General features: G+C 66.7%; 55 protein-coding genes (2 of these 55 only partly in view). 30 read left to right on the top strand and 25 right to left on the bottom strand.

Translation table 11 applies throughout. The features are described from left to right. A protein-coding gene (locus tag ACZ1H8_RS21650; RefSeq protein WP_465179312.1) for a CTP synthase crosses the window boundary here: on the top strand, window positions 1-1,249 show its 3' portion. It extends 383 nt beyond the left edge of the window; only the last 1,249 of its 1,632 coding nucleotides appear in the window; the start codon falls outside the window, past its left edge; it ends in the stop codon at window positions 1,247-1,249. A 112-nt stretch (window positions 1,250-1,361) separates the two neighbouring features. Here ACZ1H8_RS21650 and ACZ1H8_RS21645 read toward each other — a convergent pair whose 3' ends face one another. Beyond that, window positions 1,362-1,838, bottom strand: a complete 477-nt coding sequence (locus ACZ1H8_RS21645) for an Hsp20 family protein (RefSeq protein ID WP_465179311.1) — start codon at window positions 1,836-1,838, stop codon at window positions 1,362-1,364. Window positions 1,839-2,109: 271 nt separating this feature from the next. Here ACZ1H8_RS21645 and ACZ1H8_RS21640 point away from each other — a divergent pair, with 271 nt between their 5' ends. The 12 genes from ACZ1H8_RS21640 to ACZ1H8_RS21585 all read left to right on the top strand — a co-directional run bounded on the left by ACZ1H8_RS21640 (window position 2,110) and on the right by ACZ1H8_RS21585 (window position 20,206). Further along, window positions 2,110-4,590 carry a TonB-dependent receptor gene (locus ACZ1H8_RS21640; protein WP_465179310.1) on the top strand — a complete coding sequence of 827 codons (2,481 nt, stop codon included), beginning with the start codon at window positions 2,110-2,112 and terminating at the stop codon, window positions 4,588-4,590. Between the two features lie 518 nt (window positions 4,591-5,108). Continuing rightward, window positions 5,109-6,359: a lipoprotein-releasing ABC transporter permease subunit gene (locus ACZ1H8_RS21635; protein WP_465179309.1), complete on the top strand. Its 1,251-nt coding sequence runs from the start codon at window positions 5,109-5,111 to the stop codon at window positions 6,357-6,359. Then, window positions 6,352-7,026: an ABC transporter ATP-binding protein gene (locus ACZ1H8_RS21630; protein WP_465179308.1), complete on the top strand. Its 675-nt coding sequence runs from the start codon at window positions 6,352-6,354 to the stop codon at window positions 7,024-7,026. Before ACZ1H8_RS21635 ends, ACZ1H8_RS21630 begins: the two co-directional genes overlap by 8 nt. 6 nt (window positions 7,027-7,032) lie before the next feature. Next, entirely contained in the window at window positions 7,033-7,512 is a 480-nt protein-coding gene (locus ACZ1H8_RS21625; RefSeq protein ID WP_465179307.1) for a glutathione peroxidase, read from the top strand. 105 nt (window positions 7,513-7,617) lie between these two features. Beyond that, the gene (gene dnaE, locus ACZ1H8_RS21620; RefSeq protein WP_465179306.1) at window positions 7,618-11,091 is read left to right on the top strand and encodes a DNA polymerase III subunit alpha; all 3,474 of its coding nucleotides are present in this window, start codon (window positions 7,618-7,620) and stop codon (window positions 11,089-11,091) included. Between the two features lie 102 nt (window positions 11,092-11,193). After that, window positions 11,194-12,789 (top strand): long-chain fatty acid--CoA ligase, encoded by a 1,596-nt coding sequence (locus ACZ1H8_RS21615; RefSeq protein WP_465179305.1) that lies wholly within the window; start codon window positions 11,194-11,196, stop codon window positions 12,787-12,789. A gap of 32 nt (window positions 12,790-12,821) precedes the next feature. Next, the gene (gene rutB, locus ACZ1H8_RS21610) at window positions 12,822-13,538 is read left to right on the top strand and encodes a pyrimidine utilization protein B (protein WP_465179304.1); all 717 of its coding nucleotides are present in this window, start codon (window positions 12,822-12,824) and stop codon (window positions 13,536-13,538) included. Between the two features lie 35 nt (window positions 13,539-13,573). After that, window positions 13,574-13,954 (top strand): pyrimidine utilization protein C, encoded by a 381-nt coding sequence (rutC, locus tag ACZ1H8_RS21605; RefSeq protein ID WP_465179303.1) that lies wholly within the window; start codon window positions 13,574-13,576, stop codon window positions 13,952-13,954. Further along, complete coding sequence (rutD, locus tag ACZ1H8_RS21600; protein WP_465179302.1) at window positions 13,954-14,739, top strand: pyrimidine utilization protein D; 786 nt, start codon at window positions 13,954-13,956, stop codon at window positions 14,737-14,739. Before rutC ends, rutD begins: the two co-directional genes overlap by 1 nt. Before the next feature lie 11 nt (window positions 14,740-14,750). Continuing rightward, window positions 14,751-15,815, top strand: coding sequence for a pyrimidine utilization protein A (gene rutA / locus ACZ1H8_RS21595; protein WP_465179301.1), 1,065 nt, complete (start codon window positions 14,751-14,753; stop codon window positions 15,813-15,815). Window positions 15,816-16,065: 250 nt separating this feature from the next. Beyond that, window positions 16,066-18,018 carry an AAA family ATPase gene (locus ACZ1H8_RS21590; protein WP_465179300.1) on the top strand — a complete coding sequence of 651 codons (1,953 nt, stop codon included), beginning with the start codon at window positions 16,066-16,068 and terminating at the stop codon, window positions 18,016-18,018. Window positions 18,019-18,067: 49 nt separating this feature from the next. Further along, entirely contained in the window at window positions 18,068-20,206 is a 2,139-nt protein-coding gene (locus tag ACZ1H8_RS21585; RefSeq protein ID WP_465179299.1) for a GDSL-type esterase/lipase family protein, read from the top strand. Here the strand turns inward: ACZ1H8_RS21585 and ACZ1H8_RS21580 are convergent. Further along, window positions 20,203-21,273 carry a PA0069 family radical SAM protein gene (locus ACZ1H8_RS21580; protein WP_465179298.1) on the bottom strand — a complete coding sequence of 357 codons (1,071 nt, stop codon included), beginning with the start codon at window positions 21,271-21,273 and terminating at the stop codon, window positions 20,203-20,205. The genes ACZ1H8_RS21585 and ACZ1H8_RS21580 overlap by 4 nt on opposite strands. Window positions 21,274-21,329: 56 nt before the next feature. On the opposite strand from ACZ1H8_RS21580, the gene ACZ1H8_RS21575 reads away from it, so the two are divergent. The 3 genes from ACZ1H8_RS21575 (at window position 21,330) to ACZ1H8_RS21565 (ending at window position 22,463) form a co-directional block, all read left to right on the top strand. Then, complete coding sequence (locus tag ACZ1H8_RS21575) at window positions 21,330-21,680, top strand: VOC family protein (RefSeq protein ID WP_465179297.1); 351 nt, start codon at window positions 21,330-21,332, stop codon at window positions 21,678-21,680. A 103-nt stretch (window positions 21,681-21,783) separates the two neighbouring features. Then, complete coding sequence (locus ACZ1H8_RS21570; protein ID WP_465179296.1) at window positions 21,784-22,053, top strand: hypothetical protein; 270 nt, start codon at window positions 21,784-21,786, stop codon at window positions 22,051-22,053. A gap of 20 nt (window positions 22,054-22,073) precedes the next feature. Beyond that, on the top strand, window positions 22,074-22,463 hold the full coding sequence (locus ACZ1H8_RS21565) for a hypothetical protein (protein ID WP_465179295.1): 390 nt from the start codon (window positions 22,074-22,076) through the stop codon (window positions 22,461-22,463). Here ACZ1H8_RS21565 and tnpC read toward each other — a convergent pair. The 3 genes from tnpC to tnpA form a co-directional block, all read right to left on the bottom strand. Further along, window positions 22,460-24,091: an IS66 family transposase gene (gene tnpC, locus ACZ1H8_RS21560; RefSeq protein WP_465179293.1), complete on the bottom strand. Its 1,632-nt coding sequence runs from the start codon at window positions 24,089-24,091 to the stop codon at window positions 22,460-22,462. The two genes, ACZ1H8_RS21565 and tnpC, sit on opposite strands and share 4 nt — an antisense overlap. Window positions 24,092-24,156: 65 nt before the next feature. Next, the gene (gene tnpB / locus ACZ1H8_RS21555; protein WP_465179292.1) at window positions 24,157-24,510 is read right to left on the bottom strand and encodes an IS66 family insertion sequence element accessory protein TnpB; all 354 of its coding nucleotides are present in this window, start codon (window positions 24,508-24,510) and stop codon (window positions 24,157-24,159) included. Beyond that, a complete protein-coding gene (gene tnpA / locus ACZ1H8_RS21550) occupies window positions 24,507-24,953 on the bottom strand; it encodes an IS66-like element accessory protein TnpA (protein WP_465179291.1) in 447 nt (148 codons plus the stop codon). Before tnpA ends, tnpB begins: the two co-directional genes overlap by 4 nt. A 152-nt stretch (window positions 24,954-25,105) precedes the next feature. Here tnpA and ACZ1H8_RS21545 point away from each other — a divergent pair, with 152 nt between their 5' ends. Continuing rightward, on the top strand, window positions 25,106-25,396 hold the full coding sequence (locus tag ACZ1H8_RS21545; RefSeq protein ID WP_465179290.1) for a hypothetical protein: 291 nt from the start codon (window positions 25,106-25,108) through the stop codon (window positions 25,394-25,396). A gap of 82 nt (window positions 25,397-25,478) precedes the next feature. Continuing rightward, the gene (locus tag ACZ1H8_RS21540; RefSeq protein WP_465179288.1) at window positions 25,479-26,021 is read left to right on the top strand and encodes a YbjN domain-containing protein; all 543 of its coding nucleotides are present in this window, start codon (window positions 25,479-25,481) and stop codon (window positions 26,019-26,021) included. 19 nt (window positions 26,022-26,040) lie between these two features. Here ACZ1H8_RS21540 and moaB read toward each other — a convergent pair whose 3' ends face one another. Genes moaB through ACZ1H8_RS21525 form a run of 3 tightly spaced genes read right to left on the bottom strand, consistent with a single transcriptional unit; the run spans window position 26,041 to window position 29,130 of the window. Then, window positions 26,041-26,568 (bottom strand): molybdenum cofactor biosynthesis protein B, encoded by a 528-nt coding sequence (moaB, locus tag ACZ1H8_RS21535; RefSeq protein WP_465179287.1) that lies wholly within the window; start codon window positions 26,566-26,568, stop codon window positions 26,041-26,043. Further along, window positions 26,558-28,411 (bottom strand): lytic transglycosylase domain-containing protein, encoded by a 1,854-nt coding sequence (locus tag ACZ1H8_RS21530; protein ID WP_465179286.1) that lies wholly within the window; start codon window positions 28,409-28,411, stop codon window positions 26,558-26,560. Before ACZ1H8_RS21530 ends, moaB begins: the two co-directional genes overlap by 11 nt. Further along, the gene (locus tag ACZ1H8_RS21525; protein ID WP_465179285.1) at window positions 28,408-29,130 is read right to left on the bottom strand and encodes a uracil-DNA glycosylase family protein; all 723 of its coding nucleotides are present in this window, start codon (window positions 29,128-29,130) and stop codon (window positions 28,408-28,410) included. The genes ACZ1H8_RS21530 and ACZ1H8_RS21525 overlap by 4 nt, the downstream gene beginning before the upstream one ends. Window positions 29,131-29,259: 129 nt before the next feature. On the opposite strand from ACZ1H8_RS21525, the gene ACZ1H8_RS21520 reads away from it, so the two are divergent. From ACZ1H8_RS21520 to ACZ1H8_RS21490, 7 genes are all read left to right on the top strand, one after another. Next, the gene (locus ACZ1H8_RS21520) at window positions 29,260-30,912 is read left to right on the top strand and encodes an electron transfer flavoprotein-ubiquinone oxidoreductase (protein WP_465179284.1); all 1,653 of its coding nucleotides are present in this window, start codon (window positions 29,260-29,262) and stop codon (window positions 30,910-30,912) included. A 4-nt stretch (window positions 30,913-30,916) separates the two neighbouring features. Continuing rightward, complete coding sequence (locus tag ACZ1H8_RS21515; protein ID WP_465179283.1) at window positions 30,917-32,500, top strand: tetratricopeptide repeat protein; 1,584 nt, start codon at window positions 30,917-30,919, stop codon at window positions 32,498-32,500. Further along, the gene (locus ACZ1H8_RS21510; RefSeq protein WP_465179282.1) at window positions 32,487-33,323 is read left to right on the top strand and encodes a 4-(cytidine 5'-diphospho)-2-C-methyl-D-erythritol kinase; all 837 of its coding nucleotides are present in this window, start codon (window positions 32,487-32,489) and stop codon (window positions 33,321-33,323) included. Before ACZ1H8_RS21515 ends, ACZ1H8_RS21510 begins: the two co-directional genes overlap by 14 nt. Before the next feature lie 43 nt (window positions 33,324-33,366). Then, window positions 33,367-34,101 carry an enoyl-CoA hydratase/isomerase family protein gene (locus ACZ1H8_RS21505; RefSeq protein ID WP_465179281.1) on the top strand — a complete coding sequence of 245 codons (735 nt, stop codon included), beginning with the start codon at window positions 33,367-33,369 and terminating at the stop codon, window positions 34,099-34,101. Next, the gene (locus ACZ1H8_RS21500; protein ID WP_465179280.1) at window positions 34,098-34,817 is read left to right on the top strand and encodes an N-formylglutamate amidohydrolase; all 720 of its coding nucleotides are present in this window, start codon (window positions 34,098-34,100) and stop codon (window positions 34,815-34,817) included. The genes ACZ1H8_RS21505 and ACZ1H8_RS21500 overlap by 4 nt, the downstream gene beginning before the upstream one ends. A 76-nt stretch (window positions 34,818-34,893) precedes the next feature. Further along, on the top strand, window positions 34,894-36,267 hold the full coding sequence (locus ACZ1H8_RS21495; protein WP_465179279.1) for an NAD(P)H-hydrate dehydratase: 1,374 nt from the start codon (window positions 34,894-34,896) through the stop codon (window positions 36,265-36,267). Then, complete coding sequence (locus ACZ1H8_RS21490) at window positions 36,264-37,460, top strand: class I SAM-dependent RNA methyltransferase (protein WP_465179277.1); 1,197 nt, start codon at window positions 36,264-36,266, stop codon at window positions 37,458-37,460. Before ACZ1H8_RS21495 ends, ACZ1H8_RS21490 begins: the two co-directional genes overlap by 4 nt. On the opposite strand, the gene truA is transcribed toward ACZ1H8_RS21490, so the two are convergent. Continuing rightward, the gene (gene truA / locus ACZ1H8_RS21485) at window positions 37,451-38,191 is read right to left on the bottom strand and encodes a tRNA pseudouridine(38-40) synthase TruA (protein ID WP_465179276.1); all 741 of its coding nucleotides are present in this window, start codon (window positions 38,189-38,191) and stop codon (window positions 37,451-37,453) included. The genes ACZ1H8_RS21490 and truA overlap by 10 nt on opposite strands. Next, the gene (gene fmt / locus ACZ1H8_RS21480; RefSeq protein WP_465179275.1) at window positions 38,188-39,096 is read right to left on the bottom strand and encodes a methionyl-tRNA formyltransferase; all 909 of its coding nucleotides are present in this window, start codon (window positions 39,094-39,096) and stop codon (window positions 38,188-38,190) included. Before fmt ends, truA begins: the two co-directional genes overlap by 4 nt. 55 nt (window positions 39,097-39,151) lie before the next feature. Here fmt and recR point away from each other — a divergent pair, with 55 nt between their 5' ends. Together recR and def are read left to right on the top strand one after the other, a co-directional pair. Continuing rightward, complete coding sequence (gene recR, locus ACZ1H8_RS21475; RefSeq protein WP_465179274.1) at window positions 39,152-39,748, top strand: recombination mediator RecR; 597 nt, start codon at window positions 39,152-39,154, stop codon at window positions 39,746-39,748. A 48-nt stretch (window positions 39,749-39,796) separates the two neighbouring features. Continuing rightward, a complete protein-coding gene (gene def / locus ACZ1H8_RS21470) occupies window positions 39,797-40,324 on the top strand; it encodes a peptide deformylase (RefSeq protein WP_465179273.1) in 528 nt (175 codons plus the stop codon). Window positions 40,325-40,372: 48 nt separating this feature from the next. Here def and ACZ1H8_RS21465 read toward each other — a convergent pair whose 3' ends face one another. Beyond that, window positions 40,373-42,049: a formate--tetrahydrofolate ligase gene (locus tag ACZ1H8_RS21465; protein ID WP_465179272.1), complete on the bottom strand. Its 1,677-nt coding sequence runs from the start codon at window positions 42,047-42,049 to the stop codon at window positions 40,373-40,375. Between the two features lie 88 nt (window positions 42,050-42,137). Here ACZ1H8_RS21465 and ACZ1H8_RS21460 point away from each other — a divergent pair, with 88 nt between their 5' ends. Both ACZ1H8_RS21460 and ACZ1H8_RS21455 read left to right on the top strand, forming a co-directional pair. Beyond that, window positions 42,138-43,406 carry a DNA recombination protein RmuC gene (locus ACZ1H8_RS21460; protein WP_465179271.1) on the top strand — a complete coding sequence of 423 codons (1,269 nt, stop codon included), beginning with the start codon at window positions 42,138-42,140 and terminating at the stop codon, window positions 43,404-43,406. Between the two features lie 5 nt (window positions 43,407-43,411). After that, entirely contained in the window at window positions 43,412-44,164 is a 753-nt protein-coding gene (locus tag ACZ1H8_RS21455) for an AAA family ATPase (protein WP_465179270.1), read from the top strand. Between the two features lie 82 nt (window positions 44,165-44,246). Here the strand turns inward: ACZ1H8_RS21455 and ACZ1H8_RS21450 are convergent, their stop codons facing one another. The 11 genes from ACZ1H8_RS21450 to ACZ1H8_RS21400 form a co-directional block, all read right to left on the bottom strand. After that, on the bottom strand, window positions 44,247-44,879 hold the full coding sequence (locus ACZ1H8_RS21450; protein ID WP_465179269.1) for a TonB family protein: 633 nt from the start codon (window positions 44,877-44,879) through the stop codon (window positions 44,247-44,249). Between the two features lie 146 nt (window positions 44,880-45,025). Then, a complete protein-coding gene (locus ACZ1H8_RS21445) occupies window positions 45,026-45,733 on the bottom strand; it encodes an META domain-containing protein (protein WP_465179268.1) in 708 nt (235 codons plus the stop codon). Window positions 45,734-45,804: 71 nt separating this feature from the next. Beyond that, complete coding sequence (locus ACZ1H8_RS21440) at window positions 45,805-46,608, bottom strand: TrmH family RNA methyltransferase (protein ID WP_465179267.1); 804 nt, start codon at window positions 46,606-46,608, stop codon at window positions 45,805-45,807. Then, a complete protein-coding gene (vapC, locus tag ACZ1H8_RS21435; protein ID WP_465179266.1) occupies window positions 46,572-46,991 on the bottom strand; it encodes a type II toxin-antitoxin system VapC family toxin in 420 nt (139 codons plus the stop codon). Before vapC ends, ACZ1H8_RS21440 begins: the two co-directional genes overlap by 37 nt. Further along, window positions 46,988-47,182 (bottom strand): type II toxin-antitoxin system VapB family antitoxin, encoded by a 195-nt coding sequence (locus ACZ1H8_RS21430; protein ID WP_465179265.1) that lies wholly within the window; start codon window positions 47,180-47,182, stop codon window positions 46,988-46,990. The genes vapC and ACZ1H8_RS21430 overlap by 4 nt, the downstream gene beginning before the upstream one ends. Window positions 47,183-47,232: 50 nt before the next feature. Beyond that, a complete protein-coding gene (locus tag ACZ1H8_RS21425) occupies window positions 47,233-47,505 on the bottom strand; it encodes an HPr family phosphocarrier protein (protein ID WP_465179263.1) in 273 nt (90 codons plus the stop codon). After that, the gene (locus tag ACZ1H8_RS21420) at window positions 47,502-47,909 is read right to left on the bottom strand and encodes a PTS sugar transporter subunit IIA (protein ID WP_465179262.1); all 408 of its coding nucleotides are present in this window, start codon (window positions 47,907-47,909) and stop codon (window positions 47,502-47,504) included. Before ACZ1H8_RS21420 ends, ACZ1H8_RS21425 begins: the two co-directional genes overlap by 4 nt. Continuing rightward, entirely contained in the window at window positions 47,906-48,841 is a 936-nt protein-coding gene (gene rapZ / locus ACZ1H8_RS21415; RefSeq protein WP_465179261.1) for an RNase adapter RapZ, read from the bottom strand. The genes ACZ1H8_RS21420 and rapZ overlap by 4 nt, the downstream gene beginning before the upstream one ends. Then, complete coding sequence (locus tag ACZ1H8_RS21410) at window positions 48,838-49,281, bottom strand: HPr kinase/phosphorylase (protein ID WP_465179260.1); 444 nt, start codon at window positions 49,279-49,281, stop codon at window positions 48,838-48,840. The genes rapZ and ACZ1H8_RS21410 overlap by 4 nt, the downstream gene beginning before the upstream one ends. 8 nt (window positions 49,282-49,289) lie before the next feature. Then, window positions 49,290-50,864, bottom strand: a complete 1,575-nt coding sequence (locus ACZ1H8_RS21405; RefSeq protein ID WP_465179259.1) for a sensor histidine kinase — start codon at window positions 50,862-50,864, stop codon at window positions 49,290-49,292. Further along, on the bottom strand, window positions 50,833-51,540 hold the full coding sequence (locus ACZ1H8_RS21400; RefSeq protein WP_346245908.1) for a response regulator transcription factor: 708 nt from the start codon (window positions 51,538-51,540) through the stop codon (window positions 50,833-50,835). Before ACZ1H8_RS21400 ends, ACZ1H8_RS21405 begins: the two co-directional genes overlap by 32 nt. 190 nt (window positions 51,541-51,730) lie before the next feature. Here ACZ1H8_RS21400 and ACZ1H8_RS21395 point away from each other — a divergent pair, with 190 nt between their 5' ends. Continuing rightward, window positions 51,731-53,344, top strand: coding sequence for a phosphoenolpyruvate carboxykinase (locus tag ACZ1H8_RS21395; RefSeq protein WP_465179258.1), 1,614 nt, complete (start codon window positions 51,731-51,733; stop codon window positions 53,342-53,344). A gap of 41 nt (window positions 53,345-53,385) precedes the next feature. Here ACZ1H8_RS21395 and ACZ1H8_RS21390 read toward each other — a convergent pair whose 3' ends face one another. The 3 genes in view from ACZ1H8_RS21390 to ACZ1H8_RS21380 are tightly spaced (at most 17 nt apart) and all read right to left on the bottom strand, a layout consistent with a single transcriptional unit that may run on beyond the window. Next, complete coding sequence (locus ACZ1H8_RS21390) at window positions 53,386-53,703, bottom strand: antibiotic biosynthesis monooxygenase family protein (protein ID WP_465179257.1); 318 nt, start codon at window positions 53,701-53,703, stop codon at window positions 53,386-53,388. Further along, window positions 53,700-55,517 (bottom strand): DUF885 domain-containing protein, encoded by a 1,818-nt coding sequence (locus ACZ1H8_RS21385; protein ID WP_465179256.1) that lies wholly within the window; start codon window positions 55,515-55,517, stop codon window positions 53,700-53,702. Before ACZ1H8_RS21385 ends, ACZ1H8_RS21390 begins: the two co-directional genes overlap by 4 nt. Before the next feature lie 17 nt (window positions 55,518-55,534). Further along, on the bottom strand, window positions 55,535-55,583 hold the final stretch of the coding sequence (locus tag ACZ1H8_RS21380; protein WP_465179255.1) for an NfeD family protein. Its footprint extends 407 nt past the window's final position; only the last 49 of its 456 coding nucleotides appear in the window; the start codon falls outside the window, past its right edge — the gene reads right to left on this strand; it ends in the stop codon at window positions 55,535-55,537.

Below are 55,583 nucleotides of genomic sequence, written 5' to 3'. Positions count from 1 at the left end.
CGATACCGAGGGTCTCGACTTCGTGCTGTGCGAGATCGGCGGGACGGTCGGCGACATCGAGTCGCTGCCGTTCATCGAGGCCATTCGCCAGCTGCGCAACGATCTGGGCCGCGGCAATTCGGTCAGCGTCCACCTGACCCTGGTCCCCTATATCGCCGCTGCGGGCGAGCTGAAGACCAAGCCGACCCAGCATTCGGTGCGCGAGCTGGCCGCACTGGGCGTGTCCCCCGACGTTCTGGTGTGCCGCTCCGAGCAGCCGCTGCCGGACAGCGAGCGTGCGAAGATCGCCCTGTTCTGCAACGTCCCCAAGGAAGCGGTGATCCCGGCGCTCGACGCCAGCACCATCTACGGCGTGCCGCTGCAATATCATGCCGAGGGTCTCGACCAGGAAGTGCTCAAGGCGTTCGGGATCGAGCCCGGTTTGCCGCCGCGCCTCGACCGCTGGAGCGAGATCGTCGAGCGGGTGCTGAACCCGGAGGGCGAGGTCACGATCGGCGTGGTCGGCAAATATGTCGGCCTGCCGGATGCGTACAAGTCGCTGCACGAGGCGCTGGTCCATGGCGGCATCGCCAACAAGGTGAAGGTGCATGTCCGCTGGCTCGACGCCGAGCTGTTCGAGGGTGACGAGGCCGAGATCGCCTCGCAGCTCGAGCCGATGCATGCGATCCTGGTCCCCGGCGGGTTCGGCGAGCGCGGCAGCGAGGGCAAGATCGCCAGCGTGCGCTTCGCGCGCGAGCGCGGCGTGCCCTTTCTCGGCATTTGCCTCGGCATGCAGATGGCCTGTGTCGAGGGCGCGCGCGAGCAGGGCCTCGACCATGCCTCGACCACCGAGTTCGGCGAGACCGAGACTCCGATCGTCGGCCTGATCACCGAATGGATGGGCAAGGACGGGTTGCAGACCCGCGAACAGGGCGGCGACCTGGGCGGCACGATGCGGCTCGGCGCCTATCCTGCGAAGCTTGCCGGCAACTCGGTCGTCAGCTCGATCTATCAGGCGAGCGACATTTCCGAGCGTCATCGTCACCGCTACGAGGTCAACACCCGCTATCGCGGCGTGCTGGAGGCCGGCGGGCTGGTCTTCTCGGGCATGTCGCCCGACGGGATGCTTCCCGAAATCGTCGAGCGGCCGGACCATCCCTGGTTCATCGGCGTCCAGTTCCACCCGGAACTGAAGTCCAAGCCGTTCGAGCCGCACCCGCTGTTCGCCAGCTTCATCGAGGCGGCGGTGCGCCAGTCGCGCCTGGTCTAACTCTCCCGCCGCCGATCGAGCGGCGTCATGCTTTAGCGCAAGGAAAAAGCGCCCGGACCCATCGGTCCGGGCGCCCCTCAGCGGCGTCTAAGGGAGGGAGACGCCGCGAGCGTTAGGCTGCCTTGGCAGACTGGTGCTCGATCGCCTCGGGCGTGGCGGTGGTGGAACCGCTGCCGACCGAGATCTTCTTCGGCTTCATCGCTTCGGGAACTTCCCGAACCAGCTCGATGGTCAGCAGACCATCGGCCAGATCGGCGCTGTCGACGCGGACGAAGTCGGCGAGCTCGAAGCGGCGCTCGAAGCTGCGGTTGGCGATGCCGAGATGCAGATACGAGCCCTGGCTATTCTCGTTCTCCGCCTTCTTGCCGGCGACGACCAGCAGGTTCTGCTGGGCGGTGATGTCGATCTCGTCGGACTTGAAGCCGGCAACGGCCAGCGTGATCCGATAGCGATCGTCCGCGACGCGCTCGAGGTTGAAGGGCGGATAGTTTTCGGAAGCCTGCTGACGTGCGCTGGCCTCCAGCATGTCGAACAGCCGGTCGAACCCGATGGTCGAGCGGCGGAACGGGGTAAAGTCGAACTGACGCATTTCAAATCCTCCAATGAGCAACATGAACGTCCTGCCGAGCCCTTCAACGAGGCGCCCGGCCGATAAACGCGGCCCGTTTCGGCGCCGCGATCGATATTTCGGAACGCAGTCGCGCGGTTTCAAGGGGATTTTTAATCGCCTGTTTTCCGTTGCTTGACGGATTCGAATGCAGGGAAGTGGCGCACTTCATCCTCGCAAAGTTTTACTTTATCGACTAATCCCATCTGAATAGTGGAGTTTAATCGCGAGAGGTTTCCAAAGGGGAGTTTGGATGAGCATCGCGGGTTTCGCACTTTCACTGCTTGCAACGACATCACCGGCGGCGATGGGGCAGCCGCCGCGCGACGAACCGCTTGCGTCGACGGCCGCCTCGGATCCGACTGCGCAGCCGGTCGAGGACGAAGTCCAGGACCGCGATGGCACCGAGATCGTCATCACCGCGCGCCGCCGGTCGGAGAATGTGCAGGACGTGCCCGTCGCCATCTCCGTGATCGGCAGCGAGACGCTGGAGTCTCAGGGAACCTACAACATCAATCGCCTGACCCAGCTTCAGCCGACCCTGCAGTTCTTTTCGACCAACCCGCGCAACACCTTCATCAACATTCGCGGCATCGGCGCGCCGTTCGGTCTGACCAATGACGGGTTCGAACAGGGCGTCGGCGTCTATGTCGATCAGGTCTATTACAACCGCATCGCATCCGCGACGCTCGACTTCGTCGATGTCGAGCAGATCGAGGTGCTCCGCGGGCCTCAGGGCACGCTATACGGCAAGAACACGACCGCCGGTGCGATCAACATCACGACTCGTGCGCCCAGCTTCGAGTTCGAGGGCAGGGCGGAAGTGTCGCTCGGCAACTATAATTTTAAGCAGGCCAAGCTGTCGGTTTCCGGTCCGCTGACGGACACGCTCGCCGCGCGGATCAGCCTCGCGAGTACAGATCGCCGCGGCACCATCTACAATGTCACCTCGGGCAGCTGGATCAATTCGCAGGACAATCTCGGCCTGCGCGGCGCGTTGCTCTGGAAGCCGACCGAGGATCTGCGCATCACGCTCTCCGGCGACTTCAACGTCCAGGACCCGATCTGCTGCGGCCAGATCTACGCTCGCGTCGGGACGACCCAGCGCGCGGCCAACCGGCAATATGCGGCGCTGACCGCGCTGTTCCCGGGTTACAAGGTGCCGAGCACCAATCCGTTCGACCGCCTGACCGATCTCGACGCCGAACTGGCCGCACGCAACGAGCTTGGCGGCGCGTCGCTGCGCGTCGAATGGGATCTGGGTCCCGGCACGCTGACCTCGGTCACGGCCTGGCGTTATTGGGACTGGGGCCCGAAGAACGATCGCGATTTCACCGGCCTGCCGATCTACACCCGGGTGAACAACCCGACGAAGCAGGATCAGTATACGCAGGAAGTCCGCTACGCGTTCGACGCGGGCCCGCTCGACTTCGTCGTCGGCGCCTTCGGCTTCTATCAGCAGATTCGCACGAGCGGTGTGCAGGAGACCGGCCCGGCGGCCAGCGCCTGGCTGCTTGCGCCGAGCAGTGCCTTGTCGCGCAACCCGGCGGTGCTGAACGGCATCATCGCGGAGAACGACATCCGTCTGGACAATCTCAGCCTGGCCAGCTTCGCCAAGGTCAACTGGAAGATCACCGACGCGCTGACCCTCTCGCCCGGCATCCGGATCAATTACGACAAGAAGGAAGGGCTCTACAACTCGGTCGTGACCGGCACTGCCTCCGATGGCACGCGTCAGATCGTCAGCAGCAACCCCGCCAGCCCCTATTACAATGATCCGTGGACCGCGGCCCAGCGCGGTACTCAGGCCTCGCAGTTCTTCGAGCCGGACTTCAGCGACTGGAACCTGTCCTACGACATCAACCTGTCGTACAAGGTTGCGCCCGACATTCTCGCCTATGCGACCTATGCGCGCTCGTTCAAGACGGGCGGGATCAACCTGAACGGTGTTCCCAGCCGCGCCGACGGCACCCCCGCTCTGGATGTCGCGCAGATCAAGCCGGAAAAGGTCGACCATTTCGAGGTCGGTCTGAAAACCCAGTTCTGGGACCGGCGCGCGACGCTGAATCTCGCGGGCTTCTGGACCGAGATCAAGGATTTCCAGGCCAGCGTGATCAGCAACGTCAGCGGCAGCAACGTTCTGCGCGGCTATCTCGCCAATGCCGAGAAGGTCCGCGTACGCGGGATCGAGGCCGATTTCAGCCTCCGTCCCAGCGACCGGCTCAGCACCTATCTCAGCGGGGCGTTGACCGATCACGAATTCGTGAAGTTCGTCGATGCCCCTTGCCCGCCCGAATTGGCGGGTGGCGGTACCGGCACCCCGGTCGGGCCTCCGGCGACGCCCGGCGCCAACAGCCCGGCCAATTGCAACGTATCCGGTCAGTGGCTGCCGGGCGTGTCCAAATGGTCCTTCTCCTGGGGTGCGGAGTACAATCTACCGGCGAAGATCCTGGGTCGGGATGGTCATGCCTATTTCGGCTATGACGGGAATTACCGGTCCAAATTCTCGTGGAACGCCTCGCGGTCGATCTACACGGACATCGACGGATACTCGATCAACAATTTCCGCATCGGTTTCCGCACCGACCAGTTCGATATCTTCGGTTGGGTCCGCAATGCCTTCGACCAGAATTACTTCGAATCGCTGGCCGTCACGCCGGGCAACACGGGATTGATCTCGGCTCAGCTGGGCGATCCGCAAACCTGGGGCGGCACGATCAAGCTCGGGTTCTGAGCCCGCCGCCATGGAATGTGCTTGGCCTTCCGCCATGGCCGGGGAAGGTCGAGGGGAGGGAGCTGCCGCCCGCGCAGTTCCCTCCTTTTGCGTGTGCGACTGTGCATTTTGCGGACAGGGCGTGGCGCCTGCGGGTACGCCGCCTTCAGTCGAGAGGAAGTAAACACAAGAAGAGAGGGTCCTGAAACGGCAAACGCTCGGACTGTTTCCAGCCCGAGCGCCTGCGTGACGATGCCTCGTCAGCCCCCTTAGTAAGATCCTCAGCCCACGCGCCCGTACTTGCCTACGAGCGGGACTTCGGACCTCCCCGAACCACGGCCGTTGCCTGCGTTTCGATGTTGGTTTGCTACGGTGGGCCGAGCGCTTTGTCACCGGGAATGCGAAGATGTGACTCAGATTGGCGTGACCCTGTGTCCGTTCGGCAACAGGGGCGCCGTCGGCTTGCGCAATTGCAAGGGCGCGCGAACCTGCCATAGAGCGGGGCAGGATTACTCCGGCTCGGGACTCTGGCCACCTACATGCTGCTTTCTCGCTATGAGCGGATGATCGCGAAGCGATATCTGCTTCCCGGCCGCGGCGAGGCGTTCATCGCCGTCGTTGCCGGCTTCAGCCTCGTCGCGGTGATGCTGGGCGTCGCCGCCCTGATTGTCGTGATGAGCGTGATGAACGGCTTTCGCGCCGAACTGTTCGACAAGATCACCGGCCTGAACGGCCATGCGATCGTCCAGGGATTCGGCGGGCAACTGCGCGACTGGCGCCAGGTGATCGAGGATGCGGAGAAGACCCCCGGCATCGTCTCGGCGACCCCGCTGATCGAACAGCCGCTGGTCGCGTCGATGGGTGGCCGCGTCGAGTTCGCACTGGTGCGCGGCATGCGGGTGCAGGACATTCGCAACAACCCGACGCTGACCAAGAATCAGGTCGTCGGCTCGCTCGACTCGCTGAAGCCGGGCAGCGAGACCGTGGCGATCGGGTCGCGGCTGGCGCAGCAACTGGGCGCAACCGTCGGCAGCAAGATCTCGATCTTCAATCCCGCCGGCGCCTCGACGCCCTTCGGGACGATGCCGCGAATCGTGTCCTACACGGTCGGCGCGATCTTCGAGATCGGCGTCTATGATTACGACAAGGCGTTCGTGGTGATGCCGATCGAGGACGCCCAGACGTTGTTGCTCATGGGCGACACGGTGGGATCGATCGAGATCGAGACCAACAATCCCGACAAGATCGAGGACATTCTCGCCCCGCTCCAGCCCAAGGTTCAGGCCCAGGCGCAGATCGTCGACTGGCGGACGATGAACTCGGAACTGTTCGAGGCGCTGACGATCGACCGGGTCGTCTCGTTCATCGTGCTGTCGATCATCCTGATCGTCGCCGCGTTCAACATCGTGTCGTCGCTGATCATGCTGGTGCGCGCCAAGACGCGCGACATCGCGGTGCTGCGGACCATGGGGGCCACGCGCGGCGGGCTGATGCGCATCTTCATCACCGTGGGGACCACGGTCGGCATCTTCGGCGTCATGGCGGGGGGCGTGCTCGCCTTCCTGTTCATCACCTTCCGCGAATATGTCGTGAAGCTGATCGGGCTGGCGACCGGCATGAACGTCTGGGACCCGTCGATGCGGTTCCTGACCGAGCTGCCGGCAAAGACCGATCCGTTCCAGACGATCGGCATTTGCCTGATGGCGATGGCCTTCTGCTTCCTCGCAACGCTCTACCCGGCCTGGAAGGCGGCGAGCACCGATCCGGTACAGGTCCTGCGCTATGAGTGAGCCGATCCTCCAGACGCGCGGCCTGCGCCGCGCCTTTACCCAAGGCGATCACCGGATCGAGGTGCTGCGCGGCGTCGACCTGACCGTCAACCGGGGCGAGGTCGTTGCGCTGCTCGGCCCGTCGGGCTCGGGCAAGTCGACTCTGCTCCAGGCGGTCGGCCTGCTGGAGGGCGGGTTCGAAGGATCGATCCGCATCGACGGCGCCGAGGCGGCGCAGCTCGACAGCCCGGCGCGCACCGCGATGCGGCGCGACCGGCTGGGCTTCGTCTATCAGTTCCACCATTTGCTGCCCGACTTCAACGCGCTGGAGAATGTCGTCCTGCCGCAGCTGATCCGCGGCGCCACCCGCGCCCAGGCAGATGCCCAGGCCGAGTCGCTGCTGACCGCGCTGGGGCTCGCCCATCGCCTGACGCACCGGCCGAGCCAGCTGTCCGGCGGCGAACAGCAGCGCGTCGCCGTCGCCCGCGCACTCGCCAATCGCCCGCTGCTGGTGCTGGCCGACGAGCCCACCGGCAATCTGGACGAGGCGACCTCGGACAAGGTGCTCGGCGAATTCCTGTCCCTGGTCCGCCAGCAGGGATCGGCCGCGCTGATCGCCACCCATAACGAGCGGCTGGCGGCCCGTATGGACCGCGTGGTACGCCTGCATGAGGGGCATCTGGAGTAGGCCGTCATGACCGCAATCACCGACATTCTCGTGCGCAATGCCGATGGCAGCGAGACCGACCTGTCGGACCATGCCGGCAAGGTGCTGCTGATCGTCAACACCGCCTCCAAATGCGGCTTCACCCCGCAATATGAGGGGCTGGAGGCGCTGCATCGCAAGTTCGCCGATCGCGGATTCGAGGTGCTGGGCTTTCCCTGCAACCAGTTCGGTGCGCAGGAGCCGGGCGATGCACAGGAGATCGCGACCTTCTGTTCGCTGACCTATGATGTGACCTTTCCGGTCTTTGCCAAGATCGACGTCAACGGCCCCGATGCCGCGCCGATCTTCAGGCATTTGAAGAAGGAAGCGCCCGGCGTGCTGGGGACCGAGGGCATCAAGTGGAACTTCACCAAGTTCCTGGTGGATCGCGACGGCAAGGTGGTCGACCGCTACGCCCCGACGACCAAGCCCGAGGATATCGAGAAGGACATCGAAAAGCTGCTCTGACCGCCACCGCCGGGGCGATTTTCGCGCACGGCTTCCTGCGCCGAAACCCACGCGCCGAGCGCCCGGCGGGGTGGCAAATCGGACGGGGAATCCCTAGGATCGGGCATGCATTCCGGATTCGTGCCCCTTCGCGTTTTTTCCTCCTACACGATGCTGGAAGGCGCGATCGATCCTAAGGCGATCGCCAAGCGGGCCAAGGAGCTCGGCTTCCCTGCGGTCGGCCTGGCCGATCGCAACGGCCTCTATGCCGCCATGTCCTTTTCGGACGCCTGCGCGAAGGCGGGCATCCAGCCGATCATCGGCACGCTGCTGGCGGTGATGCGCCCCGACATGCCCGACGGGGTGAAGCCGGTGATCGACTGGCTGCCCTTGTTCGCGCAGAACGAGACCGGCTATCTCAACCTGTGCGACCTGGTGTCCGCGGCGCATCTCGACCGGCCGATCGAGGAGGATGCGCACGTGCCCTTCTCCGCGCTGGAGGGGCGGACCGAGGGGCTGATCGCGATGACCGGCGGGGCGGAGGGCGGGCTCGCCCGGATGTTCGCCGAGGGACAGGACAGCGCCGCCAATCATTATGCCGACCGGCTGGAGGCGCTGTTTCCCAAGCGGCTCTATGTCGAGATCACCCGCCGGCTGGACGAGGTCGAGGGCAAGGCCGAGCGCAAGCTGCTGGAGCTTGCCTATGCGCGCGACCTGCCGCTGGTCGCGACCAATCCCTGCTGTTTCGCGGAGGAGACCTTCCACGAGGCACATGACGCGATGCTGTGCATCGCCAATTCCAGCTACGTGACCAGCGACGATCGCCCGCGCAGTTCGCCCGATGCCTGGATGAAGCCGGCGAACGAGATGAAGTCGCTGTTCGCGGACCTGCCGGAGGGGATCGCCAACACGCTCGTCCTGGCACAGCGCTGCGCCTATATGGCGCCCAAGCGCAAGCCCATCCTGCCCAGCCTTGCCGGCGACCGCGAGGGCGAGGCGCGGATGCTGCACGAACGCAGCTGGGCGGGGCTCGAGGCACGGCTGGAAAAGGCCGGCGTCACCGACGAGGCCGAGCGCAAGGCCTATGGCGAGCGGCTTCAGTTCGAGCTGGACGTCATCATCCAGATGGGCTTCCCCGGCTATTTCCTGATCGTCGCCGACTTCATCCAATGGGCCAAGGCTCAGGGGATTCCGGTGGGGCCGGGTCGTGGTTCGGGCGCCGGCTCGGTCGTCGCCTGGGTGCTGACGATCACCGATCTCGATCCGCTGAAGCTGGGCCTGCTGTTCGAGCGCTTCCTGAATCCCGAGCGCGTCTCGATGCCCGACTTCGACATCGACTTTTGCGAGACCCGGCGCGGCGAGGTCATTCGCTACGTCCAGGAGAAATATGGCCGCGACCATGTGGCGCAGATCATCACCTTCGGGACGATGAAGGCGCGCGCGGTGCTGAAGGACGTCGGGCGCGTGCTCCAGATGAGCTATGGCCAGGTCGACCGGCTGGCCAAGCTGGTGCCGAACCACCCGACCGATCCCTGGACGCTCGAACGCACGATGAACGGCGTCAGCGAGTTCGTCGCCGAATATAATGGCCAGGACGATGTCCGCCGCCTGGTCGACCTGTGCATGCGGCTGGAGGGCCTGCCGCGGCACAGCTCGACCCACGCCGCGGGCGTGGTGATCGGCGACCGGCCGCTGGCGCAGCTGGTTCCGCTCTACCGCGATCCGCGTTCGGACATGCCGGTGACCCAGTTCGACATGAAATATGTCGAGGGCGCCGGCCTGGTGAAGTTCGACTTTCTCGGCCTCAAGACGCTGTCGGTGCTGCAGAAGGCGGTCGAATTGCTGTCCGACCGGCATATCGAGGTCGACCTGGCGAGCCTCGGCTGGGACGATCCCGGCGTGTACGAGCTGCTCCAGCGCGGCGACACGGTCGGCGTGTTCCAGCTGGAATCTGAGGGCATGCGGCGAACGCTGGCGGCGGTGCGCCCGTCGAACTTCGGCGACATCATCGCGCTCGTCTCGCTCTATCGCCCGGGCCCGATGGACAACATCCCAACCTTTGGCGCGCGAAAGAACGGGCGCGAGGAGATCGTCTATCCGCACCCCCTGCTCGAAGGCATACTGGCCGAGACCTACGGGATCTTCGTCTATCAGGAACAGGTGATGCAGGCGGCGCAGATCCTGGCCGGCTACAGCCTGGGCGGCGCAGACATGCTGCGTCGCGCGATGGGCAAGAAGATCAAGGCGGAGATGGACGCGCAGCGCGCGATCTTCGTCGAGGGCTGCGCGAAGAACGACATCAAGGCCGCCAAGGCAAACGAGCTGTTCGACTTGATCGACAAGTTCGCCGGCTACGGCTTCAACAAGTCGCACGCCGCCGCCTATGCGCTGCTCGCCTATCATACGGCGTGGCTGAAGGCGCATTATCCGCACGAGTTCTTCGCCGCGTCGATGTGCTACGACATCCATCAGACCGACAAGCTCGCGATCTTCGCCGACGACATGAAGCGGCTGGGGATCGAGTGCCTGCCGCCCGACATCAACGAATCGGTCGCCGATTTCATGGTGCAGGAAAAGGACGACCGGCTGGTCGTGCGCTACGCGCTGGGCGCGCTGAAGGGCGTGGGCGAGGGCGCGATGGAGCAGCTGGTCGAGGAGCGCGAGCGCCATGGCCGCTTCGTCTCGCTCGACGACATCGCCCGCCGCGTCGACCCGCGCCTGCTGAACAAGCGCCAGGTCGAGACGCTGGCCGGGGCGGGTGCGTTCGACAGCATAGAGCCCAATCGCGCCGGGGTCCATGCCGCGGCCGAGACGATCCTGGCAGTCGCCCAGCGCACCCATGCCAACCGGACCAGCGGCCAGGGCGGCCTGTTCGGCGAGTCCGAGCCGGGCGGCGGCGGCATCTCGCTGCCGCGAAGCGCCAATTGGTCGCTCGCCGACCGGATCGCCGCCGAGCGCGATGCCTTTGGCTATTATTTCTCGGCCCATCCGCTCGACCGCTACCAGCATCTGGCGCGAAGTCAGGGCGCGCGGCCGATCACGATGCTAAGCGAGGTGCAGATCCCCGAGGGCCAGCGCGCCGGGGCGACCGTTGCGGCGCTGATCGAGGATGCGCGCTGGCGCACCTCGGCGCGCGGCAACCGCTACATGATGGCGACGATTTCGGACACCAGCGGGCAGGTGCCGGTCAGTTGCTTCGACGAGCTGGTGGCGAAGGACATGGAGGAATGCGCCCGCGCCGGCGGATGCGCGATCCTGACCGTCGAGCTCGACAAGCGTCCGGGCGAGGATGCGCCGCGCGTCGCGATCAAGCGGGTCCAGTCGTTCGAATCGATTGCCGGATCGGCGCGGATGATGCTGGATGTGACCATTGCCGCGGCGACGGCATTGCCGCAGCTGGCGGACACGATCGGCGGGGCGCGCGGCGGGCGCTGCATCGTCCGGCTGTGGGCGCCGATCGACGGGCAGGGCAAGGCCGAGATGGTGCTGGGCCGCAACTTCCGCCTGGACGAAGAGATCGTCAGCCGCATCCGCGCAATCCCCGGCGTGGTCGGCGCCGGGTTCAGCAGCACCGACGCGATGCTGGCGGTCGCGGCATGACCGCCTGACGGTGACGCGCGCCCGGCGGTCGTCGCCTCTCTCGACACGCGCGCAACTCGCGGGTTAGCTTGCCGGCGAAAGCCATAAGAGCGGAGAGATGCGATGCTGGGTGGAATGCAGGATTTCGAACTGCGCGTGATGCGCCTGCTGGACCATGCGGCGCGCGAGCATGGCAGCCGCGAGATCGTCAGCCGCTGGGCCGATGGCAGCGAGACGCGGAGCAGCTGGACGGGCGTGGCGCATGACGCGCGCAGGCTGGCACAGGCGCTGGAGCGGCTGGGGCTGAAGCCCGGCGACCGCGTCGCCACGCTGGCGATGAACCATGGCCGGCATCTGGTCGCCTGGTATGGGACGATCGGCATGGGCGGGCTGATCCACACGATCAACCCGCGGCTGTTCGAGGATCAGCTGGCCTTTATCGCCAATCATGCCGAGGACCGGGTGCTGCTCTACGACCGCGCCTTTGCCCCGCTGGTCGAGAAGATGAAGCCGCACTGGCCGACCATCCGGCATTATTTGTGCTTCGACGGCGACGGCCCCGACAGTTTCGAGGCGCTGCTGGCGCAGGAGGATGGCAACTATGCCTGGCATGAGGGGGACGAGCGCGAACCCTGCATGATCTGCTATACCAGCGGGACGACGGGCAATCCGAAGGGCGTGGTCTATACACACCGATCGACCGTCATCCACGCGATCACCGAGCTGCAGCCGGCCGAGTTCGACCTGTCGACCCAGTCGGTGATTCTGCCGGTCGTCCCGATGTTCCATGCCGTCGGCTGGGGACTGCCTTTCGCCGCCGCGGCGGTGGGCGCCAAGTTCGTCTTCTCGGCAGTGAACGAGCCGCAGGTCCTGTGCGACCTGATGAACCGCGAGAAGGTGACGCATTCCGCCGGGGTGCCGACGGTCTGGTTCGGCATGTTCCAATATATGGACGCGACCGGCGCCGCGCCCGAGCATCTCCAGATCGTCACCATCGGCGGGTCGGCCGCGCCGCGCGCGATGATCGAGCGGCTGATGAAGATGGGCATCCGCGTGAACCATGCCTGGGGCATGACGGAGACCTCGCCGATCGGGACGATGGGCGCGCCCAGCTATGACTGGGACGATCTGAGCTTCGACCAGAAGGTCGACGTCGTCAGCCGCCAGGGCCGGGTGCCGTTCGGCGTCGAGCTGCGCGTGGTGAATGATGCCGGCGAGCTTCAGCCGCGCGACGGCGTCAGCTCGGGCCGGCTGCAGGTGCGCGGTCCCTGGATCATCAAGCAGTATTTCCGGGACGAGAACGGCCCCTGTGTCGATGCCGACAACTGGTTCGACACCGGCGACGTCGCGGTGATCCATCCCGACGGCGTGATGCAGATCACCGACCGCGCCAAGGACGTGATCAAGTCGGGCGGCGAATGGATCAGCTCTGTCGAGCTGGAGAACGCCGCGGTCGGCTGCGCCGGCGTGGCCGAGGCGGCGGCGATCGGCGTGTTTCACCCTCGCTGGGACGAGCGGCCGATCCTGCTGGTGGTGCGCAAGCCGGGCAGCGAGGTCACGCCCGAAGAGATCCAGGCGCATCTGGCCAAGCATGTCGCAAAATGGTGGCTGCCCGACGAGGTTCATTTCGTCGACGAGCTGCCGCACACCGCGACCGGCAAGCTGATGAAGACCGCGATCCGCGAGAAGTACAAGGACTTCCAGCTGGCCGCGGCTTGACCGTTCCCCTCGGGCGGGTCAGTCTGCCCTGAATGGAGACAGTGACCATCGGATCGGCGGGCGACGGGGGCGTGATCCTCGGCGCTCGGCCGGAGGCGGTGCGGGTGCTGCCGTCCGAGACCGCGGTCGTTGTGATCGACATGCAGAATGCCTATGCCTCGCCCGGCGGCTATGTCGACCAGGCTGGGTTCGACATTTCGGGCGCTGCCGGGACGATCGGGCGGATCGCGACGGTGCTGGAGACAGCGCGCAAGGCGGGGATCCAGATCGTCTATCTCCAGAATGGCTGGGACCCCGACTATGTCGAGGCGGGCGGCCCGGGCTCGCCCAACTGGCACAAGTCGAACGCGCTGAAGACGATGCGCGCCCGGCCCGAGCTGGCGGGCACATTGCTGGCGCGCGGCAGCTGGGACTATGCGCTGGTCGGTGCGCTGGCGCCGCAGCCGGGCGACATCACGCTGCACAAGACGCGCTATTCCGCCTTCTTCAACTCGCAGCTCGACAGCGTGCTGCGCGCACGCGGCATCCGCACGATCGTCTTCGTCGGCATCGCGACCAATGTCTGTGTCGAGAGCACGCTGCGCGATGGCTTCCACCTCGAATATTTCGGGGTGATGCTGGAGGATGCGACGCATCATCTCGGGCCGCCCGAAATACAGGCGGCAAGCGTCTATAATATCGAGAAATTCTTTGGGTGGGTAAGCAGCACTGCCGAGTTTTGCGGCAGCTTCGGACAATTGCCCGACTGATCCCAGGCGCGGCGGACACGGAAAGGACCAGGACGATGCCCTTCGAACCGATCAACCCGCCGCAATTCCCGACACCGATCGCGCCCTATTCCGCCGGAGCGAAGGCAGGCAACACCGTTTATGTCTCGGGCGTACTGGCGCTGGGCGAGGGCGGGGTGGTGCTGCATGTCGGCGATGCCGCAGCCCAGACCCGGCACGTGCTGGAGGTGATCAAGACGACGCTGGAGGCGGCTGGCGCGACGATGGCGGATGTCGCGATGAACCATATCTTCCTGAAGGATCTGGCCGACTATGCCGCGTTCAACGCGGTCTATGCCGAGTATTTCCCGGGGGCCAAGCCGGCCCGCTACTGCATCCGATGCGATCTGGTGAAGCCGGAGTGCCTGGTGGAAATCGCCAGCGTCGCCCACCTCTGATGCCCGTCGCGGGGGGCATTTACTACGAGGCGCACGGGCCGGCGGGTGGCGAAGTGCTGATCCTGTCGTCGGGGCTGGGCGGATCGGCGGGCTATTGGACGCCCAATCTTGCGGCACTGGCGGTTGGGCATCGGGTCATCGTCTATGACCATCGCGGCACCGGCCGATCCGATCGGATCGTGGCCGGCGACCTGACGCTGGAGGCGATGGCCGAGGATCTGGTCGGGCTGATGAATGCGCTGGGCATCGCTCAGGCCACGCTGATCGGGCATGCGATCGGCGGGATGATCGGGCTGGCGCTTGCGCTGAAGCATCCCGGGCGGCTGAGCCGGGTGGTGGTGATCAATGGCTGGGCCAAGCTGGATCCGCACACCGCCCGCTGTTTCGACACGCGGCTGGTGCTGTTGCGCGAAAGTCCGCGCGCCTTTGTTCATGGCCAGCCGATCTTCCTGTTTCCCGCGCAGTGGATCTCCGATCACCACGACCAGCTTCAGGCGGAGGAAGAACTGCACCTTGCCCATTTCCCCGGCGCGGAGATGGTCCAGCGGCGGATCGCCGCCGCGCGGCGGTTCGACATCGCCCGCAGGCTGCCCGAGATTGCCGTCCCGGTGCTGCTGATCGCGACCAGCGACGACATGCTGGTTCCCGCTTCATGTACGGAGCGGATGGCGGAGCAGATCCCCGGTGCGCGGCTCGCGCGGATGACCAGCGGGGGCCATGCGGTCAACGTGACCCGCCCCGATCACTTCAACATATGGCTGCTCGACTGGCTCGACGCCGAATAAAGGATCATCGCATGCAGGTCGGTGTCTTCGTCCCCATCAACAATAATGGCTGGCTGATCAGCGCGAATGCGCCGCAGTACAAGCCGAGCTTCGACCTGAACAAGGAGATCGCGCTCAGCGCCGAGAAGCATGGGCTCGATTTCCTGCTGTCGATGATCAAGCTGCGCGGCTTTGGCGGGAAGACCGAATTCTGGGAATATGGGCTGGAGAGTTTCACGCTGATGGCCGGGCTGGCCGCGGTGACCGAGCGGATCAAGATCTATGCGACCTGCCCGACGCTCGTCATCCCGCCGGCCTTTGCCGCGCGGATGTGCAACACGATCGATTCGATCAGCCATGGCCGGTTCGGGCTGAACCTGATCACCGGCTGGCAGCGTCCCGAATATAGCCAGATGGGGCTGTGGCCGGGGGATGAGCATTTCCGCAACCGCTACCAGATGCTCGACGAATATGCCCGCATCCTGCGCGAACTGTGGGAGACGGGGCGCAGCGACTTCAAGGGCGACTATTACCAGATGGACGATTGCCTCGTCCGTCCCCAGCCTCAGGGCGACATGAAGATCATCTGCGCCGGGTCGTCGGACGAAGGTCTCGCATTTTCTGCGCAATGGGCGGACTACGCCTTCTGCCTGGGCAAGGGCGTGAACACGCCGACCGCCTTCGCGTCGAACAACGAACGCCTTGCCCTCGCCACTGCAAAGACTGGGCGCGACGTATCGGTCTTCGTGCTGATCATGATCATCGCCGCCGAGACCGACGAAGAGGCCGAGGCGAAGTGGAAATCCTATAATGACGGGGTTGATCTCGATGCGATCGCCTGGCTGGCCAACCAGGGCGCGGCAGACAAGCATAATGCCACGACCAATGTCCGTCAGCTTGCCGCACCCGAAGGTGCAGTGAACATCAATATGGGCACGCTGGTCGGCAGCTACGCCAAGGTTGCGGCGATGCTGGATGAAATGGCCGAGGTGCCGAATACCGGCGGCGTGTTGCTGACCTTCGATGACTTCCTGGAAGGAGTGGAGGCATTCGGGACGCGTATTCAGCCGCTGATGAAGAGCCGGCGAGGCAATTGAACGACGCCCCTTGCGCACCTGAAATGATTTCGCTACTTCGCCCGCCGATCCCGGACCCATTGTCGCGGGACGATCGGAGACATGACGTGTCGGATTGCCGCTACATCTTCGGGCTTGTCCCGGGAAGCGCCCGCACCCTCCCATAACGCGCCACTACCCAGGCGCGGCGGGTGGTTGAGGGCCTCCCGCGCATTTCCCAGACAGAAGAACTGATGTCCCGGTCGCGAGGCCGGGCAGGGATCGGGTTATCATGAACGAATTTACGATCGTGCGGAGCGTGCTGCTCCGCGCAACCCGCGATGTCGCGGGCAAGTCGGCGCTGGCCAAGGCGATCCTCGCCTGGGCAGAGCCGTATTTCGGTTGGCTGACCGGAAGCAGGGAAAAGCCCGGCTTTCGTGCGCTGATCCGCGCGGTCGAGCAGCATGACCGGGCGAGCGACGCCGCCGAATTGCCGTTGCGGCAGGCGGCGGCGCTTGCCCGCGTCCTGGGGCTGGCGGCGGATGCAGAGCTGTTGCTGACGCTGTGCGTTGCGGCGGATCGCTGTCCGCGGACGACGCGGCTGGTGCAGCTGCTGCGCGACAATGGCGTCGACGTGCCGTCGCTGCTGGCCGAGGTGGCCGGCACCGAGCTGCATGCGCTGCGCCGCAGTCCGATCTTCCGGCTGGGGCTGATCCGGTTGATCGCCAACCGCGCCGGCCAGGTCGAGATCGACATCGCCTGGACGCTCGACCGGTTGCTCGACCGGCCGGACGACAGCGAGGAGGCGCTGATGGAGATCGTCGTCGGGCTGCGCCAGCAGGCGCGGCTCGAGCCGTCGGACTTTGTCGGGCACGAGGACCGGATCGGGCTGTTGCGCCGGCTGCTGGCCGGGGCGCTGGCGTCGCGTGCGCCGGGGGTCAACATCCTGATCCACGGACCGCCGGGGACGGGCAAGACCGAACTGGCGCGCACGCTGGGCCAGGCGGCGGGTGCGGAGCTGTTCAGCGTCGGCGAGGCGGACGAGGATGGCGAGGAGCCCAGCCGCTGGGATCGGGTCGCCGCGCTTCAGCTTGCCCACCGCGTGGTGGCGGGCCGGGGCGACACGGTGTTGCTGTCCGACGAGATGGAGGACCTGATCGGCGATACGCAGCGCGTCCCGGGCGGAGACTGGTTCAGCCGACGCGAGGGGTCGAAGCTGTTCATCAACCGGATGCTGGAGACCAATGCGGTCCCGGTGATCTGGACGACGAACGCGATCGGCAATGTCGATCCGGCGATCCTGCGGCGGATGAGCTATGTCTTCGAACTGGGGCTGCCCAGCCGCAAGGCGGGCCAGCGAATGCTGTCGCGCATCGAGCAGGACGAGGGCGTGGTGCTCGACGCCGCGGTCGCTGGACTGGTGGCGGCGGCGCCCGAGGCGGCGACCGTGCTGCGCGTCGCGGCGCGGGCGGGCAAGCTGGCGGGGGAGGGTGGCGACACCGCCGCCTTTGCCGGATCGCTGTCGCGCGCGCTGCGCGGCGGTGCGCGCGTGCCGGAGGGGCTGTCGACGGTCGATCTCGATCTGTTCGAGGGCGACCTGCCACTGGCGCCCTTGTTCGATCGCATCACCGCGCCGGGTGCGCCGTGCGACGTCTCGCTGCTGCTCACCGGGCCGCCGGGGACCGGTAAGACCGCGCTTGCCGGGCATCTGGCGGTGGCGCTCGACCGGCCGCTGATCGTCAAGCGCGCTTCCGACCTGCTGTCCAAATGGGTCGGCGCGACCGAGGCGAACATCGCCGCGGCGTTCGAGGAGGCGTTGCGCGACGAGGCCGTGCTCTTCTTCGACGAGGCGGATTCGCTGTTGTACGATCGTTCAACGGCGTCGCGCAGCTGGGAGGTGAGTCAGGTGAACGAGATGCTGACCTGGCTCGACCGACACCCGCTGCCGTTCGTCGCGGCGAGCAACTTCGCCGGACGGCTCGATCCCGCGGCGCTGCGGCGCTTCGTGTTCAAGCTGGACCTGCAGCCGCTGGGGCCGATGCGCTCGGCAATGGCGTTCGAGCGGTTCTTCGGTGTCGCGGCACCGATCGAGCTGTCCGAGATCGCCGGGCTGACTCCAGGCGATTTCGCGGTCGTGCGGCGGCAGCTGCGCTTCGTCGAGGCGCCGTGCGCGGCGGCGATCGTCGAGCGGCTGCGCGCCGAGGTCGCGGCGAAGCCGGGCGCGTCGGGCAGGCTCGGCTTCTGAGCTTGTCATCGCCATCCCCTCGCTTATGGTACCGCTATCACGCGCGATCATGAGCGAGGGGAGAGGTGCGATGGGCAGGATGCGGGTGATGCTCGCGCTGATGGCGGCGATGCTGGTCGCCGCCGCCGCGCCGCAGGAACGCTGGGCCGCGGCCTGGTCTTCCTCCCAGATGGTGCCCGAGGGCAACAACGCGCTCTCGCCCGACGAGATGACCGACGCGACTTTGCGCCAGCTGGTGCGGGTCCAGATCGGCGGCGAGCGGATGCGGATCCGCTTCTCCAACGCGCATGGCACCGCGCCGCTGCGGATCGATGCGGCCAGCGTGGCGCGTTCGGCCGACATCGCGACCTCGCGGATCGATCCGGCCAGCCTGAGGCCGCTCAGCTTCGGCGGCGCGCGCGACGTGGTGATCCCGGCGGGGGCGGATTACTGGTCGGATCCGGTCGCGCTGCGGGTCGAGCCGGGCGCCGATCTCGCGATCAGCTTTCACCTGCCCCAGGCGCCGGCGCGGCAGACGGGGCATCCGGGCGCCCGGGCGACCTCGTGGCTCGCAAAGGGCGAGCATGTCGGCGATGCCGAGCTGGCGGGCGCGAAGCCGGTCGAGCGCTGGTATCAGCTGGGCGGGATCGAGGTCGATAATGAACGCGCATCGGCGGTGGTCGTGCTCGGCGATTCGATCACCGACGGCTACGGCGTGAAGGCGAACACCCATCTGCGCTGGACCGACGCGCTGCAGCTGCGGCTGCGCGGCCGCACGGGGCTGGAGCAGATGGCGGTGCTCAATGCCGGGATCGGCGGCAACCGGCTGCTCAACGACGGGCTGGGGCCCAATGCGCTGGCGCGATTCGACCGCGAGGTGCTGACGCCGCCGGGGGTGACGCACCTGATCGTGCTGGAGGGCGTCAACGACCTCGGCACGCTGACGCGGGAGGCGCCCGCGACCGCCGAGCAGCATGCGGCGCTGGTGCGCGACATGATCGGCGCGCTGCGCCAGATCGTCGCGCGGGCACGCACGCGCGGCATCGTCGCGATCGGCGGGACGATAATGCCCTATGGTGGCTCCGCCTATTATCATCCCGACGCGGCGAACGAGGCGGATCGTCAGGCGGTCAATGCATGGATCCGGTCGCCGGGCAATTTCGATGCGGTCATCGATTTCGATGCGGTGACGCGCGATCCGGCGCGGCCGACGCACCTGCGCGGCGATCTGGATTCTGGCGATGGGCTGCATCCGTCGATGGCCGGGTACAAGGCGATGGCCGAGGCGGTGCCGCTCGAGCTGCTGACGCCGCGCGCGCGCTGGAAGAAGGGGCCGCACGCCGCGACGATCAGGCCCGCCGCCCGGCCTGCGCCGATGGTGGCGCTGACCTTCGACGATGTGCCGCACCATTCGGCGATGCCGCCGGGCAAGACCCAGCTCGACGCCGCGATCGGCATCACCTCGGCGCTGCGCGCGGCGGGCGTCGGCGAGGCCTATGGCTTCGTCAATGGCGGGCGCGAGGATGCGCAGAGTGCGTCGGTCTATGAAGTGTGGCGCAAGGCGGGATATCCGCTCGGCAATCATGGCTGGAGCCACGCCAACCTCGCCCAGATCAGCGATGCCCAGTTCGAGCAGGAACTGACGAAGAACGAGCCGGTGCTGAAATCCTGGTCGGGCAGGGGCGACTGGCACTGGTTCCGCTACCCGTTCCTGTCGGAAGCGGTCGACGATCCCGCCCGGCGCGCGCGGATCCGGGCGATGCTGGCGCGGCACGGCTACAAGGTCGCGACGGTCACGATGGATTTCGGCGACTGGCAATATAACGAGGTCTATGCCCGCTGCGTCGCCAAGGGCGATCGGGCAGCGATCGAGACGATGGAAAAGGCGTGGATCGCCGGCGCCGAGTCCGCAATCCAGCGCAGCCGCGCGATGTCGAAGTCGCTCTATGGCCGCGACATTCCCTATGTCCTGCTGATGCACATGGGCGGGTTCGACGCGCACATGATGCCGCAGCTGATGACGCTGTTCCGCAAGCACGGCTTCCGCTTCGGCACGCTGGCCGAGGCGGGCCGCGATCCCTATTATGCCGCCGAGGTGAACCCGGCGCTGCCGCCCCCGCCCCAGGGGCTGGAAGGGGCGATGCGCGCGCGCGGCCTGCCGGTTCCCGCCGCCTATCGGCCGCCGGCAATGGACGGTTTCTGCCGCTAGAACAGCTCGCCCTGCGGCCCCGCGGGCGGGCGGAACAGGTCGGTGCGCAGCCGGATGCGTTCGCCGTCCAGGCCGAAGCGCTTGGCGGCGATGTGGAAACGGGTGCGCAGCAATTCGGCCCAGGCGCCCTGGCCGCGAAAGCGCGTGTGGAAATTGGGGTCGTTGTCGCGCCCGCCGCGGATCGACTGGATGATCGACATGACCTTGCCCGCGCGATCGGGAAAATGCGTGTCGAGCCAGCCGCGGAACAGCGGCGAAACCTCGTGCGGCAGCCGCACCGGGAGGAAGAAGGTGGCCCGCGCACCTGCCTCGGCGGCGCGCTCCATCAGATGCTCCATCTCGTGATCGGTGATCGCCGGGATCACCGGCGACAGCGAGACATAGGTCGGGATGCCCGCCTCGGTCAGCCGCTTGACCGCGGCCAGCCGCTTCTCGGGATGCGGCGCGCGCGGCTCGACCGTCATCGACACCTTGGGATTGAGCGAGGTAACCGAGATCATCACCGCCGCCAGCCCGCGCGCCGCCATCGGCGCCAGCAGGTCGAGGTCGCGCGTCACCCGGTCCGACTTGGTGGTGATCGTCAGCGGATGGCCGGTCTCGGCCAGCACCTCGATACAGCCGCGGGTGATCCGCCAGTCCTTCTCGATCGGCTGATAGGGATCGGTGTTGGTCCCGAACGCGATCGGCTGGCAGACATAGCCGCGTTTGCCGAGTTCGGAGCGCAGCAGCGCGGGCGCGTCGGGTTTCGCGAACAGCCGGGTCTCGAAATCCAGCCCGGGGGAGAGGTCGTGATAGGCATGGCTGGGCCGCGCGAAGCAATAGATGCAGCCATGCTCGCACCCGCGATACGGATTGACCGAGCGATCGAAACCGATGTCGGGCGACTGGTTGCGGGTGATGATCGTGCGCGGATGCTCGACCGTCACGGTGGTGCGCAGCACCGGCTCGCCTTCGTCCACCGTCTCGCGATCGTCCAGCCAGTCGCCATCCGCCTCCCGCTCGGGCAGGTTGAAGCGGCGGCTCTCCTGGTTGAGCGTGGCACCGCGGACTGGACGTGTCTTTGCCATTGCCAGAACCTAGGCGCACAATTAGAACGTATCAAGAACATTCAAGGGGAACGATCATGCCGCGCCTGAGCTATCTCGAACTGTCGGTGAAGAATGTCGCGAGCGTTCGCGACTTTTATGCCGATGCCTTTGGCTGGGGCTTCACCGATTTCGGGCCGGGCTATTCTGCCACGACGACCGGCGACACCGACATCGGGCTGAGCGGGGACGAGGATCATCCCGCGGCGGCGATGCTGCCGATCGTCGAGGTGACGTCGGACCTAGAGGGAGCGCTCGAGAAGGTGGTCGCGGCCGGCGGCACGGTTACGGCGCCGATCTTCGCCTATCCCGGCGGCCGTCGCTTCCATTTCCGCGACCCGGCCGGGCACGAACTGGGGGTGTTTCTGAGCGATCCGGCGGAGGGCTGAACGCGATTGCCAAGGCGGAACCGGCTGCTAGGATTTCGAAATCCAGTGGGGGGAGCCGGATGCGTTCGATGCGTGCTGCATATCATCCGCGTTCGGAAATCGCATGAACCGCGCCCGGTCCGCCTTCGCCGTCGGTCGTCGGCATCTGATGCGCGGCGAACGCGTCTTGTGGGAGGGCAGACCGGCGACGGGCCTGCTGCTGCGGCCGATAGAGTTGTTCCTGATCCCGTTCAGCCTGTTCTGGGGCTGCTTCGCGATAGCATGGAACTGGATGGCCTGGACTGCTCCTGGCGATAAGCTCCCCTTTGTCCTGTTCGGGCGTAAGCGTCCGGCCCGGACCGTCGGCAGCATTCCGTTGCTCAGACACGCCTGATTGCAGTCGTTGACAACGCGGTGGGCGAGCGCTTCTTTGTGACGATAATGACCCAGTCCGATGTTACATATCTTCCTCCCTGGCGCCCGCTTCAATATGCGACGGAACTGGAAGGCTTGCCGCGGCAACTCGCGAAGGAAATGTCGGAGCGACATCCATTGTGGGGCAAGGGCTGCAAAGTCATTGGCCGAGCTGATACCAACGATGACATTCTAACTGTCTGCGCAGATGGAAGTTTTGCGATTGTGCACCTGACATGGGGGCAAGGCCCCGGTGACGCGGAGTATCCACACGCGGTGTTCTACACCACCGTAGAGGAGTTGAATGACGCGCTCTGGGCGGATGCCGTTTGGCAAGGCTTTGTTGAAGATTTTGACCCGAATGATCCAAGGTTGCGAACCAACACCTAGCCTATGTCCGACATGGAGTCTGACGATGCGGACCAGTTCCACGGGAGCAGTTCATCAATCCGGTTGATGGGGTGGCCTTTACCGATCCGGTCGAGCACATCGGCCAGCCAAGCCTGCGGGTTCACATCGTTGAGCCCGGCTGTCTCCAGCAGGGAATAGATGGCGGCGGCGCGTTCCCCGCCACAGTCGGCACCGGCAAAGAGCCAGTTCTTCCGGCCCACGGCGATGCCGCGCAGGGCGTTCTCTGCAAGGTTGTTGTCGATCTCAAGCCGCCCGTCCTCGGTATAGGCGAGCAGTTGGGGCTTGAGCTTCACGGCATAGCGCAGGGCTTCGGCCAGCGGTGATCGTGCGGAAATCTTTGCCAGCACGCTGTCAGCCCATGCGAAGAAATCCAGCGCCCTCAACTTCGACAGTTTGCGCGCCTTGCGCCGGTCATCGGCAGGGTCGCAGGCGATGCCGCGCTCGACATCGTAAAGCTCGCGGATGAGCTTCAGCCCTTCGGCGGCGACGGAATGCGGGTCGGCTTTGTAGACATCGTGCAGCTTGCGCCGCGCATGCGCCCAACAGGCGACAGGCGTTATCAGCCCCGGCTGACGTTCGGGCGCATAGAGCCGTTCGAACCCGGCATAGGCATCGGCTTGCAGGAATCCCGCGAATGTCTTGAGATGCTCGCGCGGACGCTCTCCCTTGCGATCCGGGCTGTAGCGAAACAGCGCCGCCGGTCTGTCGCTCGGCCGCCATCGTCGGTTGTCGCGCAGATACACCCATAATCGCCCCGTCGTCGTCTTGCCGGTGCCCGGCGCCAGAACCGGCACGGGCGTATCGTCGGCATGGAGCTTGGGGCTGGCCATGACATGATCGGCGATGCGATCGACCAGCGGCTGCAACAGCCAGCTTACCTGCCCCATCCAGTCTGCCAACGTCGAACGGCTGAGATCGACGCCTTCACGGGCATAGATGCGTGACTGCCGATAGAGCGGCAGATGGTCGGCGAACTTCGACACGACGACATGAGCCAGCAGGTTGGGACCGGCCCGCCCACGCGGGATCGGCAAGGATGGAACCGGGGCTTGGCTGATCGCGTCGCAGCGACCGCAGGCCAGCTTGGGCCGGACATGGCGCACGACGCGGAAACGGCCCGGCACATACTCCAGCACCTCAGTCACATCCTCGCCCAACTTGCCCATGGCGCTGCCGCAGGCGGAGCAGCCATCGGCATCGGGCGCAGCGTGCACCGTCTCGTCTCGCGGTAAATGCTCAGGCAATGGCAGGCGCTTGGGCTTGCGAGCTGTTGGTGCGCGCTCTTCCGTTGGTGCCGGTTCACCGAAGCCACATGCTGCATGGGCATGTTCGGCTTCGAGATCCTCCAGCGTCAACTCCAGCTGATCCGCCATCTCGGTGATCCGCTCGGACGACTGACCGAACTTCATCCGGCGCAGCCGTGATAGCTGGACCTTGAGCTTCTCGATCTGGAGCGCGGTCAGATTGACGGCGTTGCGGGTGGCCTCATGGGCCGTCCGCTCGGCTTCCAGCGCCTGTTCCGAGGCAGCAATACGCGCCTGCATATCGGCGAAAAGCGCGCGCAATGCATCGGGATCGGCAGGGAGGTTAATCTCGTCGGCGGACACGGTTCCCCATAGCAAAATGGCCTGAACAGACCAAGGAAAATGCCCGGTTTTACGCCACTTTATGCCTACATCTGCACCGGCAATCGGGGCGCTTCCGGGGCGATGGTGCGCCGCCAGTCCATCGCCTCGATCAGCAGCGCAAACTGTGCCGGTGTCAGCACGACGCCGCCCTCCACCAGCGGCGGCCAAACGAAGCGATGCCGTTCCAGGCGCTTGGCGAACAGGCATATGCCCGAGCCATCCCAGTGCAGGGCCTTGAGATAGGCACCGCTCTTGCTGCGGAACAGGAAGACATGACCGCAATAGGGCTCGACCGAAAACAGCGGCCGCACCAGCGCCGCCAAACCGTCGAAACCCAGGCGCATGCTGACCGGCTTGCTCGCAAGATAGACCTTCGTACCCGGCGCCAATGAGATCATGAAATATCCCGCAAGGTCCGCAGCACGCGGGCCAGCGCCTTCTCGTTCACATAGCTGTCCACCGACAGGCGCACACCGCTGGGCAGGTCGATACCGATCTCGCCGGGGCGTGCGCCAGGATGCGGGCGGGTCAACTCTTCCATCACCGGCATCATCGGAACAGGATCAGGACGTACCGGCGGCTGTGCAACAGGAACAGTGGTGATGGCACCCTCTGGAACGGTTCCATATGAAATGAAGGCCAGCGGCTCGCTGGCGATCTTCTCCGCCTGCCGCCGTGCTGTCCGCCAGCTATAGATCAGGCTCTCGGCTATATCGTGCCGCTTCGCCACCTCGCGCACCGTAACATCCGGCGCATCAGCCTCCCGCATTATGGCATCCCGCTCGGCGGGAGAATATTTACGGCGGCGCTCCGTGCGGGTGATGACCTCGATGCGGCCCATCTCCTGATCTCCTTATGGAGTCCAGAAGGAGACCCCAATTAGCTCTCCCTCGCCAAAGAGGGCAGAAGGCACAACTCGTCGGAGACCGGACGCTTACGTTCGGGCTGCCATTTCTGGTGATCGGAATTTACGTCATCGCGGGGCGCTTCGTGGTGGACGCGTGGCTGCGCGGCAGGATGCGATACCTAGTGACTGATCAGCGGATCGTCATCCTGAAACGTGGTGGCGCATCGCTTCAGTCGCTGGATATCCGCCATCTGCCCGCCGTGGAATTGAAGGAGCGGTCGGACGGCAGTGGGTCGATCCGGTTCGCCCAGGACAGATTTTTCATGTTGGGGGACAGGTTCGGGGCGTGGTCGCCGGCGATGGATCCCGTGCCGCAATTTCTGGCGATCGATAATGTACGGTCGGTCTATGCGCTGATCCGGCAACAGGCCGGCTGATAGCGGGGGTGTGACGTCCGGATTGAGCGATTGCCGAACGCCTGCGCAATGATAGGATCACCGGGTCATTGGGGGGAATTCGATGCGCATTTTCACTGCATTCTTGCTGGGTGCCAGCTGCCTTATCCTGGCGGGGGCGGCGCAGGCTCAGGACCGCGATCCTTGCGGTGCCGGGCTGGTTTGCGCCAGCAATCCGGCCACCGTCATGCAGGCGATGGAGAAGGCGGGCTTCGAGCCCAAGATGACCAAGGATGACAGCGGCGATCCGATGATCGAAAGCGATGAGGCCGCCTATCATTTCGACGTCTATTTCTACGGGTGCGAGAAGGGCAAGAACTGCGACTCGCTGCGGTTCGAGGTGTTGTTCAAGGAAGAGGATGACAACACCCTCGAACTGGCCAATGGCTGGAACAAGAAGAAGCGCTTCCTCCAGGCATCGATCAAGGATGGCCGCTTCGTCGCCGCTTATGATCTGGCGACGATCGGCGGTGTGAACCAGCGCAATTTCGCCGATGTGCTCGACTGGTGGAAGTCGATGCTGGGTGACCTGGCGACCTATTTCAAGGAAACGCTGCCGACGCCGGTCGTACCGCCGCCGCCGGTGCCGCCCAAGCCGCGCAAATAGCAGGGCAAGCGATCACCGCTCAACGCTCGGTGAGGCGCGGCATCAGCTCGACGAAGTTGCAGGGGCCGTGGCGACTGTCGAGCTGGTCGCGGAGAATCCCATCCCAGCCGTCTTTCACCGCGCCGGTCGAGCCGGGCAGCGCGAAGATATAGGTACCGCGCGCGACGCCGGCGGTCGCGCGCGACTGGATCGTCGAGGTGCCGATCGTCTGGTAGCTGAGCCAGCGGAACAGCTCGCCAAAGCCGGGAATCTCCTTGTCCCACACCCGGGCGAGCGCCTCGGGCGTCACGTCGCGGCCGGTCACGCCGGTGCCGCCGGTCGTCAGGATGCAGTCGATCTGCGGATCGTCGATCCAGTCGTCGAGGCGGGCGACGATCAGATCGGTGTCGTCGGCGACGATCGCGCGATCGGCCAGCACATGGCCTGCCGATTCCAGCCGCGCGACCAGCGTGTCGCCCGACCGGTCGTCGGCTGCGGTGCGGGTGTCGGAAACGGTCAGGACAGCTATGCGAACCGGCTGAAAGACCCGCGTCTCGTCAATTGGCATTGGGACCCGTGGCGATGCGTGACGCCTGCTGCCGTCCCGGCATGCGGATGGCGGGTGCGCCGGGCAGGCCGGGGAAGCGCGGCCACATGCCCTCGACCAGTGCGCCGCGGCTCGTCGAGCCGCGGCCTTCCTGCAACTCGTACATCCAGTAGTTGCGCAACACGATCATGACGTAGCCGCGCGTCTCCCAATAGGGGATGCTCTCGATATAGAGCAGCGGGTCGCCATTATCGCGCATGCCCGCATTCCAGGCCTGAACCGGGTTCGGCCCGGCATTATAGGCGGCAATGACCTTGGGCAGCAGGCCGCCGGTCATCGACGAATCGCGCAGCTGCTCGAGATAGGATTGGCCGATCTCCATGTTCACCGACGGCTTGGTCAGGTCGGACGCGGCATAGGTGACGCCGCGGCGGCGGCCGACATCGATCGCGGCGCCGGTTCGGACCTGCATCAGGCCCATCGCCCCCGCGGCGCTGCGAACGCTGGCGTTGAACCGCGATTCCTGAAGCGTATGGGCGTAGACCAGGTTGCGATCGACCCGCCAGCCGCCCGCGGGCGCCCAGTTGGGCGCGGGATAGCGCGCCTCGATCAGCGGCCGGGCACCGGCCGGGCCGTTATGCGACAGCCACAGCTGGGTCTGGGGCAGGTTCATGCGACCCGCCAGCCGAGTGAGCGCGGCGTGATCCTGGGCATCGCCCAGCTTCGCCTGATGGCGCAGCACCTCGTCGGCCATGTCGGTCTCGCCGATCTCGATCAGCGCCGCCGCCGTGCGCACATTCGGACGGCCTTCCAGCCGGCGCCAGTCGGCCGCGATCGCGCGGTTGCCGGAGAAAGGCTTGTCATCGATCCCCAGCGACTGGCGCGCGAGCAACCCGTAGAAGGTCTCGCCATATTGCGCGGCACCGTTCAGATGCCCCGCGACCCGGTCGGGCCGGCCGCACGCCATGTCGGCACGCGACGCCCAATAAAGCCCCGCCGAGCGCAGTTCGACATCGTCGGCGCGCTGCGCCACCGTCTCGAATGCGCGGCCCGCGCCTGCGCAATCCTTTTGACGCCATGCCGCCAACCCGCTGATCCAGCTGGCCGGGGCGGCCCAGGCGCCCGATCCGCGCTCGGCCTTTTCGGCGACGCGGCGCGCATTGGCGTCGTCACCGGCGACATAATAGATCCAGGCAGTCTTCTGCAGCCATTCGGTGCGCGACTCGTCCGTCAGGTCCGGGCTGAACCGCTCGACCAGCGCCTCGGCCGACACGCCGTCATCGGCCTTGATGAAGGGCTGCATCGCCAGCGCGACTTCGGTGGCGGCGCTGTCGGACCGGACCGAGCGGGTGCGCTTGCGCACCGGCGCCGCGTCGAACCAGATCAGCCGCTGGACTGCGGGAAGCTGGGGGAGGGCAGTCGCGCCGCGCGTGCTCGCCATGCGGCTGATCTGCGCAGCCTGGGGCAGGTCGGGTGCGGCGGACAGCAGCGCCATCAGCGGCGACAATTCTGCCTTGGGTGATGTCTTGGCGGTGAAGATCTTCGCGCGGGCGATGGCGTGAAGCGGGCCGGCTGGCATCGCGTCGAGCTGCGCCATCGCATCGGCCCAGCGCTCGGCACGGATCGCGGCGAAGATCGCGCGATACTGGCGGCGCTGTTCGGAATCGAGCTGATCGGGAATGCCGTCGCGCAGATCGGCCTCGGCGGAGGCGGCGCTCGCTGCGCCGTGCGCAGGTGCCGCATCGGGAACCGCAACCGCCGCCGCATCTTCCGATGCGAGGATAGCGGGAATGCCGAGATCCTCGGCATGGGCATGCACCGGTGCAACGGCCAGCGTTGCCGCCATGACGATACGAAGGTTCACTGGCCAGTCCCCCGACTTAACAGCAGTAAGTGCCTCCACGCTTCCGCCTTGGCCGCAGGCCGTTCCAGCAGGAAGCGAGGATGAAAGCTTGCCACCGCCGCTATACTCGCCGGAAGACGTTGAACGTCCCCTTTAGGTTCCGTCGTCTCATCGCCATTCGTCCCGTCCAGTACACGCCCTGGCGATTGGCCGAGCAATAACAGGCGTTTAGGTTGCGCGAGCGAGACGTGGTGCCGGGCAAGCTCGATCAGCCGGGCCTCATGATCCGGGCGGATGCGCCCGCTGAGCGGACGGGCCCAGGCGAGCGAGGCGAGATAGACCGACTCGCGCGATTCGCCGATCGCGGCCAGCATCCGGTCGAGCAACCGGCCCGGCGGGCCGCCCATCAGGCTATCCTGATCCTCGGGTTCGGGCAGGTCGGTCAAAATCATCAGCGAGATTGTCTCGGGGGCGACCGGCGCGATGCGCGGGGTCATCCATCCCGCCTCGGGCGCGGTGTCGCCCATCCGCCAGGCGACGAAGTCCTCGAGCGTATCGGGCAGCGTCTCGACGACCGGTTCCGCTACGGCGGCACGCGATTCCGGGACCGGCGGCGCCGGCGGCAGCGCCAGCCAGTCGCGCGCGTCGTCGTCCGCCAGCATGTCGACGCCGGCGTCGGACCACCAGTCCAATGCGCTTGCGATGCTGCCGCGCCAATCGTGAGTCAGTTCCACCCCCATAGAATCCGCATAGGCTCCTGCCTTGACGGCACGGTCAATTAGGCTTCATCGGCAAGAGGACAAGACGTGGCGCCTGCGCGACGACAGGCGGCGCGGCGCAGGACGCGCCGATGGGTTGAGGAGATTGTGATGACCGAACGCGAGTCGATGCCCTATGACGTGGTGATCGTCGGTGCCGGGCCCGCCGGGCTTTCGGCGGCGATCCGGCTGAAGCAGATGGCGGTCGAGGCGGGCAGCGAGTTGTCGGTCTGCATCCTGGAAAAGGGATCCGAAGTCGGTGCGCATATCCTGTCGGGTGCGGTGATCGATCCGCGCGCGCTGGACGAGCTTCTGCCCGACTGGCGCGAGGATGGCTGCCCGCTGGCGAGCACGCCGGTGACCGAGAACCATCACTGGACGCTGAGCGCGACCGGCAAGTCGGCGATGCCCGAATTCCTGACCCCGCCCTATCTCCATAACAAGGGCACTTATACCGGCAGCCTCGGCAATCTGTGCCGCTGGCTGGCGGGCAAGGCCGAGGAACTGGGCGTCGAGATCTTCCCCGGCTTCGCCGCGGCCGAGATCTTGTTCAACGAGGACGGATCGGTAAAGGGCGTCGCCACCGGCGACATGGGCGTCGCCAAGGACGGCACGCACAAGCCCGACTATCAGCCGGGTCTGGAACTCCATGCCAAATATACCTTCTTCGGCGAGGGCGTGCGCGGCCATCTGAGCAAGCAGCTGATCCGTCAGTTCGAGCTGGCGCGCGATTCCCAGCCGCAGGTGTATGGCATCGGCATCAAGGAATTGTGGGACATCGATCCGGCCAATCACGTGCCCGGCCGGGTGATCCACACCCAGGGCTGGCCGCTCGACGACGACACCCAGGGCGGCGGCTTCCTCTATCATCAGGCGGATGGTCAGGTCGCGCTCGGCTTCGTCGTGTGGCTCGATTACGCCAATCCCTATCTCTCGCCGTTCCAGGAAATGCAGCGCTGGAAGACGCATCCCGAGATCGCCGCGGTGCTGAAGGGGGCCAAGCGCGTCTCCTATGGCGCCCGCGCGATCAGCGACGGCGGCTGGCAGGCGGTTCCGAAGCTGGTCTTCCCCGGCGGCGCACTGCTCGGCGATTCGGCGGGCTTCCTCAACGTGCCGCGGATCAAGGGCACGCATATGGCGATCAAGAGTGGCATGCTGGCCGCGGAGGCTGCCTTTGCCGCGGTGCAGGAGGGGCGCAGCGCCGACGAGCTCGACGCCTATACGCGCGGCTATGAGAGCAGCTGGATGTATTCGGAGCTGCGCGGCGTCCGCAACGTCGTGCCGCTGGTGAAGAAGTTCGGTGCGACCTGGGGTACGGTGTTTGCCGGTGTGTCGATGTGGAGCGAGTTGCTCGGCCTGCGCTGGCCGTTCACGATGAAGCACAAGCCCGATTACAAATATATGCATCTGGCCGCCAATTCGAAGCCGATCGCCTATCCCAAGCCAGATGGTGTGCTGACCTTCGACCGGCTGTCGTCGGTGTTCCTGTCGGGCACCAATCACGAGGAGGACCAGCCGGTCCACCTGACGCTGAAGGACCCGGACGTTCCGATCCGGGTCAATCTGCCATTGTATGCCGAGCCCGCTCAGCGTTACTGTCCGGCAGGCGTGTATGAAGTGATCGGCGAGGGCGATGAGGCCCGGTTCCAGATCAACGCGCAGAACTGCGTGCACTGCAAGACGTGCGACATCAAGGATCCCAGCCAGAACATCAACTGGGTGGTTCCGGAAGGCGGCGGAGGCCCAAATTATCCGAACATGTAAGCGTATGGGCATCGGGATCGCGGCACTGCTGGCCGCCGCGCCGGCGCTTGCCCAGAGCGTCGATCCCGCCGTCTATGTCCGCGCACGCGCCGCCGCCGAGCGCGGCGATGCGGTGACCGCCGCGCGCGGATTCGCGGCGGCGCTGACCGCCTCGCCCAATGATGCGGACATCGCGCTGCTCGCCTATCGCCAGGCGCTGGCCGCGGGCGACTATTCGCTGGCGGAGCGTGCCCAGGCGGCAATGGCCCGCGCCAATGCCGCGCCTCTCGATTCGTCGATCCTGCGCTATTCGCTCGCGCTGAAGGCGGGCGACCGCGCCGGGGTCGACGCCGCGCTGGACCGGCTGGCGGGCGGTCCGCTCAATTTCATGGCCCCGGTGCTGCGCGCCTGGGTCGCGCAGGATCGCGGCGGCGATCCTTTCGCCATTCTCGACACCGCATCGGGGGTGCTGGGCAAGCGCTATGCCACCGAGCATCGCGGGCTGTTGCTGCTGTATCGCGGCCAGGTCGAAGAGGGGCTGGCCGTGCTGCGTCCGCTGATCGCAGCGCCGCGCAGCGACGACCTGCGGATCGATGCCGCCTTCCTGCTCGGGCTGTCCGGCAAGCGCGGCGATGCGCGCGACCTGCTCGTCGGCGACGGGGCGCAGGCCAGGGCGCTGCGCGACCGGCTGGGCCGGGGCACGACCAAGCCGGGGGCTGGACTCGGCTCGGCCTGGCTGTTCCTGAGCATTGCCGCCGATCTGGCGGGCGAACAGGCGCCCCCCGAAGTGTCGGTGCTGCTGACCCGCTCGGGCCTGCTGCTCGAACCGGGCGACGACCGTCTGCGGCTCTACCTGGCCGAGGCGCTGTCCAAGCTCGGCATGACCGATCTCGCGCTGAGCGTGCTGGGCGAGGTTCGCCGCGACAGCCCCTTTGCCCAGGGCGCGATCGTCAGTCGCATCTCGGTCCTGGATCGTGCGGGACGCGAGGGCGAGGCGCTCGGGCTGGCGAAGATCCAGGCTGAGCGGCGCGATGCCGGCTGGCAGGATGCCGCCACCTATGGCGATCTGCTCGCGGATGAGGGGCAGCATGCCGCCGCCGCGACTGCCTATGGCGCCGCGGTCGATCGCGGGGGCGCCGAGAGCTGGAGCCTTCACTATCGCCGCGGCGTCGCGCTGGACGCGGCGGGCGACTGGCCGGGCGCTGAGGCCGCGCTGCGCAAGGCGATCGAGCTTGGCCCGCGCGAGGCTCAGCCGCTCAGCATGCTTGGGACGGTGATGGTGCGCCGCGGAGGGGATTTGGCCGAGGCGCAGTCGATCCTCGAGCGCGCCAACCGGCTGAAGCCCGACGATGCGACCATCATCGATTCGCTGGGTTGGGCTTATTTCAGTGATGGTGACATCACGCGCGCGCTGCCGCTGCTCGAAAAGGCGGCGCGTGCCGATCCGGGCGGCAGCCTGGTCAACGAGCATCTGGGCGATGTTTACTGGCAATTGGGGCGCCGGGTCGATGCGCGCTATGCGTGGAATGCCGCGTCGATCTATGCCGATGGCAAGACGGCCGGCCGCATCGCCGCCAAGATCGAGAATGGACCGCGTGCCCTCAACTGATTCGAGCTTCGACCCGATTGCCGAACCCGCCCGTGCCAAGCTCAACCTGGCGCTGCACGTCCGCGCGCGACGGCCCGACGGCTATCATGAGCTGGAGACGCTGTTCGCCTTCGTCGAACTGGGCGATGTCGTGCGCGTTCGGCCGGGCAATGGGTTTACAATAACCGGACCCTTCGCTGGCGCGCTGCAGGGCGAGGGCGACAATCTGGTCACGCGCGCCGCTGCCCGCTTTGCCGAGCGGTTCGGCGGCGGCCCCTGGGCGATCGAGCTCGAAAAGCACCTGCCGGTGGCCTCGGGGATCGGCGGCGGATCGGCCGATGCCGCCGCGACGCTGCGCGCGCTGGCGCGGTTGCAGGGCGTGGCGATCGACGACCTCTATCCGATCGCCGATGCGCTGGGATCGGACGTGCCCGCCTGTCTGTTCGGCACCACCGCGATCGGCACCGGGCGCGGCGAGCGGCTCGATCCGATCGAAGGGCTGGCGGGCCAGCCCGTGCTGATGGTCAATCCGGGTGTCGGCGTATCGACCGCCGAGGTGTTCCAACGCTGGGACGGCGTCGATCGCGGGCCGATCGGTGCCGGCGGCCTCCTGGACCGCGCGAGATCCGGGCGCAACGACCTGGAGCCCCCGGCGCGAGCGATCGCGCCGGCAATCAATGCGGTGCTGGCGGCACTGGGCGAGCAGCCGGGCGTGATCCTGGCCCGCATGTCCGGATCGGGCGCGACCTGCTTCGCCCTGTTCGACAGCGTCGAGGCGCGGCACAACGCGGCGCTGGCGGTCGCGCGGCCGGGCTGGTGGCTGGCCGAGACGGCTCTGGTCTGAGCCGCGGGATGACAGCCGCGCCGCGATCGGGCAGAGCGGCGCGATGATCCAGCTCGAGCGCGACGGCGCGATCGCCACCCTGACCCTCAACCGGCCCGAGGCGCGCAACGCGTTGCCGATCGCCGGCTGGCAGGCGCTGAGCGAGGCCGCCGCCAGCCTGGCGGACAGCGACGCGCGAGTGGTGATCCTGCAGTCGCACGTACCGCTGATCTTCTCCGCCGGTGCCGATATCGCCGAATTCTCCCGCTTCGAGGCCGGCGATGCGACGCGTTTCCGACTGGCGATGCGCGGCGCGATCGAGGCGGTCGCCGCGCTGCCGATGCCGGTGATCGCTGCGGTCGACGGCGGATGCTATGGCGCGGCGGTGGCGCTGATCCTGGCGTGCGACCTGCGGGTGGCGGGGCAGGGCGCCCAGTTCGCGGCGACCCCGGCCAAGCTGGGTATCGGCTATCCGCGCGAGGACGTCGCCCGGCTGTCGGCGCAGATCGGCCGCGGCAATGCGTCGCGGATGCTGTTCAGCGGCGAGATCGTCGAGGCAGTCGACGCCCATGCGATGGGACTGGTCGAACTGCATTGGGAAGATGCCGGGCCGCTGGCGCGGACCTTTGCCGACCGGATCGCCGCAAACGCGCCGGGGGCGATGCGCCTGTTGAAGCGTGCGCTGACCGACCCCAGCGATGCCGCGCTGGACGATGCGTTCGATGCGTGTTTCGACAGCGAAGAATTTGCCGAGGGGCGGGCGGCGTTCCGCGAGCGTCGCCGGCCGGTGTTCCAATGAGCGTCGCTCCGGCAGAGATCATCGACGGCGCGGCGCATCGACTGTTGCTGCTGTGCGACCATGCCTCTGCCCATGTGCCGGACGATATCGACCTGGGGATCGATCCGGCGCTGCTCGACCTGCATATCGCGATCGATATCGGTGCGGCCGACGTCACCCGCGCGCTCGCCGCACGGCTGGACGCGCCTGCGATCCTCGGCACGATATCGCGACTGGTGATCGATCTGCACCGCGAGCCCGATCATCCTGGATTGATTCCTCAGGCCAGCGATGGCCATGAGATACCGGGCAATGCTCAGATCGATTCTCAGGATCGGCTGAGGCGCTTCCATATTCCCTATCACGCGACGATCGAGCAATGGATCGCGGCGCGGCGGCCCCAGTACATCCTGTCGATCCACAGCTTCACCCCAAAGCTGGAACAGGGCGGGATCGATCGCCCGTGGGAGATCGGCATCCTGTACAATGAGGATGCGAGGATCGCCCGCCCGGCGATCGAATGGCTGCGTGGTCGCGGGCTGATTGTGGGCGATAACGAGCCCTATTCGGGCAAGGCACTGAACGCGACGCTGAACCGGCATGCCGAGGCTAACGACATCCCCTCATTTGCCGTGGAAATCCGCAACGATCTGATCCGTGACGCCGCGAGCGTTGGTCGCTGGACCGGGATAATCGGGGAACTGGCTGAGCATCTGGGCGAGGTACTCGGTAAATGATTCTATTTCAGGATAATCAGACGGTTATCGGAATGTTTGCAGGGTCGATGTCATGATTCCGGCTGGGGTCCCTGTCGTGACCGCCGAAGCGATGCGGGCGGCGGAGGATGCGCATTTTCGCAGCGTGCCGCAGCTTGACGTGATGGAGCAGGCGGGGGCGGCGATCGCCCGGGAGGCGGTGCGATTTGCGATGGGCCGTCCGATCCTTGTTCTCGCAGGTCCCGGCAATAATGGCGGCGATGCCTTTGTCGCCGCACGACTTTTGCGGGCCGGCGGGCAGGACGTTGCGGTGGCAGCGATGGGCGAACCCCAGACCCCGGCCGCCCGCACCATGTTCGAACGCTGGGAAGGGGCGACCACCTCGCTCTACAAGGCGCGGCCGAGGCCGGTGCTGATCGACGGCCTGTTTGGCACGGGAATGAGCCGTGCGCTCGATCGCGGCCCCCGCGCCTTGCTTGCCGATCTGGCCAAGGGCGCCGAGTTCAGTCTGGCAATCGATCTGCCCTCGGGCCTGGAGACCGATAGCGGCGCCGATTTTGGCGCGCCTCGCGTCTCGGCCACGGTCGCGCTCGCCGCGCTGAAGCCGGCGCATGTGCTGGCGGCGGGGCTGGAGAAATGCGGTCATGTCCTGCTGGCGGATATCGGCATCCCGGTCGAGTCCGCGTGGCACAGCCTGGCGCGTCCCCGGATCGAGACGCCCGGTGCCTTCGACCATAAATATAGCCGCGGCATGGTCGCGGTGATCGAGAATGCGATGCCCGGGGCCACCCGGCTGGCGGCTGGCGCGGCTGCATCGGCCGGGGCGGGCTATGTCATGCTGATCGGCACCGATCCCGCGAGCCGGGTCGATGCGATCGTGCGCAAGGCGGTGGCGGGTGCCGAGGATCTGGCCGATGCGCTAGGCGATCCGCGGATCGGCGTGGTGGTCGCCGGACCTGGCCTGGGCCGCGACCGGCGTGCGGAGGGCATGTTGAAGGCGGTGCTTGCGACCAGCCATCCGTTGGTGCTCGACGGCGATGCGCTCAGCCTGCTCGGCCGCAATGCCGCGCGCTGGCTTCAGGCACGAACCGCGCCTTCCTGGCTGACCCCGCATGGCGGCGAGTTCGACCGGCTGTTCGGCGAGGAGGGCGGGAGCAAGATCGACCGGACGCTGGCCGCCGCCGCAGAGGCGCAGGCGACGATCGTCCACAAGGGCGGCGACACGGTGATCGCCGATCCGCGCGGTGCGGTTCGGGTGGCGGCGCATACCTCGCCCTGGCTGTCGACGGCGGGGACCGGCGACGTGCTCGCCGGGCTGCTCGCGGCGCGCGTCGCGTGCGGCGATGATGCGCTGGTAGCGGCGGAGACAGCGGTCTGGCTCCACGCGGCGGCCGCGCGTCATGCCGGTCCGGCCTTCGTCGCCGATGCGCTGGTCGGCCATATCCCCCAGGCGATGTCGGAGTGTCTGTGATCGAGGAAGAAGTCATTCGCGTCGCGGCGCGCGGCGACGGCGTGACCGCCGATGGCCGCCATGTGCCGCTGGCGGCGCCGGGCGACCGCGTCGCTGCCGATGGCACGCTGACGCCCGGGCCGCACCATCAGATTCCGCCCTGCGGGCATTTTCCCGAGTGCGGTGGCTGCCAGCTCCAGCATCTCGACGATGCCAGCTGGAGTGGGTTCATCGTCGAGCGGATCCGCGTCGCGCTGGCGCAGCACGGGCTGGAGACCGAGATTCGCGCGCCGTCGCTGTCGGCGCCGCGCACCCGTCGCCGCGCGACGCTCCATGCCGAACGGCGCGGACGGCAGGTGCATCTGGGCTTCACCGAACAGGGCAGCCACCGCCTGATCGACCTGGACGAGTGCCATATCCTCGATCCGCGGCTGTTCGCGCTGCTGGGGCCGCTGCGGGGCCTGCTCGCGACCGTGCTGCCCGCCAGCCGGCGGATCAATGTCCAGCTGACCCTGACCGACCAGGGCCCCGACGTGCTGATCGACGGGGTCGAGGCGGAGGGGCTCGCCGCGGCGGAAGCGCTCACCGCCTTCTCGCAGCGTCACCAGCTCGCGCGACTGGCGATGGACGAGGGGCTGGGGCCGACCACGCGCTGGGAGCCCGACCCGGTGACGATCACGCTGGGCGGCGTGCCGGTGCCGTTCCCGCATGGCAGCTTCCTCCAGGCGACGCCGGAGGGCGAGGCGGCGCTGGTGTCGGCGGTCCGCGAGGTCGCCGGGGGCGCCGCGGCGATCGCCGACCTGTTCGCCGGGCTGGGAACCTTCGCCTTCGCCTTCCCCTCATCGAAAGTCTATGCGGGCGAGGCTGCGCGCGATGCGGTCCTGTCGCTGAAGGCTGCCGCCGGACGCGCGGGGCGGCAGATCTTCGCCGACCATCGCGACCTGTTCCGCCGTCCGCTGACGACGCGGGAGCTCAACAATTTCCAGGCAGTGGTGATCGATCCGCCGCGCGCCGGCGCGAAGGAGCAGAGCGCCGAGATCGCCGCCTCGATCGTCCCCAAGGTAGCCTTTGTTTCCTGCAATCCCAGCACCTTCGCGCGCGATGCGGAGATTCTGTGCAAGGGTGGCTATGCGCTCGACTGGATCCAGCCGGTCGGCCAGTTCCGCTGGTCGACCCATGTCGAGTTGGCCGCGCAGTTCACCCGTCAGGGATAGTCGGCGCGCAGGAAATAGAGGCCGTCGGACGGCGCGTTGAAGCCGAGCGCGGCGCGGTCGCGTGCCGCCAGCGCTATGCCCATGTCATGGGGCGTCCACTTGCCCTGGCCGACCAGCGCCAGGCAACCGACCATCGAGCGGACCTGATGATGAAGGAAGGACCGGGCCGAGGCGAAGACGCTGATCCGGTCGCCCTCGCGGACGACATCGAGCCGGTCGAGCGTGCGCAGCGGACTGTCGGCCTGGCAATGGGCCGAGCGGAAGGTGGTGAAGTCGTGTCGGCCGACCAGTTGCTGAGCGCCTTCCTGCATCGCATCGGCGTCGAGCGGGTTGGGGACGCGCCAGGCCAGCCCCTTCTCGAAGGTCAGCGGCGCGCGGCGCTGGACGATGCGATATTCATAGTGGCGCGCCAGGCACGAGAAGCGCGCATGCCAGTCGTCGGGCACGATTTCGCATCCCAGGATCGCCACGGGGTTCGGCCGCAGCCGGGCGTTGAGCGCCTCCATCAGGCGGAACGGGGCGATGTCCTTGGCGACGTCGCAATGCGCACGCATCTCCAGCGCGTGGACGCCGGCATCGGTGCGCCCGGCGGCATGGACCAGCGCATCCTCGCCGGTGATCGCGTGCAGCGCATCCTCGATCGCCTGCTGCACGCTCGGCCCGTGATCCTGATGCTGCCACCCCATGAACGGCCGGCCGTCATATTCGACCGTGAGCGCAAAGCGGGTCACAGCTGCGTACCCACCGGCAGTGCGAAACCGCGCAGCAGCTCCCGAGACGTCATGACGCCGCGTCCCGCCCGCTGGATCCGCGTCGGCCGGATCGCGCCCCGCGCACAGGCGATGGTCAACTGCTCGTCGATCACCGCGCCGGGCGCACCCGAGGCCTCGACGATGTCCGCGGCGTGCACCCGGAAGCGCTCGCCCGCGACTTCGAAGAAGGCGCCGGGCGCAGGATTGAAGGCGCGGACCTGCCGCTCGACGGCCTCGGCCGGCTGGTCGAACGCCAGCCGCGCCTCCGCCTTGTCGATCTTCGGCGCATAGGTCACGCCTTCCTCGGGCTGGGCAACGGCGGGATGGCCATCGAGATCGGCAAGCACCGTCACCATCAACCGCGCGCCCATCGCGCTCAGCTCGTCCGTGAGGTCGCCCGCGGTCTTGCGATCGATCGGCGTCCGATCCTCCAGCCGGACCGGGCCGGTGTCGAGCCCGGCTTCCATCTGCATGATCCCGACCCCGGTCTCGGTATCGCCGGCCAGGATCGCGCGCTGAATCGGCGCGGCGCCGCGCCAGCGGGGCAGCAGCGAGCCATGGACATTGAGGCAGCCATGACGCGGCGCCTCCAGCACCGATACCGGCAGGATCAGGCCATAGGCGGCGACCACCGCGACATCGGCATCCATCGCCGCGAACGCCTCGACCGCATCCGGCTCCTTGCGGAACGACAATGGCGTCCGCACCTCGATCCCCAGCGCCTCGGCGCGGGCATGGACCGGGGAGGGGGTCAGCGCCTTGCCGCGACGGCCGCCGGCGCGCGGTGGCTGGCTGTACGCAGCGACGATATCGTGGCCCGCCTCGACCAGCGCATCGAGCACCGGCACGGCGAATTCGGGGGTTCCCATGAAGATGATCCGCATTGCTCCCCTCAACCGCTTGGCAGAGGCGGGCGCAACCCCCTATGTCTGCCGAACCATGGCATCCCCCGAAATCGAAGCGCTGACCCAGGCCCTGTCGCGGCTCCCCGGCCTGGGGCCGCGATCGGCACGGCGCGCGGTGCTGCACCTGCTGAAGAAGCGCGAGACGGCGCTGGACCCGCTGCTGCTGGCGCTGACGCGGGTCAGCGAGCGGCTGAGTACCTGCTCGATCTGCGGCAATGTCGACACGACCGATCCCTGCTCGATCTGTGCGGATCCGCGCCGCGATGCGCGGTCCTTGTGCGTGGTCGAGGAGGTCGCCGACCTGTGGGCGCTCGATCGCTCGCGGCTGTTTCCCGGCCGATTCCATGTGCTGGGCGGCCGGCTGTCGGCGCTGGAGGGGGTGCGGCCCGAGGATCTGGCGATCGACAGCCTGGTGCGCCGCGTCGCCGACGGGGGCATCGACGAGGTGGTGCTGGCGATGAACGCGACGCTGGAGGGGCAGACCACCGCCCATTATGTCGCCGAGCGGATCGAGACCTATCCGGTGCGCGTCACCCAGCTGGCGCACGGCCTGCCCGTGGGGGGCGAACTCGACTATCTCGACGAGGGCACGCTTGCCCAGGCGCTGCGCGCCCGGCGCCCGGTTGCCTAGCCACGTCCTGATCTTGCGAGAATCGGCCGCAGAGCCTAAATTCGCACCATGGCTTTGCTTCCGATCATCGAAGTGCCGGATCCCCGGCTGCGTATTGTCTCGTCCCCGGTGGACCAGGTGGACGACGAATTGCGCGACCTGATCGCCGACATGTTCGACACCATGTATGATGCCCCGGGCATCGGCCTGGCCGCGATCCAGGTCGGCGTGCCGAAGCGCGTCATCGTCATGGACCTGCAGGAGCAGGAGGGCGAGGACGGCAAGCCGATCCGCGATCCGCGCGTCTTCATCAACCCGGTGATCCACGATCCGTCCGAGGACCAGTCGCTCTATACCGAGGGCTGCCTGTCGGTGCCCGACCAGTTCGCCGATGTCGAACGCCCCGCGCGCTGCCGCGTGACCTGGCTCGACGAGAAGGGCGAGGCGCATGACGAGGTGTTCGAGGGGCTCTGGGCGACCTGCATCCAGCACGAGATGGACCATCTCGAAGGCATCGTCTTCATCGACCATCTCTCGCGCCTGAAGCGCGACATGATCATGAAGAAGCTCAACAAGGCTCGCAAGGCCGCGGCCTAAGTCATTGATCGCCGGGAAGTTCGGGTCTGGCGATCTTCGGTTCGTCCGTCAGAACAACCCGACGGCCTGTCCCTGCTCATCGATCCGGATCGCCTCAGCCGCAGGCTGCCGCGGCAGGCCGGGCATCGTCATGATCTCTCCGCAGATCGCCACGACGAAGCCGGCCCCGGCGGCCAGTCGGACGTCGCGCACCGGCACGATATGTCCGGTCGGCGCGCCCAGCCGGGAGGGATCGGTCGAGAAGCTGTACTGCGTCTTCGCCATGCACACCGGCAGATGGCCGAACCCCGCCTGTTCCCATGCCGCCAGCTTGGCGTGCACCGCGGGATCGGCCACCGCCGCCTCGGCGCGGTAGATGCGCGTCGCGACGCTGTTGATCTTCTCGAACAGCGACAGACCATCGTCATAGAGCGGCGCGAACTGCGCGCCGCCGCGATCGGTCAGCGCCACGACCTTCTGCGCCAGTGCCTCTGCGCCCGCGCCGCCATCGGCCCAATGGGTGCAGATCACCGCCTCGGCACCATGCGTTGCGGTGATGGCGAGCAGCTCGGCCAGTTCCTCGTCCGTATCGGTATGGAACCGGTTGATCGCCACGACCGCGGGGACGCCGAACTGGCGGATATTCTCCAGGTGACGGATCAGGTTGACGCTGCCCAGTCGCACTGCGTCCACGTTTGGCGCAGCCAGGTCCGTCTTGGCGACGCCGCCATTCATCTTCAGCGCCCGAACCGTTGCGACGATCACCGCCGCATCCGGCTTCAGACCGGCCTGGCGGCATTTGATGTCGAAGAATTTCTCCGCGCCCAGATCGGCGCCGAACCCCGCCTCGGTCACCGCATAATCGGCCAGCGCCAGCCCGGCGCGGGTCGCGATCACCGAGTTGCAGCCATGCGCGATGTTGGCGAACGGCCCGCCATGGATGAAGGCGGGGGTGCCCTCCAGCGTCTGGACCAGGTTCGGCTGGATCGCATTCTTCAGCAGCACCGCCATCGCGCCGTCCGCCTTCAGGTCGCGTGCTGTCACCGGCCACTTGTCGCGCGTCTGGCCGATCACGATCCGACCCAGCCGCGCCTCCAGATCCTCCAGATCGCTGGCGAGGCACAGGATCGCCATCACTTCGGACGCGACGGTGATGTCGAACCCGCTCTCGCGCGGATAGCCGTTTGCCGGCCCGCCCAGCGACTGGGCGATGTCGCGCAGCGCGCGGTCGTTCATGTCGAGCACGCGGCGCCAGGTCACGCGCCGCACATCGATGTCGAGCGCATTGCCCCAGTGGATATGATTGTCGATCATCGCCGCAAGCAGATTGTGCGCACTGGTGATCGCGTGGAAATCGCCGGTGAAGTGGAGGTTGATGTCCTCCATCGGCACGACCTGGGCATAGCCGCCGCCGGCAGCGCCGCCCTTGGTCCCGAAGCACGGCCCGAGCGATGGCTCGCGCAGGCACAGGGCGACGCGCTTGCCCAATCGCGACAGTGCGTCGGCGAGCCCGACCGAAGTCGTCGTCTTGCCTTCGCCCGCCGGGGTCGGGTTGATTGCGGTGACCAGGATCAGCTTGCCGCCCGCGCCGCTCTCCGCCTGGCGCTGCTGCAGCCAGGGGAGCGACACCTTGGCCTTGTCACGGCCATAGGGCTCCAGCGCCTCGTCGGGAATGTCGAGACGGGCGGCAATGTCGCGGATCGGACGAAGCGTCGCCGCGCGGGAGATTTCGATATCGGACAGCATCGCGCGGCAGCCATAGTCAGGCCGGCGCGGGGCGCAAGACGCGGCCTTGCCGAGGGCGCGCATCGCCGGTAAGTTCGCTTTTCGTTCCATGGAGGTCGGTTTGGACGCGCTTGCCCTGATATTGGTCGTCATCGCCCTGCTCGCGGGGCTGGCCGTCGGCTGGCTGCTCGGCGGGCGCAGCGGGGCGCAGATGCGCGGCGAGCGCGATGCCCGTGATGCCGAGCTTCGTGCGGCGCTGTCCGATTTGGGTCGCGCCCAGGTCGAGCTGGCGACGCTCCGGGCCGAGACCAGCGGGCTCGAGACGCGCTTCGCCGAGCTCGCCGGCCGGGTGCTGGGCCAGGCGCAGGACGCCTTCCTCAAGCGCGCCGACGAGCGGTTTCGCCAGTCCGAGGAAGCCGCGGGTCAGAATCTCAAGTCGCTGCTCCAGCCGGTCGAGGCGACGCTGAAACGCTATGAGGAAGGGTTGAGCCAGGTCGAGAAGGAGCGCGTCGGCAGCTATCAGGCGCTGCGCGAGGCGGTCGGCCTTCTCCATGCCGGCCATACCCAGGTGCGCGACGAGACCGCCAAGCTGGTCAATGCGCTGCGCGCCAGCCCCAAGGCACGCGGCCGTTGGGGTGAGCAGAGCCTGAAGAATGTCCTCGAACAGGCGGGACTGTCCCAGTTCGCCGATTTCGCGACCGAGGTGTCGGTGACGACCGATGACGGACGGCTGCGCCCCGACGTGGTGGTCCGCATGCCGGGCGGACGCAAGCTGATCGTCGACGCCAAATGCTCGCTCAACGCCTTTCTCGATGCGAGCGAGGAAGTCGATGAGGCGCGCCGCACCGCGCATCTGAAGGCGCACGCCGCCGCGATCCGCCGCCATGCCGAGCAATTGGGGTCCAAGGCCTATTGGCAGCAATTCGGCGACGCAGCCGATTATGTGATCCTGTACATCCCCGGCGAGCATTTCCTGACCGCGGCGCTGGAACAGGACGATCACCTCTGGGAATGGGCGTTCGAACGCCGCGTGCTGCTGGCGACGCCGACCAATCTCGTCGCGATCGCCCGGACCGTCGCCAGCGTCTGGCGTCAGGAAAAGCTGGCCGAGGAAGCTGCCGAGATCGCCCGGCTGGGCAAGGAGCTGCATTCGCGCCTGGCGACGATGGGCGGCCATGTCGCGCGGATGGGCCGCAACCTCGAATCCGCCACCAGCGCCTATAACGCGATGGTCGGCAGCCTGGAGAGCCAGGTGATGACCCAGGCGAAGCGGTTCGAGGCGCTGGAGGTATCGAACGGCACCAAGGAGATCGAGCCGCTGCCCGTCATCGAATCCGCGCCGCGGCCGCTGACCAAGCTGATCGCCGGCGCGGAATAGCAAAAATGGCCAGGCCCCGGCATACCCGCCTGCCGCCGCCCTATCTCAAGCGCGTCTGGCTGGACTCCGATATCGAGGCCGACCGCGATGCCTATCCCCATTGCCTGCCGCTCTTCCGCAGCGGGCAGTTCGAACTGGCCTTCGACCGGCCAGTGACGATCATCGCCGGCGAGAATGGCGTCGGCAAGTCGACGCTGCTCGAAGCCATTGCGGTGCTGGCCGGCTTCGACGAGTCGGGCGGCGGCCCGGGTTACCGTGCAGTCGACAGTTCACGCGCGATCGAGCGGGGCGGGGGTGCGCTGGCTGGCGCGCTGAAGGCAAGTTGGCTGCCGAAGATCGGTCAGGGCTGGTTCTTCCGCGCGGAAAGCTTCTTCTCGGTCGCGCGCTATCTTGACGAGGTTCAGTCGCCCGCCGCGGATTTCCTGTCGCACTCGCATGGCGAGGGGTTCCTGCGCTTCTTTGAGGAGCGCTGCACGCGTCCGGGCATCTTCCTGTTCGATGAACCCGAATCCGCCCTGTCGCCTACCCGCCAGTTCGATTTCCTCAGGCTGATGCGGATGATGCAGCGCGGCGAGCAGAGCCAGGTGATCGTGGTTACCCATTCCCCGATCCTGATGGCGCTGCCCGACGCTCGGCTGATGCGAATGGGCAGATATGGCCTCGAACCGGTCGAACTCGAGGACACCGATCACTTCCGGATGATCCGCCAGTTCGCACTCGATCCCCATGGCATCGTTGGCGATATGTTGGCTGATTAGGCCGGTCGAGGTCGGGCGCATGGCCAGCATTGACGTCCGCTGTCTTAGTAGGTTCTGAAGCCGGGGCCGGGCAAGCGACGCTTCAGCTCGCGTCGCTCGACTGAACCAGTTTGACCGTGAGGTACCGGACCGCGACGACGGGAATGTCGCGGCCTGCCGCATTGGGTGCCTTGATCGCGACGCGGCGGCCATAAGTGCATGCGGCTTTGTCGAATTCCGCATTGCCGCTTGGCGTCTTTATGTCGCATTCGGTTACGCGGCCCTTATCATCGAAGATAAGGACGACCTGCGCCGGATTGCGATAGTCGGACGGGATCGACTTCCCCTTAAGTTCAGCATCGGCCAAATTCGTGGGCATAGTCCCGCCGACGCCCCACGCGATCGACAGACGATAGATTCCCGCGACCGCTTCGCCCCGAGCATTTCGCGAAGGGTCGAACACCGCACGTCGTTTGACCAGCCAGCAGCTTCGAGTATCGAGCGGGCGATAGGTCGTGCTTTCGGTCACCTGACAGTCTGTGACCTTACCCTCGGCGGAAACCAATAGCCGAAGCGAGACAATGCCGGCCTTTCCTCGTCGAAGAGCATCCTCCGGGTAATCCTGGTTGGTCACGATCGTCGCGCCGCGCTGGAGCACGGGGGCCTTTGCTGCAGTCGCACTATCGCCGTCTTGGGCAAGTGTGGGATGAAGCAGGAGAATAGCGGCGGAAAGCATCGTCGACCCCTAGCGTTGAGGAGGACGATGCGTGGCTAAGCCAGAACGTTCAATAGCGTGATTTCAGGATCATCCGATTTGAACGCTTTTCCGCGGGATGATGGCTAGGCCTTCACCGTTAGCTGGGATCGAAAGATCGAGGACGGCTAACGCCGACGCGGCCCGCCCTGCATCGGCGCAAGCACCAGCTTTTTGCCACCGCGTCCGGTCAGGATGAGCTTACCGCCGCGATTGCGGCTGACGCTCAGCCGTTCGCCGAACGCCGCGAGCAGGTTGCGCTCCTGAAGCTGCGCTGCCCGGCCGATACAGGCGCGGCGCGTGGTCGCGATCGGGCCCGTGGTCAGGAAGCCGCGCTCCAGCCGGAACGAGCCGTTCATGCTGTTGCACCCGCTATTGCCGCTCAGCCGGCCCTCGCGGAAGCTGACGCGGACATCGGCACCGCGCGGCACGACGGCTCCGTTGATGCTCTCCACCGCCCAGTCGCCATCGACGACCGACCGCTGCTCGCCGCCGACCGGCGTGCCGCCGCATCCATTGAAGCTGCGACCATCGACGCGGACCGTGACTGTATCCGGGAAGCTGCGGTCGCTCATCCCGTCGCTGCAGCTCTTGTGGACGATGTTCACATCGACGCGGCGCGTGCGATAGATCTCGCCGGCAAAGCCGTTGATCGGCCGCGGGGTCGGCACCGTGACCGTCGGCCGTCCCGGTGCCTCGAACCGTATCGACCTCTTGTCGATCGACAGCGACCAGAAGGGCTCGGTGCCCAGCGCCTTGTACGGCGCGGCGGGCTGGGCAAGGGCGGGCACGGCAAGCGCGCACAGCGCAGTCGCGGCGGTCATCAGCGTCTTCATGATCGTCTCCTCCGATCCATCCCTGGATCCGGAGGACTGAACGCGCGATGGCCGATTTGTTTCGCGGCCGTTCAGCCGCGGCGACGCTGGTTCAGCACCTCATAGGCCATGACGGCAGTTGCGATCGCCGCGTTCAGGCTGTCCGCCTTGCCCAGCATCGGGATTTTCACCGTGACGTCGCAGGCTGCGGCCATGAAATCGGGCATGCCCTGTGCCTCGTTGCCGGTCAGCAGGAAGGTCGGGGCTTCATAGCGCGCGGCCTGATAGTCGATCTCGGTGTCGAGGCTCAGCCCGACCAGCTGCCCCGGGCCGGATCGCAGCCAGGTGGCGAACTCGGCCCAGTTCGCCTTGGCGACCGGCACGGTGAACAACGCGCCCATCGACGCCCGCACCGCTTCCACGGAGAAAGGATCGACGCAGTCGTCGACCAGGATCAGTCCGCCCGCGCCGATCGCGTCCGCCGTGCGCAGGATCGTGCCGAGATTGCCCGGATCGCGCAGCCGCTCCGCGACCAGCCAGATCGGAGCGGCGCTGCGGTCGAGATCGGACAACGCGACGGTGAATTCGGGATAGACGCCGACGACGGCACCCGGATTGTCCTTGCCCGACAATTTGGAAAGGATGTCGACATTGGTCTCGATCGCCTCGCCGCCGGCGTCTTCGGTGGCGTCGACCAGCGCATGGACCAGCGAATGATTCGCCATGTCGCGCGCGTAGAACAGATAGTCGGGCACGCGCCCGGCCTCAAGCGCCTCGGTCAGGATGCGCAGCCCTTCGGCCAGGAACAGCCCTTCCTCGCGGCGATGCTTCTTGTCGCGAAGGTTGCGGACGCGCTTGATCAGCGGGTTGGAAAAGGCGGTGATTTCACGAGGCATGATTGGAGCCCCAGATGCTCCACAAACGGATCGAAGTCACGATCAGAATAGAGCAGCGGGATCCGGTCGACGATGCAGCGGGTCGCGATCAGCGTATCGATCGTCTTTCGCACGGTCACGCCTTTGGCCCGCAAGGTCCGAAAATGCTGCGCGGCGCGTCGGGCGACGTCCCACCCGCCAATCTCGACCAGGACGAGTGTCGCCAGCAGCGTCTCGGCCTGCGCATGGTCGCGATCCGAGGCGAAGCCCTGAAGCACCTCGGTCACATTCAGGTCGCCGATCGCGACCAGCTCGGTACCGAGGGCCGCATCCAGCCGGTCGGTCTGAGGGGTGGAGACACCGCGGAAGAAATCGATCCAGACGCTGGAATCGACCAGGATCATCCGTCGTTCCGCATCACCTCGAGATCGCCGGTCCAGGTCAGCTTGCCCCGAAACGCGCGAATCTGTTCCTGCCGATGCAGGCGGAGCAAGGTCTTGAGGCCCAACTCGACCGCCTCCCGCTTGGTGCGAAGGCCCGTCGCCTCCATCGCGTCCGCGATCAGCCGGTCATCGATGACGATATTGGTGCGCATGATGTGTATTCCCGATGCCGATCATACACATGGTGCCGGCCGCAGGAAACTCAATCCTCGCCGAACCGATCCTCGACCAGCTTGGCCAGCGCCGCGACCGCATCCTCGGCGCCGTCGCCCTCGGCGCTGATGGTGATCGAGTCGCCCATCGCCGCGCCGAGCATCATCAGCCCCATGATCGATGTCGCGGTGACGGCCGATCCGTTCTTTTCGACCATGACCGGCACCGCCTGGCTGGACGCCAGCGTGACCAGCTTGGCACTGGCGCGCGCGTGAAGGCCGCGCCGGTTGGAGATGAGAACGGTGCGGCTCGTTCCGCTCATGCAGCAGCCTCTCCCAGGACTTCGGACGCGACGGTGATATATTTCTTGCCTGCGTCGCGCGCGGCGGCGACCGCTTCGGTCACCTTCATCGTCTTGCGGGCGCCGCCCAGCCGGATCAGCATCGGCAGGTTGATGCCCGCGATCACCTCGACCTTGCCCGCCTGCATCAGCGAGATGGCAAGGTTGGACGGGGTGCCGCCGAACAGGTCGGTCAGCACGATCACGCCGCGTCCCGCATCGACCTCGGCAATCGCCTTGGCAATGTCGGCACGGCGTTCTTCCATATCGTCTTCGGGGCCGATGCAGATCGGCGCGATGCGCTCCTGCTGACCCACGACATGCTCCATCGCGACGACGAACTCTTCGGCGAGCCGCCCGTGCGTCACGAGTACGAGACCAATCATTTCACCTGAACTCCGCCCCCTGATGCCGCCGCCGGCGCCCCTTCAAGCGAATCCTGCGGCGCAGTCTGCAGATCGCGATGGGTCACCGTGGGCGAAAAACCTTCCTCGCGCAACCGCGCTGCCACCCGTTCTGCGACGTGCACCGAACGATGACGGCCCCCGGTGCATCCGAACGCTATCGTAACATAGGATTTTCCCTCGGCCTCGTAGCGCGGGAGCAGCAACAGCAGCAGCGACTCGATCTCCACCATCGCCTGATCATAGGCCGGATCGCCGGCAATATAGGCGGAGACGTCCTTGTCCTTGCCGGTGCCGGGCCGCAGCCCGTCGACCCAGTGCGGATTGCGCAGGAAGCGCATGTCGAGCACCAGGTCGGCATTGCTCGGCAGTCCGCGGGCAAAGCCGAACGACATGACCGACAGGGTCGGTTCGCGGTCGCCGGCAAAGGTCGCGCGGATCTGATGCGCCAGTTCGTTCGAGGCCAGGCTGGTCGTGTCGATCAGCCGGTTCGACCAGCGCCGCAGCGGCATGAGCAGCTCACGCTCATGGGCGATGCCGTCGCTCGCCGGCCGGTCTTGCGCCAGCGGATGACGGCGGCGGGTTTCGTTATACCGTCGCTCCAGCTCGGCGCCGGCGCAGTCGAGGTACAGCGTGCCGATGTCATGGCCATGCTCCTCGCGCAGCTTCTTGATCCGGCGCACGATGCTCTCGGCGTCGAAGCCGCGCGTCGCCACGCCGATGCCGACGGCCAGCGGACGGTCGTCGTCGCCATCCTCGCGCGGTGCGGTGTCCAGCAACCGGTTGAGCAGCAGCAGCGGAAGATTGTCGACCGTTTCCCACCCCAGATCCTCCAGGGTGCGCAGCACGGTCGACTTGCCGGCGCCGGACATTCCAGTCACCAGCAAAATCTGTTTCGGGCGCGGCTTGCTCACGCGCCGATCCGTTTGAGCGCCAGCTCGACCTTGATCGGCGCCGACGGTTCCAGCGCGGGCAGGGGAAGGACCGGGACCTCGACCCCGGCGACGCGCCGCGTGCGACGATCCTCGGGGAAGCGCGGCGGCGAATCGAGAATCTCGATGATGAGCGCCACCGGCACCTTCTCGACATGCGCCATCTCGACGATACCGATGCCGCGCACCTCGATCTTGCCGGCAATGGTGGCGGGCGGCGAGGCGATCAGCGAGGTGCCGCCGCGGTCGGGACGGTGGCAGATGGTCTGGTCGTCCGAGACGAGCGCGGCGCCGCGATCGATCAGGCGCAGCGCCAGATCCGACTTGCCCTCGCCGGATCCGCCCTCGATCAGGACCGCCCGCCCCCCGATCGCGACGCAGCTCGCGTGGATTGTTTCGGACGACAGTTGAGACACCCGCATTTCGACCATCATTCGCCCTCGGCCAGTGGCAGGCGGACCACGAATCGCGCCCCGCTCACCCGATCTTCGCGGCTTTCCACCACGATGCTTCCCTGATGCCCCTCGACAATCGTACGCGCGATGGCAAGCCCCAAGCCCGAATGCTGGCCAAAAGCCTCGCTGGCGGGACGAACGGTGTGGAAACGGCGGAAAATCGCGTCGCGCGCCTCTTCCGGCACGCCGGGGCCGTCATCCTCGACCCGCACCGTCAGCATGCGATCGTCGCTGGTCGCCGAGATCGCGATCAGCCCGCCCTCGGGCGAGAAGGAGATCGCATTCTCGATCAGATTGTCGAACACGCGCTCCAGCCGTGCGCCTTCGCCCAGCACGATCAGCGGGGCGTCGCTGGTCCGGTCGAAGACCAGGCGGATACCGCGGGGCAGGCCGCGCGCATCGCGCTGGTCGATCAGCGCCTGGATCATCTGCGCGATGTCGATCGGCTCGAATGTCGCGCGGCTCAGCTGCGCATCGAGGCGCGATGCCTCGGAAATATCGGTGATCAGCCGGTCGAGCCGCAACACGTCGTCGCGCACGATCTCCAGCAGCTGGTCGCGATGCTCCTGCTTCTTGACCGTCGCCAGACTGTCGACCGCGGAGCGCAGCGAGGCGAGCGGGTTCTTCAGCTCGTGCGTCACATCGGCGGCGAAGGCCTCGGTCGCGTCGATCCGCGCGCGCAGCGCCTGAGTCATGTCGGAGAGCGCGCGCGCCAGCAGCCCGATCTCGTCGGAGCGGGAGGGCAGGCGGGGCACCACCACCTCGCGCGCGCGGCCCAGCCTGACGCGGATTGCGGCGCGCGCGAGGTGGCGCAGCGGCCTGACGATCGTGCGCGCCAGGAAAAGCGACAGGAAGATCGAGGCGAGCGAGACGATCAGCAGCACCACGCCCAGCCGATAACGCTCGATCCGAACCGTCTGGGTGATGTCGCGGGCGTTCACCGTGGTCATGACCACGCCCAGCCCGGTGATCGGCGCCGCCGCGGTGATGATCGGCGTGCGGTCGGGCGCGCGCCACACCGTCGCAGGCGCGCCGTGCGTGGTCGCGGCGGTCTGGACGTCCGGCCAGTCGAACCCCTGATGCGGATCGCGCTCGCGATATTGCGGCGCGCGGTCGGCGCCGGCGACGGTGTCGATCACCGCGTCGAGGAAGCGCGCGATCGACTGGTTCCACGGATCCTTGTCGGGGTCGCGCAGCACGACGTTGCGCAGGCCCAGATCGCGGCTGTCCGACAGCAGGACGCCTTTCTGGTCGTATAGCCGGACGCGCACGCCCATGTCGCGCGCCAGGCTGAGCACCAGCAGGTCGCGCCGCTCCTTCGTCGCCGAAGCGAGCGACTGGGCGATCAGCCGCGCCTCGCGGCTTGCCTGCGCCATCCGGCTCTCGACGATCCTGCTGCGATAGGAATCGAGGTAGAAGAAGCCGCCGGCCAGCAGCGCGAGGGCGAAGATGTTGACCGCCAGGATTCGCGGAGTCAGCGAGATCCTGTTGGACAATTTGAGCGCGAGGCCGCGCTCGTCACTCGTCCGAGAAGCGATATCCGGCCCCATAGAGCGTCTCGATGGCATCGAAGTCGGAATCGACCTGGCGGAACTTCCGCCGGACGCGCTTGATATGGCTGTCGATGGTCCGGTCATCGACATAGATATCGTCCTGATACGCCGCATCCATCAGCTGGTTGCGGGTCTTCACGATCCCCGGGCGCTGGGCCAGGGTCTCGAGGATCAGGAATTCGGTGACCGTCAGCGTGACGTTGGTGCCGTCCCAGGTGACCCGGTGGCGCGCCGGGTCCATCGCCAGCCGGCCGCGCACCAGCGGTTGCGCCGCCTCCTGCGGCTGTCCCTCGATCGAGGGGAGGCTGGCTTCGGTGCGGCGCAGGATGGCGCGGATGCGCGCGATCAGCAGCCGCTGGCTGAACGGCTTCGAGATATAGTCGTCGGCGCCCATGGCGAGGCCCAGCGCCTCGTCCAGTTCGTCATCCTTGCTGGTCAGGAAGATGACCGGGATCGGCCGCTTCTCGCGCAGGCGGCGGAGCAGCTCCAGCCCGTCCATCTTCGGCATCTTGATGTCGAGCACCGCCAGGTCGGGCGGGTTCTCGATCAGCGCCTTCAGTGCGCTTTCGCCGTCGGAATAGACCCGGGTGAGAAAGCCTTCGGTCTGAAGCGCGATCGAGACAGAGGTGAGGATGTTGCGGTCGTCATCGACCAGCGCGATCGTCGCCGTCATCCGGCGTACGGGGCGTTGCTGCGAGCCATTGCGCAACCGTTAGACCAAAGTTTCGCGCGGCTCAATCCGATGACATCGGTTACCCGGAATCTGACAACGTTTACACGGATTGACCCCGGTTTCGGCGGGTGCTTACCGCCGGCCAACGTCAGTCAAGCGCCAGAAAATGCGGCGCAACCGGGAGACCAGCATGAACACGCGCACGCCGGGCCATGCGCTCGACGCACAGGGCATCGGCACCGATGCCACGATCCACTGGAACCTGATTACCGCCCCGTTGATCGAGCATGCCGTCCGCCGCGGCGAAGGCCGGCTGGCCAAGGACGGACCGCTGGTCGTCACCACCGGCAAGCACACCGGCCGGTCCGCCAAGGACAAGTTCATCGTTCGCGATGCCGAGACCGAGGGCAATGTCTGGTGGGGCGACACCAATCGCGGCATGACGCCCGAGCATTTCGCCGCGCTGAAGACCGACTTCCTGGCGGAGGTGGCGGCGCGCGACACGCTGTTCGTCCAGGACCTCTATGGCGGGTCGCAGGCCGAGCACCGCGTCCGGGTGCGCGTGATCAACGAGCTTGCCTGGCATAATCTGTTCATCCGTACGCTGCTGGTGCGGCCGTCGGAGGATGAACTGGCGGACTTCGTGCCCGAATATACGATCATCGACCTGCCGAGCTTCCGTGCCGATCCCGAACGCCACGGCACGCGCAGCGAAACGGTGATCGCGGTCAACTTCACCGAGAAGCTGATCCTGATCGGCGGGACCGCCTATGCCGGCGAGATGAAGAAGTCGGTGTTCGGCCTGCTCAACTATCTGCTGCCGGTCGATGGCATCATGCCGATGCATTGCTCGGCGAATATCGGCCCGGATGGCGACACCGCGGTGTTCTTCGGCCTGTCGGGCACCGGCAAGACGACCTTGTCCGCCGATGCCAGCCGCACGCTGATCGGCGACGATGAGCATGGCTGGTCGGACGAAGCGGTCTTCAATTTCGAAGGCGGCTGCTATGCCAAGATGATCAACCTGTCGGCCGAGGCCGAGCCGGAAATCTTCGCGACGACGAAGCGCTTCGGCACCGTGCTGGAAAATGTCGTGATGGATCCCGACACGCGCGAACTCGACCTGTTCGACAACAGCCTGGCCGAGAACAGCCGCGGCTCCTATCCGCTCGATTTCATTCCGAACACCAGCGCGCGCAACCTGGGGCCGGTGCCGAAGAACATCATCTTCCTCACCGCCGACGCCTATGGCGTGCTGCCGCCGATCGCGCAGCTGACGCCGGAACAGGCGATGTACCATTTCCTGTCGGGCTATACCGCGCGCGTCGCCGGGACCGAGATCGGAGTGACCGAGCCGACCGCGACCTTCTCGACCTGCTTCGGCGCACCGTTCATGCCGCGCCACCCTTCGGTCTATGGCAATCTGCTGAAGGAGCGGATCGCGAAGGGCGGGGTGAAATGCTGGCTGGTCAATACCGGCTGGTCGGGCGGCAAGGCGACGATGCCGGGGATCAAGCGGATGCCGATCCGCGTGACCCGCGCGCTGCTCAATGCCGCGCTCGACGGCAGCCTGAACGCGGCCGAGTTCCGCAAGGACCCGAATTTCGGCTTCATGGTGCCGGTCGCGGTCGAGGGTGTCGATCCCAATATGCTCGACCCGCGCGCAGCCTGGGCCGACAAGGGCGAATATGACGTGACGGCGGCGCGGCTGGTCGACGAATTCGTCGCGAATTTCGCGCAGTTCGCGGACCATGTCGACGAGGGCGTGCGGCAGGCGGCGCCGCGGACGTCCGAACCCGCCTGAGGCGATCCGGCGGCCGGGCCTCCCAGCCCGGCCGTCCCCGCTCAGAGCGGCAGGCTGGTGCTGACCACCTCGTGATGCTCGACCCGCTCCGGGCGGTCGAGCAGATAGCGGTCGTCCTCGGGATAATAGCGCGCGACCATGATATCCTCGCCGGCAAAGCCGCGAATATCGTCAAGGCTGCGCCACCAGCTGAGCGTCGTCACCTCGCTGGTGCCGTCGTCCAGGTCGCGGAACAGCATCTGGAAACCCAGATTGCCCGGCGTGGAGCCGTAATCGGCGCCGCCCGTCTCCTCGATATAGGCGGCATAGGCATCGCGCTCGGCAGTGCGGATGCGGCTGGTCCAGCGGCGCAGGATCATGCCTTGCGCTCCGCGATATGCCGGTCGATCACCCGGCCCAGCACGGTCATCGGCACGTTGCCGCCCAGCACCATCGCATCGTTGAACGCCTTGAAGTCGTAGCGGGCGCCCAGCTCGCCCTTCACCCGGTCGCGCAGCCGGTTGATCTCGCTATGCCCAACCTTGTAGCCGCAGGCCTGGCCCGGCCAGGAGCAATAGCGGTCGACCTCGCCCTGGACCTCGTCGACCGACGAGCCGTTGGTGGTGGCGAACCACTCGATTGCCTGCTGCCGCGTCCAGCGCTTGGCGTGGAGCCCGGTGTCGACCACCAGGCGGCAGGCGCGAAACGCCAGGCTCTGGAGATAGCCCAGCCGCTCGACCGGATTGGCGTCGTACACGCCCAGCTCGTCGGCGATCTGCTCGGCATAGAGCGCCCAGCCTTCGCTATAGGCGTTGAACTGGAGCAGCGAGCGGACCAGCGGCAGCTTGAACGTATATTCGCCCTGCCAGGCATGGCCCGGTATCGACTCGTGATAGGCGAGGTCGGGCAGGCTGTAGCGGGTCCAGATGTCGGTGGTGCGCAGGTTGATCCACAGCCGCCCGGGCGTCTTGCCGTCGATCGAGCCGGGACCGCCATAGGCGCCGGGCGCGCCGGGCTCCTCGGCCAGCGGCAGGCGCTTCACCTCGACATTGCCCGGAACCAGCGTGTTGAACGCCTGCGGCATGCGGCCGCGCATGTCGTGGATGCGATCGGTCAGCAGCTTGATGATCGCCGCGCGACCCTCGTCCGTATCCGGATAGGTGAAGCGCGGATCCTTGCCGAGCGCGGTCATCCGCGCGCCAACGCTGCCCTGCGAATAGCCCTGCTGCTTCAGGATGACGTCCATCTTCGCCTGAAGCTCGGCAAGCTCCGCCAGGCCCTGCTTGTGGACCTCGTCGGGACTGCGGTCGGTTGTCGTGCCCGCGCGCAGCGCCCAGGCATAATAGGCGTCGCCATCGGGGAATTTCCACACCCCGGCGTCGCTGGTCGCCTTGGCGCGGTGACGCTCCAGCTCGGCGATCTGCCGGTCGAGCGCCGGCACCACGGCGGAGGTGCAGATGTCGAAGGCGCGCTGGCCGAAATCGCCCTTCATCCCGGCGGTGCGATTGGCCAGCGACGTCACCACGCCCCAGCCGGCGACATGGCCGCTGCGCGCCAGCTTGATCTGCTTCAGGCACTTGTCGAGCAGGAAGTCGGGCGCGACCACGCCCTTGCCCTCGGCAATCTTCAGCCGCTCGGTCTCGCCATCCAGCTGACCGGCATAGGCAGCCAGCCGGTCGAGATAGGCCTCGGCATCGGCCGGCGTGTCGATCCGATGCTCATTCTCCAGCATGCGCGGCGTGTCGAGAAACGCGCCGACATTCTGCGCGACGACATAGGGCGAGTTGCGCCACCCGCCGACCGCGACATCGCCATAGCCGAACTTCATTCCGTCCAGCCCGGACTGGAAGGCGGTCTTCACCACGTCGACATTGACCTGCATTGTGTGATCCAGGCTGTCGGCATTCAGCGTCGACAGGTCGGCGATGCCCCTGCGCAGATGGTCGGCGACCGCCTGCTTGCCCTTGATCGTGCGATCCTCGAGCCGCTGCTTCAGCTTCGCGCGCTTGCCGGTGTCGATCCCCAGCTGGGTCGCGGCCTCGGGCGTGTCGGCCAGCAATTGCTCGGCGATGCCGGTCAGCATCGCATCGGCGCGCGCATCTACGGCACCCACGGCCAGAGCGCGAGCGGGCAGGGTGGACAGCGCCGCAGTGGCGCCAGCCCCGATCAACAGGGAACGGCGGTCGGTACGCATCAAACTCTCCGAATTCGTCAGGATATCACGGGCTCGACGTCCAGCGACCCGTCGCGCTGGCCGACG

The sequence above is a fragment of the Sphingomonas sp. BL-S-25 genome, assembly GCF_055521555.1.
The sequence above is the reverse complement of the archived record's forward strand: the minus strand, read 5'-3'. Positions and strand labels throughout refer to the sequence as shown.

Bases quoted from the DNA above. Each gene is read 5' to 3' on its own strand.
- vapC (WP_465179266.1), bottom strand. From the start codon at position 46,991: ATGATCCTGGTCGATTCCAGCGTCTGGATCGATTTCTTCCGCGGTGTC.
- ACZ1H8_RS21430 (WP_465179265.1), bottom strand. From the start codon at position 47,182: ATGCGCACCAATATCGTCATCGATGACCGGCTGATCGCGGACGCGATG.
- ACZ1H8_RS21615 (WP_465179305.1), top strand. From the start codon at position 11,194: ATGCTGGGTGGAATGCAGGATTTCGAACTGCGCGTGATGCGCCTGCTG.
- ACZ1H8_RS21625 (WP_465179307.1), top strand. From the start codon at position 7,033: ATGACCGCAATCACCGACATTCTCGTGCGCAATGCCGATGGCAGCGAG.
- ACZ1H8_RS21460 (WP_465179271.1), top strand. From the start codon at position 42,138: ATGGAGGTCGGTTTGGACGCGCTTGCCCTGATATTGGTCGTCATCGCC.
- ACZ1H8_RS21645 (WP_465179311.1), bottom strand. From the start codon at position 1,838: ATGCGTCAGTTCGACTTTACCCCGTTCCGCCGCTCGACCATCGGGTTC.
- ACZ1H8_RS21520 (WP_465179284.1), top strand. From the start codon at position 29,260: ATGACCGAACGCGAGTCGATGCCCTATGACGTGGTGATCGTCGGTGCC.
- ACZ1H8_RS21405 (WP_465179259.1), bottom strand. From the start codon at position 50,864: ATGGGGCCGGATATCGCTTCTCGGACGAGTGACGAGCGCGGCCTCGCG.
- ACZ1H8_RS21525 (WP_465179285.1), bottom strand. From the start codon at position 29,130: ATGGGGGTGGAACTGACTCACGATTGGCGCGGCAGCATCGCAAGCGCA.
- ACZ1H8_RS21450 (WP_465179269.1), bottom strand. From the start codon at position 44,879: ATGCTTTCCGCCGCTATTCTCCTGCTTCATCCCACACTTGCCCAAGAC.
- tnpB (WP_465179292.1), bottom strand. From the start codon at position 24,510: ATGATCTCATTGGCGCCGGGTACGAAGGTCTATCTTGCGAGCAAGCCG.
- def (WP_465179273.1), top strand. From the start codon at position 39,797: ATGGCTTTGCTTCCGATCATCGAAGTGCCGGATCCCCGGCTGCGTATT.
- ACZ1H8_RS21630 (WP_465179308.1), top strand. From the start codon at position 6,352: ATGAGTGAGCCGATCCTCCAGACGCGCGGCCTGCGCCGCGCCTTTACC.
- rutD (WP_465179302.1), top strand. From the start codon at position 13,954: ATGCCCGTCGCGGGGGGCATTTACTACGAGGCGCACGGGCCGGCGGGT.
- ACZ1H8_RS21575 (WP_465179297.1), top strand. From the start codon at position 21,330: ATGCCGCGCCTGAGCTATCTCGAACTGTCGGTGAAGAATGTCGCGAGC.
- ACZ1H8_RS21400 (WP_346245908.1), bottom strand. From the start codon at position 51,540: ATGACGGCGACGATCGCGCTGGTCGATGACGACCGCAACATCCTCACC.
- ACZ1H8_RS21590 (WP_465179300.1), top strand. From the start codon at position 16,066: ATGAACGAATTTACGATCGTGCGGAGCGTGCTGCTCCGCGCAACCCGC.
- ACZ1H8_RS21395 (WP_465179258.1), top strand. From the start codon at position 51,731: ATGAACACGCGCACGCCGGGCCATGCGCTCGACGCACAGGGCATCGGC.
- rutB (WP_465179304.1), top strand. From the start codon at position 12,822: ATGGAGACAGTGACCATCGGATCGGCGGGCGACGGGGGCGTGATCCTC.
- ACZ1H8_RS21465 (WP_465179272.1), bottom strand. From the start codon at position 42,049: ATGCTGTCCGATATCGAAATCTCCCGCGCGGCGACGCTTCGTCCGATC.
- ACZ1H8_RS21410 (WP_465179260.1), bottom strand. From the start codon at position 49,281: ATGCGGGTGTCTCAACTGTCGTCCGAAACAATCCACGCGAGCTGCGTC.
- ACZ1H8_RS21515 (WP_465179283.1), top strand. From the start codon at position 30,917: ATGGGCATCGGGATCGCGGCACTGCTGGCCGCCGCGCCGGCGCTTGCC.
- ACZ1H8_RS21390 (WP_465179257.1), bottom strand. From the start codon at position 53,703: ATGATCCTGCGCCGCTGGACCAGCCGCATCCGCACTGCCGAGCGCGAT.
- dnaE (WP_465179306.1), top strand. From the start codon at position 7,618: ATGCATTCCGGATTCGTGCCCCTTCGCGTTTTTTCCTCCTACACGATG.
- recR (WP_465179274.1), top strand. From the start codon at position 39,152: ATGGCATCCCCCGAAATCGAAGCGCTGACCCAGGCCCTGTCGCGGCTC.
- ACZ1H8_RS21440 (WP_465179267.1), bottom strand. From the start codon at position 46,608: ATGCCTCGTGAAATCACCGCCTTTTCCAACCCGCTGATCAAGCGCGTC.
- ACZ1H8_RS21570 (WP_465179296.1), top strand. From the start codon at position 21,784: ATGAACCGCGCCCGGTCCGCCTTCGCCGTCGGTCGTCGGCATCTGATG.
- moaB (WP_465179287.1), bottom strand. From the start codon at position 26,568: ATGCCAATTGACGAGACGCGGGTCTTTCAGCCGGTTCGCATAGCTGTC.
- ACZ1H8_RS21580 (WP_465179298.1), bottom strand. From the start codon at position 21,273: ATGGCAAAGACACGTCCAGTCCGCGGTGCCACGCTCAACCAGGAGAGC.
- ACZ1H8_RS21420 (WP_465179262.1), bottom strand. From the start codon at position 47,909: ATGATTGGTCTCGTACTCGTGACGCACGGGCGGCTCGCCGAAGAGTTC.
- ACZ1H8_RS21445 (WP_465179268.1), bottom strand. From the start codon at position 45,733: ATGAAGACGCTGATGACCGCCGCGACTGCGCTGTGCGCGCTTGCCGTG.
- fmt (WP_465179275.1), bottom strand. From the start codon at position 39,096: ATGCGGATCATCTTCATGGGAACCCCCGAATTCGCCGTGCCGGTGCTC.
- ACZ1H8_RS21640 (WP_465179310.1), top strand. From the start codon at position 2,110: ATGAGCATCGCGGGTTTCGCACTTTCACTGCTTGCAACGACATCACCG.
- ACZ1H8_RS21505 (WP_465179281.1), top strand. From the start codon at position 33,367: ATGATCCAGCTCGAGCGCGACGGCGCGATCGCCACCCTGACCCTCAAC.
- ACZ1H8_RS21425 (WP_465179263.1), bottom strand. From the start codon at position 47,505: ATGAGCGGAACGAGCCGCACCGTTCTCATCTCCAACCGGCGCGGCCTT.
- ACZ1H8_RS21500 (WP_465179280.1), top strand. From the start codon at position 34,098: ATGAGCGTCGCTCCGGCAGAGATCATCGACGGCGCGGCGCATCGACTG.
- rutC (WP_465179303.1), top strand. From the start codon at position 13,574: ATGCCCTTCGAACCGATCAACCCGCCGCAATTCCCGACACCGATCGCG.
- tnpA (WP_465179291.1), bottom strand. From the start codon at position 24,953: ATGGGCCGCATCGAGGTCATCACCCGCACGGAGCGCCGCCGTAAATAT.
- ACZ1H8_RS21385 (WP_465179256.1), bottom strand. From the start codon at position 55,517: ATGCGTACCGACCGCCGTTCCCTGTTGATCGGGGCTGGCGCCACTGCG.
- ACZ1H8_RS21635 (WP_465179309.1), top strand. From the start codon at position 5,109: ATGCTGCTTTCTCGCTATGAGCGGATGATCGCGAAGCGATATCTGCTT.
- ACZ1H8_RS21540 (WP_465179288.1), top strand. From the start codon at position 25,479: ATGCGCATTTTCACTGCATTCTTGCTGGGTGCCAGCTGCCTTATCCTG.
- rutA (WP_465179301.1), top strand. From the start codon at position 14,751: ATGCAGGTCGGTGTCTTCGTCCCCATCAACAATAATGGCTGGCTGATC.
- ACZ1H8_RS21585 (WP_465179299.1), top strand. From the start codon at position 18,068: ATGAGCGAGGGGAGAGGTGCGATGGGCAGGATGCGGGTGATGCTCGCG.
- ACZ1H8_RS21455 (WP_465179270.1), top strand. From the start codon at position 43,412: ATGGCCAGGCCCCGGCATACCCGCCTGCCGCCGCCCTATCTCAAGCGC.